Raw genomic sequence first — 55707 nt, forward strand, 5'->3', positions numbered from 1 at the left:
GTCGATTGTTCAAAAGCGTCTTTTGGACGTTTTCCGACTTGGTGAATCGGTCACGAAAATAGGCGCTCTGATTCCACGTGATTCCCTTGTGCCGAGTCAGATTTATTAACGCAGGTGCGAGGGCGGCAACACCTATCAGCGTGACGACTATGGCTTCCTTCTTGACAAATATTATCTGGATGAAAAGCAAGGAGAAGATGGTCTGCCATACCCACCACTTGATGGCGTAGTACGGGAACATATGATTTGGCATTATCAGGTATGGCGCCATGAGGCCCCCTATAATGAGGGCGATAAGCAGTGTCTCCTTCCATTTTTTCAAAAATACCAAAGAGGCCAGTGTGGTGGTCACGTAGAACACGCTGAGAACTCTGATGTGTCTGCCTTCATCGAGAAAATAGAGTAGTGCCACCTTAGCCATGCTGAAGGGGTTCAGCGTCATGAAATACGGGCTTTTTGCATGCTCTATCGGATCGATGAAGGATCGCCCCGGGATAATTAGTTTATTGAAGGCAACAAAAAATATAAGCAACAGCGCCGTTGATGATAGAAGCCACCTGTGGGCGTAAAGCTTCTTTTTCCATTCGACGTCTCTGTATATATACCATCCGAGAAGAAATATTGGAGGAAGAATAAAATCTTCTTTTGCGAATATGGAGAGCGCGTATAGCAATACAAAAATTGCTGCCGTCGAAGATTTTCGATTGCGATCCCATAGCGACAAGGCAATCAGCGCGAGACCCCCAAAAAACATGGAGATCGTTCCGACAATCGTTTCCAGCTTGTATACGCCGCCAATGAGTCCTGGGTTTGTAATAAGTAGCACCCAGGCAGCTAGAAACGTGATGACGTGAATTCTGACCTTGAATATAGATTCAACAACTTTTGATATCGATATAAAATAGACGATAATCGAAATATGCTGTAACGGATAGATAATATATTTGGCTTGACCATCAAAGAAAATCTTTGCCAATATGGTTTGTAAATATACATACAATTCAGATATCGGACGGGAGTGGATTATATATTGCATGAGGCCACCGTCAGTTCTCGTTACGGTGGTCACAAAGTAATCAATGCGAAACGTCGGGGTGCCGATTATTGGAAGGCCGCAAAAGACAAAATAATATAAGCAGTAAACCGCGACGGCGATGCCTGTGACGACGATTAATTGCTTATTCCACAAACGGTCCGCGGCGGATGAAGTTGTATTCATGTGGAGGCTCACCTCAATCTTTTTAATATGAGAGCAGCAGGGAGTCTTCAATCGCCATGCTTGATCGTTACTCGATTAGAGAATGTCGTGTGCGGCTGATGCGACGTCGGAGGCGCCGACCCGTGGTTTTTAAATTTAATCGAATGAATTATCGGACTTTTTCCGCAAGCGATAGTGGATCTTTTCGAGCAATTTTCGATTGGTCGCGATCAGGTCGCCGATAAGTCCCATCATATACAGCAACATGCCGAGCGTGACGCATAGAGAGGCCAAAATTACCGATTGTATATGGCCTTCTCCGCCATTACCCAGATAGTAGAAAATAAAGCGCGCGCCAGCGACGAGTCCAATCAGCATGAAGATTGAGCCGATATAGAAAAATAGAGTTAATGGTCGATAGATCAAGAACACCCTGAATATGGTCAGCAGCGACCTTTTGACGTAACTAGGAATACTCTTGACCAGGCGCGACGGGCGAAGATCACCGTTGGTGCGTATCGGAACAGAGACTATGCGCAGATTACTCTGTCCCGCCTGGATGATAGTTTCCAAGGTATAGGTATAGGCATTGAACACGTTGAGACGCATGGCCGCCTCGCGCGATATGGCCCGAAAGCCGCTGGGTGCATCGACCACATCGGTCTTACTGGCCATACGTACCGCCCAGCTGCCCAGTCGTTGCAACTTTTTCTTGATCCAGGAGAAGTGCTCGGTCTCGTCTATTGGGCGAGTGCCGATGACGATGTCGGCTTCGTGCGCCAATACGGGTTCAGTGAGCTTGGGAATGTCGGCGCCGCAGTACTGGTTGTCTGCGTCAGTGTTGACAATTACGTCGGCGCCCAGCTGCAGGCACGCATCGAGCCCGGACATGAAGCCAACCGCCAGGCCCCGGTTTACCGGATGGCGCACGACATGGTGGACACCGTTCTGGCGCGCGACCTCTGCCGTATTGTCGGTTGAGCCGTCGTCGATGATCAGCCATTCCACCGTGTCGAAGCCGACGACTTCACGGGGCAGGTCAGCCAACGCGATAGCCAGTGTCTCGGACTCATTGAGGCAGGGGATCTGGATGATGAGTTTCATGGGTTCACCTTGATGCTTGAGTGTCGTTCGGTTCGAAACAGGTTCTGCATCGTTCTGTTGTTGGATGGCGTGATCTTCACGCCTCTCGTGTTTCTCCGCTTGCCGCTGATCGGCTTGTGACATTGCGGCGGTTGCTGGGCAAAAGGTGAGTCTGGTCCTGGTGATTTATCTTCGCCTCAAATGGACTTGGGCGAATGGATTTTCCGGTTATGCATGCAGCTCAGTGATCGACTAGTTGCCGGGTCGGCGCAGCATGAACATGCTGCCCAACGCAAAGTTCAACAGATCACCCAGTGTGGTGGCGATGCGCAACGTCACCACGACTAGTACTACGTCGACAGGTGCCATGACGCCGCTTAGCCAGGCACTGAGCAGGGCTTCACGGATGCCAAGTCCCGCCGGTGCTCCCGGTGCGACAAAACCAAGTATCCAACTGCTCGCAAATGCACCTACGAAGAACAGTACGCCAGGAACCTGCGAAGCCGGGTCGGCCAGCGCGTGCGCGACCAGCCACAGGCCGGCACCGATCATCACAAAGCTGCTGGCATAAAGCGCGTAGCAGGCGACGACCGTAGCGGGGTCGAGGTGAAGACGCGTGAGTCCGGATTCTTCCTCCGCGCGTTGACCTCCCCTCAGGCGGCCCAACAAGACAGCGAAACGTGGCGCCAGCCACAGGGCTGCGACCGCAAAGGCAGTGACGGCCGCCAGCAGTGGCAGCCGATATTCAGTGATTTTCCACGTCAGCAGGGCGGCGGGTGGCGACCACAGGAGCGTAAGAGCACCGATGTGTGCGCTTGCGACGAGCGCCAGCAGCAGTTCGTAAGCTACGGAAAAGACGGCCGCGGGCAGCTGCACGTTGGCTCCACGTGCGAGCGCGATACGGCCAATATGCTGAGCCACGTTACCTGGAAGGTATTTGCCGAATTGCGTCGTGGCGAGAATGGGGAGCAGGCGGCCGAACCTGGCGGGCTGATTCATGGATCGAAGGAGCAGTGTCCAGGCAATCGCCGTTGTAATGATGGACGAAGCGTAAAGCAGTGTCAGGGAGGCTCCCGCAAGCATCACCTTGCCGTCGAGCAGGGCGGATAAATCCTTGCCGGCAAGCGCCTGGTGGGCGTACAGCACGAAATACGCGCCGGCTGCGAGCGCCAGCAGAATACCGAGGGCCTTGAAAATGTGTTTCATCATCGGGCGCGTTGCTGCCGGTTGGCATGAGATGGAGCCGCAACATGAGCGCCTGCGAGTGGACAGTCGGTAACACGATGCTCAGTGGGTCGCACGGCGGAAGCGCTCCCATGTTTGCCTGAGCCCGGCTTCCAGCGATGTTCGGTGGTGCCACCCATGTGCCTGTGCCGCCAAGGTGGGATCCATGGCGATGCAGGAGGCATCAACCGCCCGTCCGGGTTCGTAACTGCGTTGCAGCGGCTGGCCGGCAACGGATTCCATGATGCCAAAGAGCTCGTTGAGGCTGACGCTTGTTCCACTGCAGGCGTTGAAGGTACGCGCCCCTGCCGGCATCGGGTTGGTCAGCACAAGTGCGCACAGCTCGACCAGGTCATCAATGTAGACGTAGTCGCGTTGCGCGGATCCGTCGCCCCACACGTGCAGTGTCTCGCCGCGCAACATCGTGCCGAACGCCGCGGGAATCACACCGAATCCCTTACGCTCCGGCTGACCGGGGCCATAGACATTGGATGGGCGCAGGATGGTCGCCTTGCCGCCGGACTGGCTGCACCAGGCCGCGATGAACGTCTCGGAGGCCAGCTTGGTTGCGCCATGGTACGAGCGCGGCTGAAGCCGCGCCGATTCGCTGGACGGCTGCGTGGTCGTATCGGCGTATAGCGACCCTCCTGAAGACATGTACAGCAAGTCGACCTGCGGATGCTCGTGGAGAGCCTGTAACAAAGCGGCAGTGAGATGGAGGTTGGTTTCGACCTCATGCAGCGGTCGTGCGGCAGAGGTACCGGGCGTGGATGTCGTCGCCAGATGCACGACGGCCCGGCTGCGTTGCAGCAGCGAGTCGAGTTGTTGGGGCTCGCGGAAGTCGCCGATCACCGGCTCGATCAGCGCATGGTGGGGGACGTCGCCGCTTCGGCTTACCGCGATCACCGGTATCCCTTGCTCTGCCAAGGATCGGGTGAGGTTGCGGCCAATGAACCCGCTGGCACCGAGAACCAGAATGGAATCAGCCACCGTGCGTATCTCCGCGCAGGCGGTTGTAGACCCGGATATAGCGTTGCGCGCAGTCGTCCCATGTGCCCAATTCGTCATTCACTCGACGGCGTGCAGCTTCTCCGAATTGCTGATTGGTCGCCGCATCCTCCAGGCGTGCAAGCGCATCGCCATAGCTTTGCGGTGAGTCGCACAACAAGCCGGTTTCCCCATCGGTGACTACCGTAGCGTGCGCAGGCATCCGCGACGCGATGATCGGCATGCCCGCAGCCATCGCTTCCAGCATGACTTGGGGGCGCCCTTCCGCATGGCGGCTCAACGTGATGAGTCCGCAGGCTTGCGGAAACCATTCCCTGGCGAGCTGTTCCGGCGCGGCCGGGCCGTGATAGTGCACCCACGACGGCACGTCGATGGTCTGTTCCATTGGACCAAAGAGGTGTAGTTCCCGCGACCCGTCTTCAAAGAGCGAGCGGGACCATTCGAACAGAGGCCCCATCTTTTCCGCAGTGAGGCGGGCGACAACCAGCCACCTTTTCGGACTCTGGTCCAGAGGTTTGCGTTGTATCGCGTACCAGACCGGATCAATGCCGAACGAGATTGGCTGGATCTCGGCAATATCGCCAAAGGCCCGCTGCAACGGTTCGCACATCCATTCGGCATTGGGACAGATGGCTACCCGCCGGTGGCGCATTACACGTCGCAACAGCGGCCGCATGAATGGAAGCCCGAGCAAACGCAGATCATTACCTAGAACAGTGATCAGTGCGGGCTTGCCATCGCGCGGCAACGGCAGAGCCGATTGCAACCAGTTGATGTGGTAGACATCGACATCGCGCTGCCGCCTGTATGCCGCGGCCAGTATCCGCAGCAGGCGAACGGGCGAAAGCAGGGCGCGCACGCCGCCGCTGCGCATCATGTGCGAGATGCCGCCGAGATCGACGAGCTTGCCCAGCCAATCACTGTCCGATCGTGTGGTTGCTTTTGCGGCGCCTTCAGGCAATTCGCCGGGCGGCGCCCATACGTTCAGCTCGATCGAAGGGGCGCGAGCAAGACCGAACACCATGTTCCTGATGAACACGCCGCGGTATCCGGCTGCATCGCGCGGATACATGGTGCTGACGAAAAAGACCTTCATGTTGCGGACCCATCGCCAGTCGCCGATTCCGCGCCCTTGCGGAGTTCCAGGGAATGCCCGGTGGCAATGTTTTTCCAGTCCGGCCATAGCTGCGACATCAACCAGGTCACCGCATTGGTAAGAACGATCGCCAGCAATGCGATGGGTAACAGGAGGATTTTCAGAACGCCCTTCTTGGCATCCACGCCACCTGCGATAGCGAGACACATGACCAAGCCGGCGGCACGGATCGCATGCCCGGATCGGTGCAGCGAAACGACTTCCAAAGACGCACGTGCCGCATCGCGGCGCAGACCGAATTCCGTAAATCGCTGGAAGTCGAAAGGCTCGTTGTGAAGAGGGTAAAGAAACGGCATGGAGATCCAGGCCCGGCCACCGGGCCTGAGCACGCGCGCGATTTCCTTCAACGCAAGCGCCGGATCGGGGACGTGTTCAATGACTTCAAGGCAGACCACACCATCGACGCATTGGTCGGCGATGGGAAGAGTACAGGCGTCGGCAAAAATGTCCGGGCGGGCATCGTAGAACTCGTTACCGGTTGCCGGATAATCCAGGGCAATGTAATTGACCGCCTTCGGAAGATGGGCCGCAATCCATCGGTCGGCGGCGCCTATATCGAGAATGACACCCTTGGCCGTGCTCAGGCCCTGCGGTACCTGGCGTTTGCCCAATAGCCATTGGGGGTGAATGGGTGTGCGCCTGAGTATCCGCGCGCATTCGTGTAGCAGGCCCATCAGAGGATCTCCTTTGGGAGGTTCGCTGCTGCGCCTGCCCGAACTGGCACGGCGAAGACACGCAAAGAAGTCGATCCTCGCGGTACGAGACCGTGTTGCTCCATTTATATTTCCCGAACCTGGATGGAATGAGCGCTAATGCTAAACCATCGCTCAGCCCGAGGCGTGATCGGCCGCCTGGAGTGCTGAAGCGGCCTCGACCGCTCAGCCCAGCGCCGCTTCCAGCTCCGGAATGATCTTGAACAGATCCCCCACCAGTCCGAAGTCCGCCACCTCGAAGATCGGCGCCTCGCCATCCTTGTTGATGGCCACGATGGTGCCGGCGTCCTTGATGCCGGTGAGGTGCTGGATGGCGCCGGAGATGCCGATGGCCATGTACAGCTCGGGGGCGATGATCTTGCCGGTCTGGCCGACCTGCATTTCGTTGGGGCAGTAGCCGGCGTCGACGGCGGCGCGCGAGGCGCCGACGGCGGCGCCGATCTTGTCGGCGAATTTGTAGATGATGTCGAAGTTCTCCTTCGAGCCGACGCCACGGCCGCCGGAAACGACCTTGCTGGCGCTTTGCAGGTCGGGGCGGTCGCTGCTGCCCTGGTTCAGTTCCACGAAGCGGGTGTGGGTGGGCAGCGGAACGTCGATGGCCAGTGCTTCGACCGGCGCGGTGTTGGTGCCCGAGGCGGCCGCCGACCACGAGGCGGTGCGGATGGTGGCGACCACGGTGTGGTTGGCGTCGGCTTCGACGGTGATGATGGCGTTGCCGGCGTAGATGGGGCGCTTGAACGTGTGGGCCGCCTCCACGCTCATCACGTCGCTGACCTGGGCCACGCCCAGCAGCGCGGCCACGCGCGGGGCGACGTCCTTGCCGAACGTGGTGGAGGGCGCGAACACGTGGCTGTAGCCATCGGCGGCCTTGGCGATCTGCGGTGCCAGCATGGCGGCCAGCGGATGGGCGTTTTCCGGCCTGGTGACGGTCAGCACGCGGTTCACGCCTTCGATCTTCGCGGCTTCCGCGGCGACGGCGTCGGGCGCGTCGGACAGGACCAGCACGTCGATGGCCTCGCCCTTTACGGCAGCGGCGGCGCTGACGGCGCGCGCGGTGGAGGCGTTGAGTTTGCCGCCCAGATGTTCGGCGATAACCAGAATCTTGCTCATGTCGGTGCGTTCCTTTTGCTTCTTCACTGTGGGAGCGACTTCAGTCGCGACGCTTTAGTCGTATGAGATGAATAAGAGCATCGCGGCTGAAGCCGCTCCCACAGGAGCGGTGCGGAATGAGGGTTACAGCAGGCCTTTCTGCTTCAATGCCGCAACCAGCTCGGCGGCGTCTTTCACCATCACGCCCTTGCTGCGCTTGGCCGGCGCGGCGTAGTGGGTGGTCTTCAGATGGTCGTGTGCCTCTACGCCGAGTGAGCCGAATTCGATCAGGTCGATCGGCTTGGACTTGGCTTTCATGATGTCGGGCAGCTTGATGAAGCGCGGCTCGTTGAGGCGCAGGTCGGTGGTGATCACGGCGGGCAGTTCGGCCTCGATCACTTCCAGGCCGGCATCGACTTCGCGCGTTACCGTGGCCTTGCCGTCGGCGATCTCCACTTTGCCGGCAAACGTAGCCTGCGGACGATCCCACAATGCCGCCAGCATCTGGCCGGTCTGGTTGGCGTCGTCGTCGATGGCCTGCTTGCCCAGGATTACCAGGCCGGGCTGCTCCTTTTCGATCAGCTTCAGGAAAACACGGGCGGCGGTCAGCGGTTGCACCGCGTCCTCGGTGGTCACATGGATGGCGCGGTTGGCGCCCATGGCGAGGCCATTGCGCAGGTGGGCGGTGAGGTTGGCCGGGCCGATGCCGACCACGATCACTTCCTCGGCAACGCCTTTCTCGCGCAGGCGCAGGGCTTCTTCCAGCGCAATGTCGTCGAACGGATTGGCGGACAGCTTGACGCCATCGGTAACCACACCACTGCCGTCGGGTTTGACCTGGATGCGCACGTTGTAATCCACGACGCGCTTGTAGCCGACCAGAATTTTCATTTGCGATTTCCTATTAAGCGCCTGCGAGCGCTTGGATTGCCTAGCAATCGGATATTCTACCCGATGCGAATCAGTTGCCGTTGGGGCGCTGGTGTACCGGTTCAGCTGCTGCGGCGGGCATACGGGTAAGAGGCCGAAGATGGCTCCAACGGCAGACCGCACACGCTGGCAGCGTCTGCGGTTTTGAAACCGGCGGCGCTCGTAGCAAGGGTGAGAATGCGTTCAATCGCGTGAGCGAAAGTGCCGTCGACCTGGCCGGCTTCGGCTTCGAATTCCACTTCGTCCAGATGGGCGTCCAGCAGGGGACGCAGCGCGTCCAGGCGAACCCAGAACATGCTGCCAGCGATAAAGCGGTCGTGCTCTACGTCCGCGCGGGCGATGCCGAGGCGGGTGCATAGGTAGGCGACGTTGTCGCGGTTGGCGCCCCAGTAGTAGCCGAGCGGTTGCAGGTGTCCTTCGGCTCCGACCAGGCCCAGCGCGGCATCGGCGCGGAAGGCCTGAAGAATTTCACCGACCCTCTCCGGAGCGAGCAATTTGTCGAGCAGTTCGTGACGCCACACTTCGCCGTCCTGGCGATGGGTCGAGCGCTTGCTGTGCAGTTTCAGCACGACATCCACGCCTTCATCGAGCAGGCGGTTGGCGACGTGAAGGAACGGCAGGATGTCGCGCCCGCGATTCTCGAAGACCTCGATCTCCGCATCGAGGCCGAGCTGGGCGACGCGTTCGCGCACTTGCTGCTCGCGTTCGTGGGCGGTGGTGATGACGATGCGCCAGTCGACGTGGCTGGTGCGCAGGGCGGCGACCAGTTCATCCAGCAGGTCCGGATACCAGATGTGGAGCACGGCGCAGGGCCGTGTGTCCGTGGCCGGCACCGGACACAGCGCCGTGCGGGTGGCGTCGAGCCAGGCGTGCCCGAGCCGGGTATCCGGCTCCAACACGGCGCCTTCCGCCCACTCATTCCACGCGTTGACGAAGACCACCGGCTGCGTGGGAAACCGTCGCTGCGCGGTGCCGATGGCGTGGCGCAGCCAGTCGCGGTAGCCGCGCGGTGAGGCATGCGCGAACACGCGGCCGCGGCCGCTGCGGCGCGGTTCGTTGTCCCAGCCCGGGTTGACGCCGGGATAGCGCGGATAGGCCGGATCGGCTTGCGCGACGGATTGTCGGGCCAGTTCGCGCCAGTCGTGTACGTCGCCGCTGTAGTCGGGATTGAGCAGATGCTGGCGTGCGGTGATGGGCGAGGGCGTGATGTTGTTCGGTGGAAACTCGATGGCGGCATCGAAGCCGATGTCGCGCGGATCAACGCGGTCGAAACTCTGCACGTAGGCGAGCCGGATCTCGCCGATGCCGTGGCTGCGGCACCACTCGCGCCAGCGCGTCGCTGTCTCCCGCGGCTCCGGCAGCAGGCCGGGACGGTAGATCAGCAGCAGCGGTCGGCCGTCCACGCGCAGGTAGCGGGGGTCGGCCAGATAGGGGGCGATGTACTCGATAAAGGCGAGGTCGTCGTCGGCGCTGTGCTGCTGGCCGATCAGGATGTCGTCGGCGCGGCCATCCCAGCGCCGCGACCAGTTTTCGTTGGCCCAGCACAGGCACAACGGCAGGTCGAGCGATGGATCGGCCAGCCACTGCCGCAGTGGTTGTTCAAGCAGGGTCTTGCCCGCAAACCAGTAGAAATAGCTGCAGAACGCGCCGATGCCGTACTCGCGAGCCAACTGCATCTGCCGGCGCATGGCGTCGGGCAGGCGCAGGTCGTAGAAACCCAGTTCGCCGGGCAGGCGGGGCTGCGAATGACCTTCGAACTGCGGCAGCGCCCGTGTCACGTTGTGCCATTCGGTGAAGCCCGCGCCCCACCACGCGTCGTTCTCCGGGATCGGATGGAACTGCGGCAGGTAGAACGCCACCACGGTGGCGGGTAGCGGCGTGGGCAGGGGCGCCGCGCGATGGGGCATGTAACCGATCGCGCGCCCCGCGGCGTGGCGGCGGGGGCGACGCGCGGCCAGCGACGCATCGGCGACCCGTCCACGCGGCCCCTGAGGCACCAGTTCGGCATGCCGTTCCAGGAACCGTTGGCGCAGCCGGTCACGCGTGGCGACAGGCATCGGGGTCAGCCGAAAACCCGTGCGCAGCACGGTGAACAGACAACGTTTGGCGAGGTCGCGAGGTGACATGACGGCCTATCGGGAGTGATGCCGGAGCATCGCGGTTGAGGTGGCCGAGGTCAATCCAGCACGCGATGCAGAGCCGCGCCGGCGGCAGCGGCGGAGAAGTGCTGGCGCACGTTGTCCAGACCTTGTTCGGACAGTTGCCGCCACAGCGCTTCGTCATGTGCCAGCCGCAGCACGGCATCGGCGAAAGCGGCGGCATCGTCGGCTATCAGCACGTTGATGCCGTCGCTCAGTTGCATGCCTTCCACCGCGATGGTGGTGGCGATCACCGGCAGGCCGTGGCTCATCGACAGGTTGATCTTGCCCTTGACGCCGGCGCCGAAACGCAGCGGCGCCAGCGAGGCAAGGCAGCTGTCCATCCACGGCGTCAGGTCGGCAACGCGCCCGTGCAGTTCGAGGCCAGGCGTGCCGAGTTCGCGTCGCGCGGTATCCGGCATGTCGCCGAAAACGTGCAGGCGGATATCGGGCATGACCTGACGCAGCCGCGGCAGGATCTCGCTGGCGATCCAGCGGATCGCGTCGCTGTTGGGTGGGTGGCCGTAGCCGCCAATGAAAAGCAGGTCGGCGCGACCGGCGAAGGTTTGCCCGCAACCGTGGACCGGATGGATGTTGGACAGCAGTTCGACCCGCGCCTGCGGCAGCAACTTTGCGAGCAGCGCCTGCTCGTGCGGACTGACCACGAAGCTGACGTCACTTTGGGCGATCAGGGCAAGCTCGCTGCGCTGCGAGGCGGCGGCCTGGTGCGCCAGCGTGGCGCTGCCGCCGTATTCGGCAGCGCGCTGCTCGCGTAAGAAATGCAGATCTACCGTGTCGAACAGCAGCTTCGCCCGGGGCGCATGTTGACGGACCAACCCGATGTACTGGCCGGCCACCGTGTGTCGGCACAGGATGACGGCATGCAGTTCGCGGCCATGCTTGCGCAGCCAACCGGGGACGTTGCCCAGCGACGTTTCACAGCCGAGTTCGCCGAGTGCAGCGATTTCGCTATTGCTGGCGCGCCCGTCATCGGGAATGAAACACGTGCTCCAACCTTGCTCGTCGAGTAGTTGCAGGATGGCATGCAGGCGCAGCGAGCCGGAGTCGCGGGTGGGCTCCGGCGTCATCGCATCCACCACCAGCACGCGCCCGCGCGAACGCCAGCGGACGGCGCGTTCCAGCGGCGTACCGGCAGGCGGCTGCGCGGTCAGTTCGGCTGCCCATTTGTCCACGAAGGTTGCCTGGTTGAGCAATTGGTGGCGTTTCATGCCGCGGCTCGGGTCGGTGCCCGCGCTGATGCCTTCGCAGTGGATTACCACGCTGGCCGGCTCGTAATAAACGCGCAGGCCATGCTTGCGCACGGCGAAAGCAAGATCGGCGTCTTCGTAATAGGCTGGTGCGTAACGCGCATCGAAGCCGCCGATGTGCTGGAACAGTTCGCGACGGATCAGCAGCGATGCGCCGGAGACGTAATCGGTCTCGCGGCGGCAACGCCAGGCGAACGCGTCACGTGGTTCGAAGCGGCCGGCGTTCCAGCAGGCACCATCGCCGAACACCAACCCACCGGCTTCCTGCAGGCGGCCGTCGGGATAGACCAGCCGGCTACCGGCGATGCCGCAATCGATGCGTTCGTCGAAACAGCGCAACAACGCGTCGAGCCAGCCGGATGTGACCTGCGTATCGTTGTTGAGGAACAGCAGAAATTCGCCGCGGGCCGCAGCGGCGCCGGCGTTGCAACTGCCGATGAAGCCGAGGTTGTGCGGGTTGATGATCAATCGCAGACCGGCGATATGGGCCAGCACCTGAGCGCTGTCGTCTGGCGAGGCGTCGTCGACTACGATTACCTCGAATGCGGCCGCGGCGCCGTGCCGCACAATCGAGCGCAGGCAGGTGACCGTGTGGGGCAGTTCGCCATAAGCCGGAATGATCACCGATACCCAGGGCGCGATCGGTGACGACAGCACCAGCCCGTCGGGGTTGTCGTTCAGGGGCAGCAGTTGCAGCGCGGGATCGTTCGCCTGGTGCGGCCTGAACTCCTGCGCGATGCGTGCCAGCGTGCCGCGCACGCCGCGCAGCGCCAGGCTGGCGATGATGCGGCGACCGACATAGGCCAGGCGTTTCAGACGCCATCGCAGGTGGGAAATCAGGGCTGCTTCCTCTGTGAGTGGCTCCAGTCATTGCTTGATGTTGCCCGCAGGTGGGCGAGCGTCGCCGCCACGCCGGTCACAGCCATGGCCAGCGCAGCCGTCTAACCGGCAACTTGTGGGTATGGCCGAAATCGATCTCGCGGAAGCGGGCAATCCGACGCTGGCCATGCCGGTAATAGCGCCACGCGGCCTTCGCCGCGACCGGTTTGTCAGGGTTGAGGAACACATCGATTTGATGCACCGGTACGCCCTGCGGCGTCACATGCATGACGAGGCTGCGCCGCGAACGCTGCTTGACCCGATGCGGCGAACCGCCATGGAACATCGACGGATGCCAGATGATCACGTCGCCACGCTGCACGTGCACTTCTTGCGCCTGCATGCCGCGTTCGTCGCACTGGTGTTGCACGGCGGCCTGGTAGGCGTTCCAGCCGGCATCGGAAATCGCGGGGATGACGCTTGGGTCGGGAAACAGTTTTCGTGCCAGCGCATCCACGTCGATGGCCGGCAACAGGTGGCTGCGCGGTACCACCCGTAGCGGGCCGTTGCCGGAATCGACGTCATCCAGCGCCAACCACACGCCCAAGTAACGGTCTGCCGGGTGTGTGCAAAAGTACGGCGTGTCGCGGTGCAACGCCTGTTCGGAGCCGCGCTCGTAGTACAGGCTGGTGTAGAGCGTGGCCGGTTCCCCGAAGAATTCGTCGCAAGTGGCCAGTGCGGAGTTTTCCGCGAACACGTTGGCCAGCGCATCGATCGCCAAGTGCATGTTCACCACCCGGTAGAGTTGGCCGTGTTCGTTGGCGTTGTCGCGGATCGCCGCAGGGTGCGCGCGCTTGAACGCGTCGATGCCGACCAGCGCGAGTTCGCAGGCAGGGAGTGTTACGGCGTTGCGGATCACCGCATAGCCTTGCCCCATGAGTTGGGAGAGGGTGTCAGTCATGCCGGTTCACCGGGAGGGAGCGTAGCCGCGTGCTGGAGATCATTGGCAATCGACTTCTCAGAGGTTCTGGTAATTCGGACCCGAACCACCCTCGGGGGTCACCCAGGTGATGATCTCGTACGGGTCCTTGATGTCGCAGGTCTTGCAGTGCACGCAGTTGGCCGAGTTGATCTGCAGGCGCTTGCCGTGTGGCTGGGTTTCGTCGGCCACCATCTCGTAGACGTTGGCCGGGCAGAAGCGGGTGCAGGGGTTGTCGTATTCCTCCACGCACTTTGTGGCGCAGATGTCGGTGTCGGCCACGTGCAGGTGGATGGGCTGGTCCTCGTCGTGCTCGGTGGCGGCGAAGTAGACGCCGGCCAGGCGGTCGCGCGGGGGCAGGGTGCGTTGCACGTAGTCGCGTTCGGGCTCTTGGTACTCGCCCAGCTTGTGCAGCGATGACCAGTCCGCCTTGTTTTTCAGCGTCCACGGCGAGGCGCCGCCGGTGACGGTTTCCCATGCGGCGTTGGCCATGCCGAACCACAGGCCTTTCTTGAAGCCGGGCTTCACGTTGCGCACTTTCTTCAGTTCGGCCATCACGTCCGAGGCGCGCAGGCGCGCGTCGAAACCGCTGGCATCGAGCGTTTCGGCCACGTGCTCGGCGGCCAGCATGCCGCTCTTGATGGCCTGGTGCGTGCCCTTGATCTTGGGCACGTTGAGCAGACCGGCGGTGTCGCCGATCAGCAGCGCGCCGGGCATCTCCACCTTGGGCAGGGACTGGAACCCGCCGGTGGCCATCGCACGCGCGCCGGCGGAAAGGATGCTGCCGCCTTCCAGCAGCGGCTTGATCAGCGGGTGGTGTTTCCATTGCTGGAACGCTTCCCACGGCTTGTAGTTGGGGTCGCTGTAGTCGAGACCGCTGACGTAGCCCAGCGCGATGCGGTCGCCATCGAGGTGGTAGATGAAGCCGCCGCCATAGGTGCGCGTGTCGGCCGGCCAGCCGAAGCTGTGCACGATCTTGCCGGGCGTGGCGCGGCCGGCGGGTACCTGCCACAACTCCTTGATGCCGATCGAATAGCCCTGCGGATCGCTGTCCGCATCCAGCTTGAAGCGCTTGACGAGCTGCTTGGTGAGGCTGCCACGTGCGCCTTCGGCCAGCACGGTGACCTTGGCCTTGATGTCGATGCCTTCGGTGTAGCCGGGCTTGTGCGTGCCGTCTTTGGCCACGCCCATGTCACCAATGCGCACGCCGGCGACCGAGCCATCCTCGTTGTAGATGGTGTCGGCGGCGGCGAAGCCGGGGAACACGTCGACGCCCAGCGCCTCGGCCTGCGGCGCCAGCCAGGCGCACAGCGCGCCCAGCGACACGATGAAGTTGCCGTGGTTGTGCATGCCCGGCGGCAGCGGCAGCTTGCGCGCGCCGGTCTTGCTGAGCAGGAAAAACTGGTCCTCGCCGGCCGGGATGCAGATCGGCGGCGGGTTGTCGCGCCAACCTGGCAGCAGCGCGTCCAGCGGTTGCGGCTCGATCACGGCGCCGGAAAGGATGTGCGCGCCGATGGTCGAGGACTTTTCGATCACGCAGACGCTGACGTCGGGCTTGAGCTGCTTCAGCCGGATGGCAAACGACAGCCCGGCCGGCCCCGCGCCGACCACGACAACGTCGTATTCCATGGTTTCGCGTTCGCTCATCGCGGACTCCGGCAGCAAGTGGGAAGGGCGGCATGGCGACGAGGATGCGCGATACCTCTGCGTATTGTCCGGTTTCGCGTGCTGCGCGGCAACGCAGGCGGAAACACGTGACCATTGGCGGGGCCGTGATATGCGCGTGAAGACGCATCGACGCTTGCAATCGACTTGCGTTCAATGGCGATAATCAGGGCACGATCCGAAGGGAATGCTCATGAATCAAACGCCACCGATCGCCGATTTCGAACTGCGCCGCGCCAGTTTGTGTCAATTGCTGCACTGGCTGGCCGTCGGCAGGGCCCAGCCGCAGGCGCTGGCCGATGCCTATCTGAGCGCGATCGAGCGGATCGACCCGCAACTCAACAGTTATGTGGATGTGCGCGCCGGTTTGCTGCACGACCAGGCGCAGATGGCGGACCGTCGCCGCCGCGACGGCGTGATCGGCCGGCTCGACGGGATTCCGCTGGCAGTGAAAGACAACTTCGACGTCGCTGGCTGGCCGACGCGGGCGGGCCTGCCGGATCGCGACACGCCGGTGCAGGACGACGCTCACGTCACCGCCCGGCTGCGGGCGGCCGGCGCCTTGCTGATCGGCAAGACCAACATGGATGAAGGCGCCCTGGGCGCCGCCACCGACAACCCGCATTTTGGCGCCACCCACAATCCGCATCGGCACGGCTATACCGCGGGCGGTTCGTCCGGCGGCGCGGCGGCGGCGGTGGCGGCGGGGCTGGCGGTGGCCGCGGTGGCGTCGGACAGCCTGGGATCGGTGCGTATCCCGGCCAGTTATTGCGGCGTCTACGGGCTCAAGCCCACCCATGGCGAGATTTCCGCCCGCGGCATGGTGACGGCGGCGCGACGGCTCGACGCGGTCGGCCTGCTGGCGCGCAGCGCGGACGACCTCACGGTGCTGCTGCAGGTGCTGGCCGGCTACGACGCCGACGATGCACGCTCTCGCCGCCGCCGGGTGGCGTTCGCCTTGCCGGATTGGGAGCCGGGCCACCTGCGCGTGGGCCTGCTGCCGAACCTGGCTGCCGTGGGCGTGGAGCCCGAGGTGATCGAGGTGTTCGAGACGGCGATGGCGAAACTGCCGCACGCCCTCAGCGACCGTCGCACCGTCGATTTCGCCGACTGGAATTTCAGCCGCACCCGCCGCGCCGGCCTGTTGTTGATGGAGGCCGAGATGCTGGGCACGTTCGCCAGCGACCTGGCTCGTGCCGACAAGCCGGTGTCCGCACGTTTCCGCGGCATGCTCGACTTTGCCGCGAAGAAGAGTGCCGCCGACTACGCCATCGCCGACCGCGTGCTCGATGCCGCCACATTGAAGATGCGCCGCCTGTTCGCCCAGGTCGACGTGCTGGTGCTTCCCACCACGCCACAGGGTGCTTTCCCGCTGGATGGCCCGGCGCCCGACTCCCAGGCGGACCTCACCAGCTTCGCCAGCCTGGCCGGCTGCCCGGCGGTGAGCCTGCCCATGGGGCATCTGCCCAACGGCCTGCCGGTCGGGCTGCAGTTGGTCGGTGCGCGCGGTTCGGACCTGCGCCTGCTGGAACTGGCCTCGGTATGCGCGGCTACGCTGGATACCGCGCCGACGTATCCGGTGATTGCGTAGCGTTGGCGGCCGGTGGCCCTTCGATTCCGCTGCGCGACACTCAGGGGGATCGGTTCCGGAGGGTCGTGTTCAGCGGAGTTTGCCCGGGTTCCCTCAGCCGATCACCCTGGGCGTAGGCCGCAGGCCGGAGTCGACGGGCGACGCCGCAAGGCATTTATCCATATGGCCGCGTGTTATTAACATATGAAAAGACGTCTGGACGTCCATTCGTCGAATTGGCCTAAGATGAGCCCCCCGGGACGCGTATCAGTTGGGTCTGTTGGCGTGTTTCCCGATGCCACCCGATGTCGAGCTTCCCACTGATGACCATCCCCGCTGCACCACGTACGCATCTCGACGATCTCGAGGCGGAAAGCATCTACATTTTCCGCGAGGTGATGGCCAGCTTCCAGAACCCGGTGATGCTTTATTCGATCGGCAAGGATTCGTCAGTACTGCTGCATCTGCTGCGCAAGGCCTTTTACCCGGGCAAGTCGCCGATCCCGCTGCTGCACGTGGATACCACCTGGAAATTCCGCGAGATGATCGCCTTTCGCAACGGGGTGGCGGCGGCGGGCGATGTGGACGTGCTGGTGCATATCAATGAGGACGGCGTGCGCCAGGGTATTTCGCCGCTGACGCACGGCGCCACGGTGCACACCGACATCATGAAAACCCAGGCGCTGAAGCAGGCGCTGGACAAGTACGGTTTCGACGCGGCCATCGGTGGCGCGCGGCGCGACGAGGAAAAGTCGCGCGCGAAGGAGCGCGTCTTCTCGTTCCGCAATGCCCAGCATCGCTGGGATCCGAAAAACCAGCGGCCCGAGCTGTGGCATACCTACAACACGCATATCCGCAAGGGCGAAAGCGTGCGGGTGTTCCCAATGTCCAACTGGACCGAGATGGATGTGTGGCTGTACATCCAGCGCGAGAACATCCCGGTGGTGCCGCTGTACTTCGCCAAGCCGCGGCCGATTGTCGAGCGCGATGGCGCGCTGATCATGGTCGACGACGAGCGCTTCACCCTGCGCGACGGTGAAACCGTGCAGATGCGGGAGGTACGCTTCCGCACGCTGGGCTGTTATCCGCTGACCGGGGCGGTGGAATCCTCCGCCACCACGCTGGAAAGCATCATCGAGGAAATGGCCACCTCGCGCAGTTCCGAGCGACAGGGACGCGTGATCGACCAGGATCCCACCGCCTCGATGGAACGCAAGAAGCAGGAGGGCTATTTCTGATGAACGCACAACCTGACATCGTCATCGACACGGCCGCCGTGGCCGCGGCCACGGCTTCCAAGAGCCTGCTGCGCTTCATCACCTGCGGCAGCGTGGACGACGGCAAGAGCACCTTGCTGGGTCGCCTGCTGTACGACGCAGGCATGCTGTCGGACGACCAGCTCGATACCCTGGCGCGCGAAAGCAAGCGCCAGCGCGGTGACGGCAGCGACGTGCTGGATTTCTCCCTGCTCACCGATGGCCTGGACGCCGAGCGCCAGCAGGGCATCACCATCGACGTGGCGTACCGCTACTTCCACACCGCGCGGCGCAGCCTGATCGTGGCCGATTGCCCCGGGCACGAGCAGTACACCCGCAACATGGCCACCGGCGCCTCCAATGCGGAGTTGGCGGTGGTGCTGGTCGATGCGCGCAAGGGCCTGCTGCCGCAGACGCGCCGCCACACTTATATATGTGGGCTGCTCGGCATCCGTCACGTGGTGCTGGCGGTGAACAAGATGGATCTGGTCGATTACGACCAGGCCACCTACGAAGCCATCGCCACTCAGTACCGGCAGCTGGCGCAGGATCTGGGCATCACCGACGTGCACTGCCTGCCGGTGGCGGCGCTTACCGGTGACAACGTAGGCAGCCGCTCGCCGCGGATGCCGTGGTACCAGGGAAACAGCCTGCTGGAAGTGCTGGAAACGGTCGACGTGGCGACGGTTCGCGCCGACGATTTCCGCATGCCGGTGCAGTGGGTCAATCGTCCGGACCAGTCGTTCCGCGGCTATGCCGGCACCATCAGTGGCGGCCGTGTTTCGCGCGGCGACGAGATCGTGGTGCAGCCTGGCGTGCAGCGCGCACGCATCGATCGCATCGTCACCGCCGATGGCGACCTGGACAGTGCGGTCGAGGGGCAGGCGGTCACGCTTTGCCTCGACCGCGAGATCGATGCCAGCCGTGGCGACGTGATCGCCGATGCGTTGCGCCCCGCGCCGGTGGCCGACCAGTTCACCTGTCACCTGTTGTGGATGGGCGACAGCACCCTGCTGCCCAACCGCACCTATTGGCTGAAGATCGGCACGCGCACGGTCAACGCGCGGGTGATGTCGATCAAGCACAAGGTGGACGTGAACAGCCAGGCCAGGCTGGCCGCGCGCCATCTGGATCTCAACGAGGTGGGCTATTGCACGGTGGGCCTGGACGATGCCATCGCGTTCGAGGCCTATACCGCCAACCGCACGCTGGGTGGTTTCATCCTGATCGACCGGCAGACCAACGCCACGGTCGCCTGCGGTATGCTGGATTTCGCGCTGGACCGTTCGTCCAACGTGCATTGGCAGCACATGGACATCGACAAGTCCGTGCGCGGCGCCAGCAAGGGCCAGCAGCCGACGTGCCTGTGGTTCACCGGCCTGTCCGGCGCCGGCAAGTCCACCATCGCCAACCTGGTGGAGCGGCGCTTGCACGTGCTGGGCTATCACACCTATCTGCTGGATGGCGACAACGTGCGCCACGGTATCAACAAGGACCTGGGCTTCACCCCGGAGGCCCGCGTGGAGAACATCCGCCGCGTGGCCGAGGTGGCGCACCTGATGGTGGACGCCGGGCTGATCGTGCTGGTCAGCGTGATCTCGCCGTACCAGAGCGAGCGCCGCTCGGCGCGCGAACTGTTCGATACCGGCGAGTTCCTGGAAGTGTTCGTGGACACCACGCTGGCCGAATGCGAAGCGCGCGATCCCAAGGGCCTCTACCAGAAGGCGCGTGCGGGCGAGATCCGCAACTTCACCGGTATCGACTCGCCGTACGAGAAGCCCGAGGCCCCCGACATCCACCTGATCACCGCTGGCCAACGCGCCGAGGAACTGGCCGAGCAGGTCACCCGGCAACTGCTGGCCCGCCTGAACGCGCCCAGCGTCGACTGATTGTGGGAGCGACTTCAGTCGCGATGCTTCTGCTCTGGAGCCCCAAAGCAAGAGCATCGCGGCTGAAGCCGCTCCCACAGTGGATCACCGCCATCGGATAATCGCCCCATGACGATGACCGGATGGCAGCGGGTGGATCTGGACGCGGACGCCGACGTGGCACTGTGGCCGCAGTGGTTGCCAGGGGATGAGGCCGAATCGACCTTCACCGCGCTGCACGCGGCCATCCCGTGGGAAACCCATCGCCTGCGCCTGTTCGGTCGTGAGGTGGATGCGCCGCGGTTGAGCTGCTGGATCGGCGATCCGCACACAAGCTATGTCTATTCCGGCACCCGCTTCGAGCCTCGCCCCTGGCCGCCTTTGCTGGCCAGCCTGCGCGAACGCCTGCAGCAGACCTGCGATGCCCGGTTCAACAGCGTGCTCGCCAATCTCTATCGTGATGGCCGCGATTCCATGGGTTGGCACAGCGATGACGAGCCCGAACTTGGTGACCAACCGGTGATCGCGTCGCTGAGCCTGGGCGCCGAAAGGCGCTTTCAATTGCGTCGGCGCTTGCCGCGCACGGCCAAACTCGCGCCCGCCGATACGGTGAACCTGCTGTTGCCGCCGGGCAGCGTGCTGCGCATGGCCGGCGCCACCCAGAGGCTGTACCGGCACGATCTGCCGAAGATGCGTGCCACCGTGGGCCCGCGCATCAACCTCACCTTCCGCTGGATCGAGCCGCGCTGAACCCGTGCGTGGCGCGCGTTGTGGCGGAAGTCCAGTGCCAGAGGCGCGCTTGGATTGCATGCCTGCGCTGGGGATAATGCAGCCACTTCCTTTCAAGCCGTTTCCCCATGACCGAAAAGACCGTACTCAACGCCACGCATCGCGCACTTGGCGCGCGCATGGTCGACTTCGGCGGCTGGGACATGCCGATCAACTATGGCTCGCAGATCGAGGAGCACCACGCGGTGCGTCGTGACGCGGGCATGTTCGACGTGTCGCACATGACCGTGGTCGATCTGCACGGCCCGCGCACACGCGAGTTCCTGCGCCACCTGCTGGCCAACAACGTCGACAAGCTGAAGAAGCAGGGCAAGGCGCTGTACTCGTGCATGCTCAACGAGCGCGGCGGCGTGATCGATGACCTGATCGTGTACTTCTTCGATGAAGCGCATTTCCGCCTGGTGGTGAACGCCGGCACCCGCGCCAAGGACCTGGCGTGGATCACGCGGCAGGCCCAGGCTTTTGCGGTGGAAGTGAAGGAGCGCCCCGACTTCGCCATGATCGCGGTGCAAGGCCCCAACGCGCGCGGCAAGGTGCTCGACCTGCTCAATGCCATGGATCGCCCGCGCATCGAAGCGCTGGGCAAGTTCACCGCGGCCGCGGCGCAGGGCCCGCACGGCATGCCGCTGTTCATCGCGCGCACCGGCTACACCGGCGAGGACGGCTTCGAGATCATGTTGCCGAATGAAGATGCCGTCGCGTTGTGGCAGTCATTGAGCGAGGCGGGCGTTGCCCCGGCCGGTCTCGGCGCGCGCGACACCTTGCGCCTGGAGGCCGGCATGAACCTCTACGGTCAGGACATGGACGACGACGTGTCGCCGTGGGAGGCCAACCTCGGCTGGACGATCGCCCTGGACGAGGGCCGAGACTTCATCGGCCGTGGCCCGCTGGAGACGATGAAGGCCGCCGGCGTACCCCGCGTGATGATCGGCCTGGTGCTGGACGAAAAAGGTGTGCTGCGCCACGGCCAGCGCGTAACGACCGCCAACGGCAGCGGGGAAATCCTCTCCGGCAGCTTCGCCCCGACCTTGAACAAGGCGGTGGCCTTCGCGCGCATCCCGGCCGGCGATCCGGGCGAGATCAGCGTGGACATTCGCGGTCGCGAGCTGCCGGTGCGGCAGGTGAAGTATCCGTTTGTCCGCGATGGTCAGCCGTGCCCTGGCATCTGAGCGTTTTCGCCGCGCCCATGGCACGGTTTGTACACAACGGTTGCGTCTAGAATTGCCGCCGTTACTCTGCCCAACCCCTACTGACTGGATCCGACCATGAGCGAAATACCCGGTGATCTGAAGTTCCTGAAGTCCCACGAATGGGCCCGCGCCGAAGACGATGGCTTGGTCCGCGTGGGCATCTCCGAGCATGCGCAGGAGCAGCTCGGCGATCTGGTCTATGTGGAATTGCCGGAGGTTGGCGCCAGCGTCGTGGCCGGTGCCGGCACAGCCGTCGTCGAATCGGTCAAGGCCGCATCGGACATCTATTCGCCGATTTCCGGCGAGGTGGTCGAGATCAATGAGCTGCTGGGCGACAAGCCCGAGACGATCAACGAGGACGCCTACGGTGATGGTTGGATGTTCCTGGTGCGTCCCAGCGACCGCGCCGAACTCGACGAACTGCTCGACGCCCACGACTACGAAGCCCTGATCGAAAACGAAGATCATTGAGCGCGACGTGTCCGGAACGAATGACGGCCGCCTATGCGGCCGTCGTTTTTTTGACTCGTCGACGTCGTCGGTCGACGATCGGTGTGTGCGAAAACGCGGTCGACAATGACGTGTTGCGCTTCGTCTCCTGCGTGCCGAACGACCCGCTTCGTCGCGTTTTCGTCACGCCAGGGTCGACCCGGCGGAATTATTTTTTCAGCTTGTGACCGACGACGCGACGAACTTTCAGTGGCGTTCTGTTCATATGCGCAGCACCAAAAAAAGCGGTTGCATACCATGCTTGTCACAACGGCAAGCATGGCATTCGAATTTGCTTTCTTGCGCCTTATTGCGTGTATCCAGCGCAATACAGTGCTTTTTTGCTGTTTCAGTGAAATTTCGAATGGACGTATAGACGTCCACGACAAGTAAGGGTGCCTGGTGGGGCGACCCTTGCCGCGACGGGTTTTCAGTCCTTCCCGGTGCCTTTCAACCGAATGGATTTCATGCCTAAAATCCATTGACAGGTGAAATCTTCGGGGCTAGCTTTCGCATCAGATAACGGGGAACGTTGCCATGGCGACATCAAAATTTATCAAGCCTTATGTAGAGCACGGTGAGAAGGCGGCAGCCGTACGCAAGATCACCGTCTCGATTCCGCTTCATGTACTGCACAAGCTGTCCGATCTGCGCACGTATCGCCAGGTCAACAATCTTCGGCACGCTACCAACAGCGACTTGTTGGTTGAAGCGTTCCTTCACGCTTTTACTGGGCAACCACTGCCAACTGATGAGGAGCTGAGACGAACCATGGCCACTGCCAAAAAACCCGCTGCAAAGAAACCGGCCGCCAAGAAGGCCGCCAAGAAATCCACCGCGAAGAAGGTTGCTACCAAGAAGCCGGTAGCGAAGAAGCCGGTCGCGAAGAAAGCCGCTGCCAAGAAGGTTGCGGTGAAGAAGGTTGCCGCGAAGAAAGCGGCGCCGAAGAAAGCTGCCGCCAAGAAACCGGCAGCCGCCAAGAAAGCCGCCGTGAAGAAGGTGGCGGTCAAGAAGGTTGCCGCGAAGAAAGCGGCGCCGAAGAAAGCCGCCGTCAAGAAAGCTGCACCGGCCCGGGTGGTCAAGGCCACCAAGACCGCCAAGGCAAAAGCGAAGAAATAAGCGTCCAAGAAACAAGCTGTACGTTGTTCGATCATCGTTGTTTTCTCTCCCCGCGGTGCCCAGCGCGGGGAGAGCACTTCGAAAGTCTTCGTCCCGGCCTGGCCGGGACGCTTCGTTTCCGGCTCCCGGTTTTGTGCGTTGGACGCAAATCCGTCGGGACGCCACTCTCTCCGGTTTGCCCGCGCCGCGCGGCCCGCTCGCAGGACGTTGCCGTCCGTGCCGGCCCTGCCGTTGCTTGCTCAACGATACGTTGAACGCTGATTTGCCGTGTCGCTTCGTTTGGGGTTACCTTGTCGCACATCCGCGCTGCGGCCTGTCAGGGGACCGGCCGCTCCTGGATCTACAGGGGGAAAAAAGCGCGGGTATCTATCGACACTCAGCGAGAGACTATGGATACCCGAAATACACTTCATTCGCGCCGGCGTTCGCGCGGTGCGTTCAGGCCTGTGGCCATTGCCATTCTGGTCGTCATCGGTTTGCTGGCCATCGCCGCATGGTTCCTGATCGTGCGCCCGTACCAGGCGCAAGTGCTGGCTGATGCGGGTGGTCATCCGTCCACCCCGGTGGCAGCCGCCACGGCCAACGCCGCGCCACCACCGGCCAACGTGCAGGCGATGGGTACCAGCGAGCTCCTTTCCGAAGCGGGCAAGGCGGTAAGAGAGCAACGGCTGCTGGCGCCGGCCGGCAACAATGCGTTCGAGTTCTACCTGCGCGTGCTGGAGAAGCAGCCGGGCAACCAGGTGGCGACCGATGCGTTGCGTGAAACGTTTCCGTTCGCGGCCACGTCGGCGGAGCAGGTCATCAACCGAAGTGACTTCGGTGAAGCACAGCGGCAGATCGACTTGCTCGCCAAGGCGGACCCGACGAATTTCACCTTGACCATCCTGCGCTCGAAACTCGATGCGCAGCGCAAGGTGCTGGACAAGCAACAGCAACTGGTGCTCGACCAGCAGAAGGCGCAGGAGCTTGCGCAGCAGAAGGAGGCGGCGGACAAGCTGGCGGCCGAACAGCAGGCGGCCCAGGCCGCGCAGGTGGCCGCGCAGCAGAAAGCGCAACCGACACGTACGCCGCAAAGGGCGGCGACTGATGCCACTCCGACTCCGAGTGCGCAAGACAATGTCGCAACCACCGAGGCCGTGCTGGTCAAGGGTGCAACGGCGCGTTACCCGCCATCGGCGATGCGGGCGCAGCAGGAAGGCTGGGTCATCGTGTCCTTCATGATCGATCCCGATGGCAGGACCAGCCACATCGACGTGGTGAGTTCGGAACCTCGTCGTGTCTTCGACCGTGCCGCAATAGAAGCCGTGGCCCGTTACGAGTTCACCCCGGCGACGCGAGGTGGCGTGCCGACGGCCAGCAAGCAGCAGCAGCGGATCGAGTTCAAGTTGCGCTGAGTGAAACCCGGGGCATGCAGGTTCGTGGAGCTTGCATGCCCTTCAGCCCTGCATCACCGACGCGCGGTGCGGCATGTCCGCGCTTCCGGCTCAATGATGGGCGGGCTTCCGGTGCCGGACGGCTTTCTTGTGCTTCGGCGTCGCCTTGCGCACCGGGCGGGAACGCGGTGGCGCGTGTTCGAGACCGGCCCAGTCGACGTGCGGCAATCCCAGCAGGCCGTCCAGCACCATCGGCATCAGGCCGCTGGGCGTGGGTCCGGTGGAATTCCACAAGGTGACCACACCGACCTGGTACTTCGGGAAGAAGCCGATCATGGTGCGGTAACCGGCCACCGCGCCGGCGTGGTAGATCAGCGTTTCGCCGCCGTAGTCGTACACGCGCCAGCCCAGTGCGTAATGCGCCGCGGTGAGTCGGCCGCGACGCCACGGTGTGGCATGGAGTTCACTCGGGGTGGCCACGCCGGGGGCGTGCAGTACCTTGAGCAAGGTGGGCGACAGCACATCCGGACGGCCGCCCATTTGTGCGACCAGCCATTTTTCCATGTCGCGCAGGCTGGCGTTGACGCCGGCTGCCGGCGCCACGCGGTAATAGGTTTCGTTGGGCGTGAACGGGATCCAGCCACGGCTGCTGGCGTGATGTGGGCGCGCCCAGCTCTTGCTGGTTTCCAGCGCGGCCAACCCGTAGCTGGCCGTGGTCATGCCCAGCGGGTAGAACAGGCGCTTGTCGACCAGGTGATAGAAGAAGTCGCCGGTGCGCGCGAACAGCACGTCGCCGATCATGCCGAATGCGACGTTCTGGTAGCCGTAGCACTGGCCCATGCCGCAGGTCATGTCGACTTCGTCCAGCTTGCGCACCAGCTCCTGGTACGGCACGTCTCCTTCGAGCAGGTTGTCGTAGGTGTTGCGTGGCAAGCCCAGCCGCTGACCGAGGATGTCGCCGACCGTGGCCTGGTCGGAAGCGTGCGCATCCTTCAGCTTGAAATACGGCAGCACGTCGATGAGCCGGGTGTCCCAGCCGAGCTTGCCGTCGTCGACCAGCAAGCCGGTGATCGCAGTGGCGAAGGCCTTGGACAGTGACGCCAGCCGGAAGACCGTCTTCGGCGTGACCGGCTCCTTCGTCGCCGCGTCGGCGTAACCGACCGTCCCCTCGAACACCACCTTGTCGCCGATCACGACGGCCGTGGCCAGACCGGCTACGGCATCACGCTTGCCCAGCGTATTCAGCCATTGGCGATAGTCGTCGAGCGTGGCTTTGACGCGCGCCGGCGGCAGCTTCTGCACGCCTGTGGCGGGGGTGGTCGAAGCCGGGGCGACGGGGGCGGCGTTACTTGTGTCAAGCGGTGCGCAAGCCAGGGAGAGTGCACCGGCGGCGACCAAAAATATCTTTCGAAACGGCATGTTATTCTGATTTCGTTGCGGCGCGAACACGTGCTGGAAGAGGAGGCGATACCGATGAGCCTGATTATTTTTCTGGTAGTAGTCGTTTTGATTGTCTTGTACTTCGTGGCGATCTACAACGGACTGGTTACCTCACGCAACAGCTACAAGAACGCTTTCGCGCAGATAGACGTGCAGCTTACGCGCCGACACGATCTGATTCCCAACCTTGTGGAAACGGCCAAGGGCTACCTTGCCCACGAACGCGGCACGCTGGAGGCCGTGGTGCAGGCACGCAATGCGGCCGTAAACGGTTTGGCCGGCGCCAAGGCCAACCCCGGCGACCCCGCCGCGATGCAACAGCTGGCCGGCAGCGAGAACGCGTTGACGCAAACCCTGGGGCATCTGTTCGCGTTGCAGGAAGCGTACCCCGACCTGAAGGCCAACCAGACCATGATGCAATTGTCCGAGGAGCTGACCTCCACGGAAAACCGCGTGGCCTTTGCGCGGCAGGCGTTCAACGATTCGGTGCTGACCTACAACAACAAGCGCGAGGTCTTTCCGGCGTCGGTGGTGGCCAACAGCTTCGGCTTCGTGGCTGCCGAGCCGTTGAAGATCGAAGACCCGGCCGTGCGCGACGTGCCGAAGGTTTCCTTCAGCTGATCGTCATCGCGTCGCGGCATCCGCCGTGACGCGCCTGGTTCGGAGTGCCCATGGATTTCTTTGCGCAACAGGCGCGCGTGCGCGGCAGCAGCCGTCGACTGGTCGTGCTGTTCGCGCTGGCGGTGGTCGCCATCGTGGTGGCGATCGACGCGGTGGTGTGGGTCGCCATGGGGCAGCGCCCGGTCGATGGCGGCCCTGCACCGTCGAACCTGTCCTTGCTGGCGACGACCACGGTCGTGGTGCTGATGGGCATCGGCCTCAGCTCGCTGTTCCGCATCATGAGCCTGACCGGTGGCGGCAAGAAGGTGGCCGAAAGCCTCGGTGCCGTGGCGGTGCCGCCGGATACGCGCGACCCGGTGCTGCGCCAGCTGCGCAACGTGATCGAAGAGGTAGCGATCGCCGCGGGTGTGCCCGTGCCGGACATCTACCTGATGGCCGAGGAGCCGGGCATCAACGCGTTCGCCGCCGGTTACTCGGCCTCCGACGCGGCGATATGCGTGACCCGTGGCTGCCTGGAGCAATTGAGCCGCGACGAATTGCAGGGCGTGATCGCGCACGAGTTCAGTCATGTGCTGAATGGCGACATGCGGCTCAACATCCGCCTCATGGGGCTGCTGTTCGGCATCATGGTGCTGGCCATCGTGGGGCAACGCGTGATCTGGTTCGGCGGCGGACGCAGCAGCCGTCGCGATGGTGGCGGCAACCAGGTCTGGATGATCGGGCTGGCGTTGATCGTGGTGGGCTACATCGGCTATTTCTTCGCGCGGCTGATCCAGGCGGCGGTGGCGCGCTCGCGTGAGTCGCTGGCGGATGCGTCGGCCGTGCAGTTCACCCGGCAAACGGATGGCATCGCCGGTGCGCTGAAAAAGATCGCCGTGCTCAGTGAGGGCTCCACTCTGCAGGCGGCGAACAAACAGGAAGTGGCGCATATGCTGTTCGGCGAGGCGGGTCGCTTCAATGCCTTGTTCGCCACCCACCCACCGCTGCTCGATCGCATCCGGGCGCTGCAGCCCGGCTTTCGTGAAGATGAGCTGGCCCGATTGGCCAGTGCGATGGAAGCGGCCACCGCGCCGCCGCTGGCCACACCGCCACCAGCGCCTGCCACGGCGGCGCCGGGTGCAGGCATGCCACCTCTGCCGGTGGTGATGGGGGCGGCGCTGGCCGCGGGCCAGCCGGGTTTCCAGCGCGCAGGCGCGGTACGGCGAAGTCTCCCGCGGGTGCTGGTCGATGCCGCGCAGCAGCCGGAATCTGCGTTGGCTGTGGTGCTCGCGCTGGCGATGTCCGCGCAGGACCAGATCCGGCGTTTGCAGCAGCGGCAATTGGCCGACGCCTTCGGTGACGATGTGCTCGCCACGGTCACCGCGTTGACGCATGAGGCGGCGTCGCTGGCATCGGAGTCGCGCCTGCCGTTGGCCGCGCTGGCATTCCCGGCCCTGAAGCAGCTTTCCGAAGGGCGGCAGAAAACCTTGCTGGACACGTTGGGCGCCATGGTGCGCGCGGACGGCCAGGTCGATCTGAACGAGTACTGCCTGACCCGGCTTTTGCGGATGCAATTGCAGGAGGCGCAACGTCCGCGCCAGGCGCCGCTGGACGGCTCGGGGAAACTGACGGCACGCCGCGACAGTGTGGCGCTGGTGTGCGCGGTGGTGGCGCGTCATGGCAATGCCGACGAAACCGCGGCGCGTCGTGCCTGGTTGCTGGCGATGCAGTCGTGTTTTCCCAACCAGCCCATGGCGTGGCAGGCACCGCCCGCGGCATGGCAGGCACCATTCGACAGCGCGCTGGATCAGCTGGACGAACTGTCACCCCCGGCCAAGGAGTTGTTGATACAAGGCCTGGTCCATGCGATCCGTGCCGACGACGTGATCACCACCGCGGAAGCGGAGTTGCTGCGCGTGATCTGCGCCAGCCTGCATTGCCCGCTGCCGCTGTAGGGACGCTGCGCGCGCAGCCGTTCGACACGCACCGCAGCGGTGCTGATTGCTGACGCTGATGGGGCAGGTTCTGCGCTGCACTGACCCGGCCGGGCGCCATGCTAGGCTTGCCGCGCCCCACGCTGGATGTATCCGTGAGTTTGTCCCGTCAACCCGTCGTCGACTCGACCACCGCGCCGTTATGGTCCGCGCTGGCGTTCTTCTTCGTGATGGCGTCGTACTACATCATCCGGCCGGTCAGGGACCAGTTGATCGGCGCGCTGGGCTCGGCCTCGCTGCCACTCATTTACAGCGTCGTGTTCCTGGTGATGCTGCTGCTGACGCCGGTGTTCGGCGTGCTGGTGGCGCGTTTCCAGCGGCGCCACCTGCTTGGCTGGAGCTACAGCTTTTTCATCCTGTGCCTGCTGGCCTTCGTGCCTGCCTTTCTGGCGCAGCAGCAGATCGGTGCCCGCTCGCTCGGGCTGGTGTTCTACGTCTGGGCCAGCGTGTTCAACCTGTTCGTGGTGTCGCTGTTCTGGAGCTTCATGGCCGACATCTTCGACAGCGGCCAGGCGCGGCGGGTGTTTTCGCTGATCGCGCTGGGTGGCATGGCGGGCGCGGTTTTCGGACCGCTGGTGACCAAGCTGCTGGTGCAGTTGATCGGCGTGGCGCCCTTGCTGCTGGTGTCGGCGCTGGCGCTGGGCATCGCCCTGGCGCTGCTGTTGCGCCTGTCGGCCCGGCACGATCAGCTGCCCGGAGATCCTGGCAACGTCGCCATCGGCGGCTCGCTGTGGGCCGGCATCAAGGAGCTGTGGTCGCGACCGTTCCTGCGCTACATGGCGTTGCTGATGTTGTTTGGCGACGGCATCGGTACGCTGGCCTATGCCATGGTGGCCGATTACGCGAAGGCGCATTTCTCCAGTGCCGTGGCGCGCACCGCGTTCTACAACGACCTGGACCTGGCTACCAACCTGCTGGGCGCGGTGATGCAGCTGACACTTACGCGTTGGTTGTTGATACGCCGCGGTGCAGGCTGGGGGCTGGTGCTGCCGACGGTGGTGAACACGGTGTTGCTGGCGGGCGTGGCGTGGATGGGTGGCGGTTCACTGGTGCTGTTCGGTGCGGCGGTGCCGATGCTGTCGGTGATGCTGGTGGTCACCCGCGGCTTCGCCTACGGCATGACAAAGCCGGCGGTGGATGCGTTGTATACGCGCGTCCCGCGGGAGACGCGCTACAAGGGCAAGAACTTCGTCGAGACCGCGGTGTGGCGTTTCGGCGATGTGCTGGTGACCAGTGCCGTGAGTGGCCTGCGCGCGCTCGGCTGGGGTATCGGTGGCCTCGCCTTGCTGGGCACCGGCGTTGCCGCCCTGGCGACCGTGGTGGCGCGTCGTGCCGGCTGGTCGCCCGACCTTGCCCCGGAAGACTCGGCCGGGCGCGACAGACGCGACGCACCGCCAGCCTGACGCGGGTGGCGTTTACCGATTCCCCATTCCCCACTCCCGGCTAACTGGTGATATAGCGCTGCAGGTGCTCGATCTCTTCGGCCTGCGCGTCGATCACCGCCTTCACCAGGTCGCCGATCGAGATCACGCCCACGACCTGCTCACCGTCCACCACGGGCAGGTGGCGGATGCGGCTGTCGGTGCAAAGGCGCATGCAGTCGAACACGTCGGTATCCGGGCTCACCGTGATCGGGGTGCCACTCATGATGTCCGATACCGCCGTCTGCGAGGACGAGCGGCCCTGCAGCAGTACCTTGCGCGCGTAATCACGCTCGGACATCACGCCGACCAGCGCGCTGCCACGCATCACCATCAGGGCACCGATGCGGTATTCGGCCATGCGTTTGATCGCTTCGAGCACGGGTACATCCGGCTCGATGGAGAAGATCTTGTTGCCTTTGCCTTCCAGCAGATGTTTGACCTGGCGCATGCGTGGAATCTCCTGCCGGTCCCGGCGGGCCGGTTGGGTTGAGTCTAGCGTCCGCGGGTGCGCCGCGTGTAGCGGTTGTGTGAACCTCAGTGGGGCGGCCGTTCCGGTGCATCGCCATCGATGTAGCCGGGCCCGCCCAGTTGCCGCATTTGTTGCTGGATCCATTGCGCGCGGTGCAGCACGTAAGCGCTGGGGCGGTCGGCGTGCAACCGCCGCGGGCTGGGCAATACCGCTGCCAGCCGGGCCGATTGCGTGGCCGAGAGCTGGGCTGGCGTCACGTGGAAAAAGGCCGTGCTGGCAGCACCCACGCCGTAGATGCCGTTGCCGAGCTCGGCGATGTTCATGTACACCTCGAGGATGCGTTGCTTGGGCCAGGTCAGCTCGATCAGCACGGTGAAATACGCCTCAAGGCCCTTGCGCACGAAGCTGCGGCCGTTCCACAGGAACAGGTTTTTGGCGGTCTGCTGGCTGATCGTGCTGGCGCCGCGTAGCCGCTTGCCGTCATCGTGGGCATCGAGTGCGGTCTGGATGGCGTCGAAATCGAAACCGTGGTGGTACGGAAAGCGCTGATCCTCACCGGCCACCATGGCCAGCGGTACCTGTCGCGATGTCTTCTCCCACGACACCCAGTGGTAGTGCAGGGTGAAGTTCTTTTCGCCATGCAGCCAGGTGCCCAGCTGGCGCTCGAGCATCATTGCCGACGTCAGCGGCGGGACGAAGCGCAAAAGCAGGACCGCCAGCCAGCTGAGGGCGATCCATCCCGCGACGAACAGGGCCAGCCAGCGCAGCATTGTCTTCAGTGACGGGCGATGAAACATCTTGCGCATGCGGTTTGCGAAACCCCAAATCAGAGCGGTCAGCGGCCGCGATGCCAGGCGGCGGCGTTGGCGGTTCCCCGAACCACCGGGTGAAAACCGGGTTCTTTCAGTATACGGGCGTTGCTCCCGCGAGCTTGCGTCCCCATCTGAAGCGCTTGACCACCAAGAGATGCGCCATCCATGGAAACCCCTTTCACTGACGACGTGCTTCACCGTTTCCTGCTGGAGCGTGCCGGCGTGCGCGGTGTGCTGGTGCGGCTGGGGCCGGCATGGCGTGAGGTGGCCGCGCGTGCCGACTACCCGGCGCCACTGCGCGAGTTGCTGGGCCACACGCTGGCGGCGAGCGCACTGCTGACCGGCAACATCAAGCTCGATGGCGCCTTGTCGATCGAACTGAAAAGCCAGGACGCCCTGCGCCTGCTGTTTGCCGAATGCACCGATCAGGGGCGTTTGCGCGGCCTGGCCCGCTGGAGCAATCCGCTGCCGCCCACGCTGGCGCTGGACGCGCTGCGCGACGCGGTGCTGGCCATCACCATCGGCAGCGTCGAGCGCGGCCAGCGCTACCAGGGTCTGGTGGCGTTGCAGCATGCCGACTTGGCGGGCGCGCTGGAAAATTACTTCGTCCAGTCGGAACAGTTGCCCGCGCGGATCGTGCTGGCCGCCGATGGCGAACACGCCGTGGGCCTGATGCTGCAGAAGCTGCCGGACGAAGGTGGCCGCGATGCCGCGCATGACGACGACGCATGGAATCGGGTGGCCCACCTCACCGCCACGCTCGGCAGCGCGGAAATGCTGGCCACGTCGCCGGAGCAGTTGTTGTACCGGCTATTCCACGAGGAGTCGGTGCGGATGTTCGAGCCGCGCCCGTTGGCGTTCGGCTGCACCTGCAGCCGCGAGCGGGTCGGCGCGATGCTGCGCTCGCTCGGTCGTGACGAAGTGGAGGCGGCATTGGCGGCGCGCGATGGCGAAATCGAGGTGATCTGCGAGTTCTGCGCCCAGCAGTACCACTTTGACCGCATCGATGCCGAACATCTGCTCAGCGAAAGCGCGGCGCCCGGCCAGTCGCAAACGCCGCAATGACAGCCGTGCTCAGCTGACGGGCGGCGCCTGCAGCGATTTCCAGGCTTCGGCCGGCTGGGGGCGGGCGAACAGGAAGCCCTGGGCGAAACGGCAGCCGATCTTCAGCAATGCCTGGCGCTGCGATTCTTCCTCGATACCCTCGGCGATCACCTGCATGTGCAGCGAATCGGCCAGCGCCTGGATCGCACGCACCACGGCCAGGCCCTGGGTTTCCTCGCCGTCGGTGGGCAGCGCGGTGATGAACGAGCGGTCGATCTTCAGTGTGGCGAACGGGTACTGGTGCAGGTAGCTGAGCGAGGAATAGCCCGTGCCGAAGTCATCCAGTGCGATGCCGGCACCGTGGTCGCGCAGGTTCTGCAGCATCCGTTTGACCTGTGCGGGATTCTCCAGCAGCGTGTGTTCGGTTACCTCGATGCGGATGTGCGAGGTGGGAACGTTGTATCGCTCGAACAGCTCCAGCAGGCGCTGATCCGTATCGACGGTGCGGAAGTGCCGGCCGGACACGTTGATGCTGATGAAGCCGTGTTCGCCCACCAGACGGTTGGCCTGCGCGCAGGCCTGTTCGAAGATCTGCCAGTCGATGAGTTCGACGCAGCCGGTCTCCTCGGCGATCAGCAGGAAATCGGCCGGCAGCAGCAGCCCGCGCTCGGGATGGTTCCAGCGCAGCAGCGCCTCGTAGCCGATGGTGCGGCCATCGGCCAGCGACACGATGGGCTGGTAGTACGGCACGAACTCGTTGCGGATCAGCGCATGGCGCAGGTCGCCCTCCATGTCCAGCAGCGACAGCGCCTCGCGTCGCAGGCGGTCGTCGAACACGGCGGAGCGATGGCGGCCACCGTCCTTGGCGTTGTACATCGCCGCGTCGGCGTCGCGCAGCAACTCCTCCGGCTGGCGGTAATGCGCGCCGGGCAGGGCGATGCCGATGGAGGCGGAGGTGAAGATCTCCTTGACACCCAGCCGGAACGGCGTCTGCAGCGCACTGATGATGCGGTCGGCGACCTGAGTAGCGGTGGCCGCGTCGTCCATGTCTTCCAGCAGCACCGCAAACTCATCGCCGCCCAGTCGGGCGACCACGTCGCGGGTCTTGAGGCAGGCGCGCACGCGGCCACCGACCTGGAACAGCAGGTCGTCACCGACCAGATGGCCGACCGAATCGTTGATGACCTTGAAACGGTCCAGGTCGATGAACAGCACCGCGAACAGATCCAGCGGATTGGCCAGGTTGCGCTGCAGGGCCTGCTCCAGTCGCTGCAGGAACAAGGTGCGATTGGGCAGCCCGGTGAGCGAATCGTGCAATGTCTCGTATTTCAGCCGGCGCTCGACGCGCTCGCGTTCGGCGATCTGCTCGCGCAGGTCGCGGTTGGCCAGGGCCAGCGCATGGGTACGCTCGGTGACGCGGCGCTCCAGCGTGGCGTACGCCTGTTTCAGCGTGGCGCTGGCGTGCTTGCGCTGCAGCGCGGTGGCGATGTGATAGCTGACGAAGGTGAGCAGCTCCTGGTCGCGCTCGGTATAGGTGTGTTGCGGCGAATAGCTCTGCACCGCCAGCACGCCCATCACTTTTTCGTTCCACACCAGCGGCACGCCCAGCCAGCATACGGCACGGGTGCCGAAGCTTTCGATCTCACCTTCGGCGATCAGCCGGTCGATGGCGGCGCCATCCACCAGCAGCGGTTTGCCGTGGCGCAGTACGTATTCGGTGGCGCCACGTCCGTGCGTGCGCGGCGGTCGCGTGCTGTCGATCTCGTCGACCGAGTAGGGGAACACCAACTGCTTCTTGTCGCCGTCGACCAGCGCGATGTAGAAGTTTCGCGCGTACAGCAGGCCGCCCACGGCCCGGTGCACGGCGGCGTAGAAGTTTTCCAGGCTTTCGGATGCGTTGGCCAGTTCGGCGATGCGGAACAGCGCCGCCTGCAGGCGCTCGCCGCGCTGGCGCTGCAATACCTGTTGACGCAGCACGCGGTTGGCTTCGCGCAGGGCGGTGGTGCGGTCGGTAACGCGCTTTTCCAGGTCGAGATGGGCGCCGTGTCTTTCCAGCGCGGTCTGTACGTGCTGGGCCACGTAGCTCAGCAGCTCCAGGTCACGCCGCGAATAATGGATGTCGGCGCGGTAGCTCTGCATCACGATGCCGCCGACCACCCGGTCGTCGCGCACCAGCGGCACGCCGAGCCAGTGCTCGCAATAAGGGCCGACCGGCACGAAATGGCCGGTGAGCTGCTGCGACAATTCCTCGATCGATCCCATCAGCGGGCGGCCACCCTGCAGCAGGTTCCAGGTGAGGCTGTTGGGCATGTCGCTCAGCGGAATCTGCTCGTCGGGCGCTGGTGGTTCGGCGTCCACCGTGTCGACGTAATAAGGAAAACGGATGCTGTCGGTAGTGACGTCGTACAGCACGATGTAGAAGTTTTCCGCGTACATCAGGCTGCCCAGGATGCCGTGCAGCGAGCGCATCAGTTCGGGCATGTCGTGTTCGGCGCCGGCCTGCTCGGCGATGGCGTAAAGCGCCCGCTGCAGCCGCTCCGCCTGCGCCAGCCGCGAAATCGCGTCGTAAAGGCGGCTGGTTTCAGCCAGTTGGCGCAGCCGGGTATCGGCGATGCGCCCGAGCCAGGCGAGCTGCGCGTTGGCCGCGTCGGACAGCGACGTCCCGTGGGACAGCAGTGTCAGTGTCCGTGCGGTCTGACTGTCTTCGGCCAGGTCGACACCGCCGGATGTGGCGCTGTTGGCCGGTTCGTTCGTCGGGTGCCAGCACAGTTGACCGTCGATGCCGAGGTCCGACAGCATCAGCTCGCAGATGCCCATGACGCTGGCGGCGTCGGGAGCTTCGAGCAGTTGCTCGAACGCGCGGCGCGACAGGTTGTGCTCCCCGAGGAGGGGAATTGGCGCGGGCAGACGGGAGGTCAACGAGGCACTCATCAGGTTTGCTGTGAATCCGGCCAATCCCGGAGCAACGACGAAAGGGGTTTTATATCCGTTCAGCAGTATGGCCGCCAGTTCCGGCGGCGGGAACCCCCGGGTCAGGGTCTGGTCTACCCATGGATATCAAGGGATGTCGCTGTGCGCTGGTTTGCGTTTTTTGTGTTTCACGGTTGTTAGTAAAACGTAAATCGCGCTATGATCATCCGCACCCATAACTAGAGTCGCCGACGCTACGCCATGTATCGCTTGTTCGCCCTGCTGCTGGTTTCCCTGCTGCCGTTTACGGCGGCGGGCGAGTCCGCGCCTGGCGCCGATGCACAAGCGCAGTACCTGCTGCAGCAGCAGGATGCCGTCGGCCCCGCAAACACCTCGGCCGTACCGCTGTGGCGGAACAACCACGGTCAGTGGTTGAGCCTGCGGGCGAGTCATTCGGATGCGACCATGCCGGCCTCGCTGGCGTTTCATGGCCTGGCGCCGGGCAACGTGTTCAGCAGCGGCCTTCAGTACCAGCTGGCGCCCGGCGTGCAGGCGCATGCCGATGTCAGCCAGCGCTCGTGGGTCAACCATCCGGCACGTTTGATCGACAGTGAAGTGGGCGCCACGTACAACAACGGACGTTACAGCGTGGGTCTCAGCCTGGGCGCCAGCGAGGCACCGCAGCGCACGGTGTTGCCGCGCGTGTTGCCGGGAGTGGCGCCGGGCGTGGACGGCCTGTCCGCGTTTGATCGCAGCGAACAATTGAACGCACGCGGCCGCGTGGCGCTGGGCAGCACCACCGGTATCGACCTGGGTGCCAGCGTGGGGCGTATCCGGCTGCTGCCGGGCAACCTGCTGGGCATCGATACGCTGGACCAGAAGGCGCTGAGCTTCGGTGTGGACAGCGGCCCGCTTTCCGGCACCCTGGTCGGCCGCACCATGCAGCCGCTGGCTGGCAATGCGGGCGCACTGAGCGCGGATCAACGCTGGAGCAGCATCGACCTGGGCGTGACCTTGCGCCTGCCCTGGCAGGGTGCGTTGAGCATCGGTGCGCAGAATTTGTGGTCATCCGGCAACCCGGTGAACACGCCGGTGGGCCCGGAGCCCGACCAGTCGCGCACGCCGTACGTGCAATACCATCAGGATCTGTAGGGCGTCATTCGGCTTGTGGCACCACGCATCATGCCGTCCTCGTGACGGCATTTTTGTGGGTGGCGCATCCGGTCTCAATCCTGCTGGCGGATACGCAGGTCGCCGCTGAATGTTTCGACGGTGATGCTGCCGCGGCCACCGCCGATGCGTGTTTCCAGGCTGCTGCCCGGCCCGTGGCTGGCTTCATCCGGCTTGCCGAAGTCGCTGCGCAGATCGCCGCTGAACGTGCTGGCGTGCAGTTTTGCGGAGGTGGCCGTGGGCAGCTGCAGCTGCACGTCGCCGCTCATGCTGTCGATACCCAGCTCGCCACCTTCGGCCAGAGCCCCTTTCAGGCGGACATCGCCCGACACCGTGCTGAGCGAAAAGCTTTGCCACGGACCGCCCGCGGCCTCGATCCCGCCGGACACGGTCTGCAGCGTCACCTTGCCGCCCAGCACCGGCGCCAGGATGTCACCGCTGACAGTCTGCAGCTCAGCATCCTGCGCGTGGCCGGACAGCTCGATGTTGCCGCTGACGCTTTCCACCTTGAGTGACGGGGTCCTGGCATCGATGCGGGTTTTGCCGCTGACCGTGTTCACGCTGATGGCCCCGCCGTCGATGCCTTCGATGCTCGATGTCGCGCTGACCACGCGTACATCCACGGATGCGGAGCGCGGCAGATGCACGATCAATGAAGTCGGTTCCATCGTCTTGTCACGACCCCAGTCGAACCAGCCGCCACCGCCTTCGGGTTCGACCTTGAGCGAGAGCGTCGGCCCCTGGCCTGTGATGGCAAGCGGCTGGGCGCCATCGCCCAACTCCCCGCTGACCTGCAGCTCGGGCCGATCCCAGCCGATGACGCTGACCGCGCCTTTGACATTGCTGATCTCGAGATGGGTGCGGTCGCTGGCGGCGCGGCGCAGGTCGATGGGTGTGCCGGCGAGCGCCTGGCCCACGCACAGGCATAGCAGCAGCGGAACAAGACGAGTGGTTTGCATGGTCATTCCTGGATGATTAACCGGCATCGCGCATCCGCCCCTGCCATTGCGCCTGTTGCAGGCGGGTGCGCTCCAGCAGCCGCCGCAGGGCGGGAGAGTCTGGCGCCTGTTGCAGGGCCTGCCGCAGTTCCATGCGTGCCGCGGCGAGTTCGACGGCGGCGCCGGTGAGGCGTGGATCGGAGGGTTTCCAGACGGGGGCGGCGACGTCGGTACGAACGACATCGGGTGCGTGCCGCATGGGCCAGAGCTGCCAACCGATGCCGGCGACCAGCAAGGCCGAGGCTGCCAGGCCGGCCAGGGCGAGTCGCTGGCGTGGCCGGCGCGGCGGCGCCTTCGTCGTCGCTTCAGCAGCGGCGGCAGGTTGATCGAGCGCCGCATCAATGGACGGCCAAAGGTCGTGCTGCGGCAGTACGGGTTGGCGCAAGTCGCGCAGCTGGCGGCGCCATTCGAATTCGTTCATCGCGGCTCTCCCAGAGCGTTGCGCAGTAGCAGGCGGGCGCGGTGCAGTTGTGCCTTCGAGGTGCCAACGGCCACGCCAAGCTCGTGGCCGATGTCCTCGTGTCGCCAGCCCTCGATATCGTGCAGGACGAGAACCGCGCGTGCGCGGGGCGGCAACTTGCCGATCGCCCGTTGCAACTCGTCGCGCTCGGCGGCGCAAAACGGAGCTTCGCCCGGATCGGGCAGGTGCTCGTCATCGACCATGCGTACCGGGTCGGCGCCGCGCGCCCGGATATCCATCAATGCGACGTTGACGGCGAGCCGATACAGCCAGGTGCCGAACGCGCTTTCGTGGCGAAAGCCGGGAAGCTTCTGCCAGGCGCGCACGAAGGCTTCCTGGGTCAGGTCCTCGGCACGTGCGTGGTCGTAGCCGGCCAGCCGATGCACGGCGCCGTAGATGCGGCCGATGTGCAAGCGGTACAGACGCTCGAAGGCATGGCGGTCACCAGCGGCGGCCGCGTGTACGTCGTCCGTGTCGATGGCGTCGATCGGCGCGGGCGACATGGGTTTTCCAAGGGTGGGGCAGGCAGCGATCATATCGCCAGCATGGATGCGCCGCGTTGCGAAAACGTTTGAATGCGTCCGGTTTGAACGCGTCCGCCGGTTATGCGCTCAGGCGGGGATCAGCGTGGCGATCATGTGTTCGACATAGGCATCGAACTCATCGTGACTGAGCCGGGGCAGGCCCAGGGTGAAGTTCAACTGCAGGAAGCCGACGTAGGCGGCGTAGGTCAGCCGCGCCCGGTTGAGCGCATCGGCCGGTGCCAGGCCAGCCTGGCGGTAGGCGGTTTCCAGAAATTCGGTGCGACGGCTGGAGACGCGCGCCATCACCGGCACCACCAGCGGATGATCCAGCGCCTTCAGCAAGGCGGCGTAAACCCGGTGCGGCTGCAACTCGTGCGCCACCCGGCGGAACAGCTCGGGCAGGCGCTCGCGCGGGTCGGCGATCAGCTCGATCTGGCTGATGATCTCGCGCTCGCCGTATTGCTCCCAGCGTTCCAGCGTGGCCTGCAGCAGCGCCTCGCGGGTGCGAAAGTGCCAGTAGAAACTGCCCTTGGTCACGCCCAGGCGTCGTGCCAGCGCTTCCACCGCCAAGGCGCCGACGCCCTGTTCGGCGATCAATTGCAGTGCGGCCAACTCCCAGTCTTCGGCGGAGAGGCGGTTTCGTTCCGGTTTGCTGGTCGCATTCATCCGCGTATGGTAGCCCCGGCGCGGGGTTTTGTAATGGCCAACAACGCAGCCGCGGCTTGCGGACGGAGGCTCTGGACGTTCACCCGCGCCGCAGTCCATACTCAGTCGTATGGTAAGTCCTGTCGAAAACCCCGATCGCCTGTCATCCGTGCTTGCCGCCGACGGCCTGAAGCTGGCCGTGGAAACCGTTCATCCGGCCGGCACTCCCACCTTGCTGTTCGCGCACGGCTTCGGCCAGACGCGCGGCGCCTGGACGGCCACGGTAGCGGCCTTGGCGGCGCAGGGTTGTCGCTGCGTGAGTTTCGATCAGCGTGGCCATGGCGACAGCGGGCGCAACCGCGATGGCGGCTACCACATCGAACAGTTCGCCGATGACCTGGTCCGCGTCGCTCGCGCACAACCCCAGCCACCGGTTCTGGTGGGCGCGTCGATGGGTGGACTGCTGGGCCTGGCCACCGCCGCCGAGGCTTCCCCGCCGCCGTATCGCGCGCTGGTGCTGGTGGATATCACGCCACGCTGGGAGGCCGAGGGCGTTGCCCGCATCGTGACCTTCATGAAGGCGTATCCCGATGGTTTCAGCGACCTTGCCGAGGCCGCCGAGCGGATAGCCGAATACCTGCCGCAGCGGCGCGAGCGCAAGAGCGGCGAGCAACTGCGTCCATTGTTGCGTGAGGGCGCCGATGGCCGGTTGCGCTGGCACTGGGACCCGATGCTGCTGGACATGGTGCGCGAGAGTGAGCGCCATCAGCCGCGGCTGCTGGCGGCGGCCGCGAACATCGACGTGCCGGTGCTGTTGCTGTCCGGTGGCCGCAGCGATGTCGTGTCCCGCGCCACGGTGGAGGAATTCCTGCAGGTGGCGCCGGCTGTGCAACACGTGGAATTGCCGCACGCCACCCATATGGTTGCAGGTGACGCCAACGATGCGTTCACCGGCGAAATCGCCCGCTTCGTGCAAAGTCTTGATCAACCCGTTGCCCGCCGGGCCGCAGGCAACCCCTAGTCGTGATGAGGTAGTGAGATGACCGTGATACTGACCGTGCTGGCAGCGTTGATCGCGTCGGGCGCCTGTGCCTACCACCGCAGCAGCCTGCGCACGTGGGCCATCGCCACGGTCGCGACCACCGTGATCGTGGGGCTGGTGCTGCAAACGCCCTGGACGATGGTGATCCTGCTGGTGATCGAGGGCTTGATCGCGGTGCCGTTGCTGATGGTGGGTTTCCGCCGCCAGCAAATCAGCGCGCCGCTGCTGAAAATGTTTGCCAGGGTCACGCCGAAACTTTCGGAAACCGAACAGACCGCGCTGGAGGCGGGCACCGTGGGTTTCGAGGGCGAGCTGTTCTCCGGCAAGCCGGACTGGTCACAGCTGCTGCGTGAGCCGAAGCCGGTACTGAGCGCGGAGGAGCAGGCGTTCCTCGACGGGCCGGTCGAGGAACTCTGCGCGATGATCGACGATTGGCAGATCACCCACGAATTGGCCGATCTGCCGCCGGAGGTGTGGGATTTCATCAAGAAGAACCGCTTCTTCGGCATGATCATTCCGAAGCAGTACGGTGGCCTGCAGTTCTCCGCGCTGGCGCATTCGGCCGTGCTGCAGAAGCTGGCCAGCATCTCGGCCACCGTGTCCTCCACCGTCGCCGTGCCGAACTCGCTGGGTCCGGCCGAGCTGCTGCTGCATTACGGCAGCGACGAGCAGAAGAACCATTACCTGCCGCGACTGGCGGTGGGCGAGGAGATCCCCTGTTTCGCCCTGACCGGCCCGTACGCCGGCTCCGACGCCACCTCGATCACCGACTACGGTGTGGTCTGCAAGCAGGTGGTCGATGGCGTGGAGACGCTCGGCATGCGTCTTACCTTCGACAAGCGCTACATCACGCTGGCGCCGATCGCCACTGTGGTCGGCCTGGCGTTCCGGCTGTACGACCCGGAAAAGCTGCTGGGCGAAGAAGAGGACCTGGGCATCACCCTGGCGCTGCTGCCGCGCGCCACGCCGGGCCTGGAAATCGGGCGGCGTCATTTCCCGTTGAACATCCCGTTCCAGAATGGTCCGCTGCACGGCAAGGATGTTTTCGTGCCGCTGTCGGTGCTGATCGGCGGGCCGAAAATGGCCGGCCATGGCTGGCGCATGCTGGTTGAGGTGTTGTCGGTGGGCCGCGCCATTTCATTGCCGTCCAACGCCACCGGCGCCATGCGCACTTCCACGGCGGCCACCGGCGCGTACGCGCGCATGCGCAAGCAGTTCGGGTTGGCCATTGCGCGTTTCGAGGGCGTGGAGGAAGCGCTGGCACGCATCGGTGGCCTGACCTATGCCACCACGGCGTTGTCACGTGCCACGGCGGCGGCGGTCGATCGCGGCGAGAAGCCGGCGGTGACGTCAGCCATCGCCAAGTACCACGCCACCGAATGGGCGCGCCAGGTGGCTAGCGACACCATGGACGTGCACGGCGGCAAGGCCGTGCAGCTGGGGCCGAAGAACTACGCCGGGCGCGGCTGGGCCAGCGTGCCGATCGCGATCACGGTGGAAGGCGCCAACATCATGACGCGCAGCCTGATGATCTTCGGCCAGGGTGCGATCCGCTGCCATCCCTACGTGTTGAAGGAAATGCAGGCGCTGTCGATCGCCGACCGTGGCGAGCAACTGCGCATGTTCGACCGGGCCCTGTTCGGCCATATCGGTTTCGGCATCTCCAACGCCGTGCGCAGCCTGGTGCTCGGGTTGACCGGATCGGCCATCGGCGAGGCCGCCGGCGACGCCTACACGCGCCGCTATTACCGCAAGCTCAACCGCTATTCCGCCGCGCTGGCGTTGTGCGCCGACGTGGCCATGGGCGTGCTGGGCGGCAAGCTCAAGTTCAAGGAAAAGCTGTCGGCGCGGCTGGGTGACGTGCTGAGCTATCTCTACATCGCCAGCGCCATGCTGAAACGCTACGAGGACAACGGCCGGCCCGAGGCCGATCGGCCGCTGCTGGCGTGGGCGTTTCATGAATGCGTGTGGCGGATGCAGATGGCGCTGGATGGCGTGATCCGCAACTTCCCGGTGCGGCCGGTGGCGTGGGTGATGCGCGCGCTGGTGTTTCCGTTCGGCCGGCGCGAAGTGCCACCGTCCGACCGGCTGGGGCGTCGTGTCGCGGCGATCATCACGGCGCCGGGCGAGGCGCGCGACCGCTTGCTGGAATGGGTCTACCTGACGCCCACGCCGAACAACACCGTCGGCCGCATGGAAGCATTGCTGCCCCAGGTGATTGCTGCCGAGCCAGTCGAGCGGAAGTTCGGCAAGGCGCAGAAGGCGGGTCAGTTCAAGTCGCACGACTATGTCGGCCAACTGCACGAGGCGCTGGATCAGGGCGTGATTTCGACGGCCGAACTGGAGCTGCTGAAGCGGGTGCGCGAAGGCGTGTTCGAGTTCATTTCGGTGGACGATTTCGATGCGTCCGAATTGCGCGCCAAGGTGACCCGGGCCGATCGCCGTCAGCAGGCCGCGACCGGTAGCGAGGCTGGAAACGGCACGGCCTGATCTTCGCCGTGAGGCATGGCGCGGCCGTTGCGGCAAGGCCGCGCCATCTTTGTACCGCGTTCAGTCCGCCGCCATCGCGCAGCGGTTGCGGCCGCCGTCCTTGGCCCGGTAAAGCGCGCGATCGGCGGCCTGGATCAGCTCCTCGTCGTCCGACGTTTCCTTCCACAACGCGATGCCGATGCTGGCGCTGATGTTCGCCTCGAAAGGGCCGTGGCGGCCTTCCAGCGGATACGGTCGCGCCAGCAGGTTGCACACATGCTGGCAGCGGTCCAGGATCGGTGCCACGTCGGTGACGTCCTCCAGGATCAGCGCAAACTCGTCGCCGCCCAGGCGCGCCACCGTGTCGTTGGCGCGCAGGTGCCCGCGCAGACGCATGGCGATCGCCTGCAGCAGCGCATCGCCGGCGGGGTGCCCGTAGCTATCGTTGACCGCCTTGAACCCGTCGATATCCATCAACGCCAGCGCGAACGGATGGTGCTGGCGCGAGCCTCGCTGCATGGCGGTCTGCAGCCGATCCTGGAACAGCACGCGGTTGGGCAGGCCGGTGAGCATGTCGTGGGTGGCCTGGTGCCGCACCTGCGCCTCGACCCGCTTGCGCTCGGTGATTTCCACCTGCAGTTGCTGGTTGCGCTCGGTCAGCTCATCCATCGCCTGCTGCAACTGCACGCGGGCGGAATAGAGGTCGAGAAAGACCCGTACCTTCGACTGCAGGATCGCGTCGTTGATCGGCTTGGCGATGTAGTCGACCGCGCCGGAGCGGTAACCCTTGAGGCGATTGAGATCGTCCGCGTAGGCGGCGGTGACGAAGATGATCGGCGTGTCGCGCATCTGCTCGGTCTCGCCGAGCAGCGCGGCCACTTCGAAGCCGTCCATGTCCGGCATGTTCACGTCCAGCAGGATCAGCGCGAACTCGTGGTCGAGGCACAAGGCCAGCGCCTCGTTGCCGCTGCCGGCCTCCAGCAGTTGGGCACCGCAGCGGGCCAGCAGGCGGCGCATGGCGACCAGGTTGGCCGGGATGTCGTCCACCACCAGGACTTTCGGGGAAATCGCCGCGTTCACGTCATGCACAACCGGTTGATCAAGGAAGCCATTTCATCCAGCGCCACGCAATGGTCGGCGCCCGCCAGTTCCAGCGCCGCCCGCGGCATGGCCGGTGCCGCGGCGTCGTCGGGTTGCTGCACGATGGCAGCGCCGCCGGCGCGCCGTACGCACGCCAGGCCTGCGGCGCCATCGGCGTTGGCACCGGTCAGTATTACAGCGATCAGGCCTTCGCCGCAGGCTTCGGCGGCGCTGCCGAACAACACGTCGATCGAGGGGCGCGAGAAGCCGACGGGCTCATCGACCGACAATGCGAACCGGCGGCCACGCTCGATCAGCAAGTGGTAATCCGGCGGCGCCACCTGGACCATGCCACCTCGCAACGGCTCGCGCTCGCAGGCCTCGATCACCGGCAGGGTGCTGTGTTGCGCCAGCAGGTGGCACATGGTGTGTGGGCTGCTGGTGGCGTGGCTGCACACGACCACGGATGCCGGCAGCCGATGGTCGAGCGCGCCGAGCAGCCGTGCGAGCGCGCCCGGCCCGCCGGTGGAGCAACCGATGACGATGGTTTCAACCGCCTTCATCGTGAACCGGCTCGGGGCAACGACGGAACAGGCGCAGCGAGCTGTCCAGGGCCTCGAAATCGCGTGCGGCGGGCGCCAGTGCCAGATTCTCGCGCAGGCCGAGGCACAGGAAGCCACCCGGCAGCAGGCTGTCGCGGAACATCGCCAGCACGCGATTCTGCAGCGGGTTCGAAAAGTAGATCAGCACGTTGCGGCAAAGCACCAGCTGCGCCTCGCAGAACACGGCGTCGGTGACCAGGTTGTGATCGGCGAAAACCACATTGCGGCGCAGGCGCTGGTCGAGCTTGATGAAGTCGTAGCGCGCGCTGTAGTAATCGGCCAGCGAGCAGGTGCCGCCGGCCGCCTGGTAGTTGCGCGACCACGCCTGCGCCTCCCGCGCCGGGTAGATGCCTTCGCGTGCCTGGCGCAGCGCGGCGTCGTTGAAATCGGTGGCGTAGATCTGGCAGCGGTCGTACAGCCCGGCTTCCTCCAGCAGGATCGCCAGCGAATAGATTTCCTGCCCGCGGGCGCAGCCCGCCTGCCAGATCGTGATGCGCGGATATACCGACAGCGCAGGCAGCACCTGTTCGCGCAACGCGCGAAACACGGGTGGATCGCGGAACATGTCCGACACCGGTACCGACAACCCCTCCAGCACCTGCGGCAGGAAGGTGGGGTCGTGCAGCAGGCGGCCGGTCAGCGTGCTGATGTTGCTGGTGCGATGCTGCTCGACCAGCTGATAGACGCGCCGCTTCAACGAGGCGGGCGCGTACTGCGCGAAATCGTAGCCGTGGCGCTGGCGCATCGCGCTGACGAACAGGTTCAGCTCGATGTCGTCGAGTTCGGGATCGATGCCGGACAGATTCAGCGCGACCGGATTCATTGCGTCAGCCACACGCGGATCATCGAGCCAAGCTTGTCGATGTCGATCGGCTTGGAAAGATAGTCGCTGGCGCCGGCATCGATGCATTTCTCGCGATCGCCGCGCATCGCCTTGGCGGTGAGCGCGATGATCGGCAGTTGCGCGAATGCGGGCTGGGCGCGGATCGCCCGTATTGTCTCGTAGCCGTCCATGCCCGGCATCATGATGTCCATCAGCACGATGTCGGGCGGCGGATTCTCCTCCAGCGTCTTCAAGGCCTTCTCGCCATCCTGCGCCATGGTGGCCAGCAGGCCCCAGCCGCGCAGCACCTTGGACAAGGCGAAGAGGTTGCGCATGTCGTCGTCCACCAGCAAGACGCTGTGGCCTTTCAGTTCGTCGCCGACCGGTTTTTTGGCGCTGGCGCGGCGGCCAGTGTGCTGGATGCTGTGCAGGAACAGGCTGACTTCGTCCAGCAGGCGCTCGGGCGAGCGCGCGCCCTTGACCACGATGGAGTCGGTGTACTGGCGCAGCTTGCGGCTCTCCTCGCGGTCGAGTTCGCGCCCGGAATAGATGACCACCGGCGGCACGCCGCTGTCGCTGTCGGCCATGTGCTGCAGCATTTCCACGCCCGACATGCCGGGCAGGCCCAGGTCGAGCACGATGCAGTCGTAGCGGGTCTGGCTTGCCTTCTGCAGCGCGTCCTCGGCGGATTCGGCCTCGTCGATGTCCAGGTCGTCGCGATGCAGCATGGTGCGCACCGCGGTGCGGGAATCGCGGTCGTCGTCCACGATCAGCAGATGCCGCGTACGACCCTCGGCGAAGTGCAGCAGGCGTTCGAACGCCGCGCTGATCGCTTCGCGGCTCACCGGTTTGGTAAGGAAACCCACGGCACCCATCTCGCGGCCACGGTTGGCGTCGCCGGAGGCGGAGATGAAATGCACCGGCAGATGTCGGGTGGCCTCGTCGGACTTCAGGCGCTCGATCACGGTCCAGCCGTCCATGCCCGGCAGCATCACGTCGAGCAGGATGCCGGTCGGCGCGTGTTCGTGCGCCAGCGCCAGGCCGGTTTCACCATCGGCGGCCGCCAATACCTGGTAGCCCTTGCGATGGATCATGTCGGTGAGGATGCGTGCGAAGGCGGGGTCGTCCTCGATCACCAGGATCGTGGTCCGGCCCGGTATCAGGTGATGGCGGTCGTCCTCGATCGCTTCAGGCCGCAAGGTCGGCAGTTGCGGTTGCGGTGCCGGCGTCCGGGACGTTGGCGGCGTCGAATCACCCGGCATGGCCGCCGGCTCCGGTGGTCGCTCCGGCAACACCACGGTGAACACGCTGCCCTTGCCAGTTTCGCTTTGCAGCACGATGTCGCCACCCAGCAGCTCGGCAATGCGCAAACAGATGGCCAGGCCCAGGCCGGTGCCCCCGTACTGGCGGCTGGTGCTGGCGTCGACCTGTTCGAAGGCGTGGAAGATGTGTTCGAATTTTTCGGCGGGAATGCCGATGCCGGTGTCGACGACGCGGATGGCCAGCAGTGGCTGGCCGGCGAATTTTTCCGACAGCGCAAGGCCGGGATCGGGCCGCCCGATGTGGATGCTGACGCCACCGTTCACCGTGAACTTGAACGCGTTGCCGATCAGGTTGTTGGCGACCTGCTCCAGCCGGGCGCCGTCGGTGCGCAGCACGGCCGGAATGTCGGCGTCGATGGTGACGTCGAAATCGAGTTTCTTTTCCTGCGCCACGTGACTGAAGGTGCGCCGCAGGGAGCGCTCGAAGTCGGCCAGCGGCAGGTCGTCGATGACCAGTTCCATCTTGCCCGCTTCGATCTTGGACAGGTCCAGGATGTCGTTGATCAGCCGCAGCAGGTTGCTGCCGGCGTCGTGGATGATGCGCGCCGATTCGATCTGCTCGTCGTCCAGGTTGCCGGTGTCGTTGTCGGCCAGGCTGCGCGACAGGATCAGCAGGCTGTTGAGCGGCGTGCGCAGCTCGTGCGACATGTTGGCCAGGAAATCGGATTTGTACTGGCTGGCGCGGGCCAGTTCCTCGGCCTTGTGCTCGGTATCCAGTTGCAGGTCTTCCAGCACCTCGCGCTGGCGATTCAGGCTGTCGGTCTTGTCGCGCAGTTCCTCGTTCGAGGCCTGCAGCTCCTCCGCCTGCACGCGCAGCTCTTCTTCGGACACGGTCAGCCGCTGCGATTGCTCTTCCAGCTCCAGCGTCTTGATATGCAGCGCCTCGTTGCTTTGGCGCAGTACTTCCTTTTGCTGGCGCATCAGCAATTCGGAGGCGCGCAAATCGTCGGCCTGCTGCTGGCTGCGTTCCAGCAACTCCTGCGTGTTGATGGCGCGGCTGAGGTTTTCCTGGGTCAGCGCGATCAGCGGCAGCAGTTCGGTCAGCAACTCCATCGGCGAACCGGTGATCGGCTCGAAACCGGCCAGCTCCAGTACGCCGGTGACCTGGCCGCGGTACAGGATGGGCTGGATCATCACGTGCGAAGGCAGGGCTTCACCACTGGCCGAATGCACCCGCACATAAGTCGCGGGCACCTGATCGAGCACGATCAGCGCGCGTTCCTGCAGGCACTGGCCCACCAGGCCGTCACCGGATGCATAAGTCTGGATGGGACCGGACGAGGCGTGCAGGCCATAGGCGCCGCGCAATTCCAGTCGCTCGTGGCGCGCATCGTGGGTGTAGTACATCGCCACGCCGGTCTTCAGCAGCGGTGCCAGGTGGCTGGTCAGCGACTGGCCGAACTCACGGTAGGTGGTGGCTTTCTGCAGGTCCTGGGCGATCGTGGCGAGATGTGATTTCACCCAGTCCTGGTCGGTGGTGGCGATCACCATCTGCTTGAACACCTGCAGCGCCCGCGACAGCTCGCCGATTTCGTCGGCGCGGCTCAGTCGGGTCACCGTCATCGAGGTGTCGCCCGAGGCCACGCGATTCATCTGCCGCGTGATCTGCAATACCGGCAGGATGATCAACCGGTTGGTCAGGCGTATGACGTAGAAGCCGAACAGCACGCCGGCCAGCGCCGCCAGCAGGGTAAAGATGCGCAGCTTGTCCAGCGCGCCGACAAGGCCATGATGCCGCTGCTCCAGCAGGTTTTGCTCGGTGTCGGACATCCGCCCGAGCAGGCTGGCGACAGTGCTTGCCTGCGCGGCATGCGACGCGAGCAACTCGGCCGCAAGCCGGTGCCGGTTTGCGTCGGCGTCGGCCGGCGCGGTGGCGGCCATGGCGTCCATGGTCCGGTTCAGGCCATCCGCCCATGACGTCCCGAGTGTCTGCAACTGATCGACACGACCTTGTTGCAGCGGGTTGTCGGCCACCAGGCCACGCAACCGCGCGAGGTTTTCACCGAACTGGCTGCGGCCGGTCTTGAAGGTGGTCATGTCGGCCGGCGTGGCCGACAGGGCGTAGCCGCGGGCACCGATCGCCATGGCCTGGCTGGCCTGTTGCGTATCGGCAATGGCCAGCCGGACCTCGTAAGTGTGCTTCGCCCAGCTGCGGGTGACTTCCTGGCGTTGCAGGGCACCCAGCGTCACCACGCTGGTCAGCAGGAACAGGCCCAGCAGCGGAACGACCGCCAGCAGGATTTTTTTCTGACCCGGAAGCCGGGTCAGCCATCGATTTTGTGATCTTGTCCGCATGCCCCCACCCGCCGTCTGGAAGGACGTCCCCTGCGCCCCACCCCCTGTTTCGCAGGTCGATCCGACATCGCGAAGATTAGCGTAGGCCCTGCCGGGAAAACAGCGTGGTTGCGGCTTGCACGCCTCTCAGCGGCGGCGCCAGGCTGGTGGTACGAGCGTGCCGCGACGGTATGCCACGGCAAGCAGGCCCAGCGAGCACAGCAAGCACAGCGTCAGCGTGACCACCGACGCCTCCGCGCCAAACACGCCGCCGCTCAGCCAGTCCGGCCCGGTCCGTTGCGACACCAGCCAGCCGTCCGCGCTGAGTCCCGATACCGGGATTCCGTAGATCGTGCCCTGCGCGAAATTCCATGCCGCATGCACGCCCATGCATAGCGGCAGCGAGCGGGTCACGTGGTAGAGCAGGCCGAACAGCAGACCCGCTTCAATGGCGATGGCAGACGAACTCCACGCGGTGGCACCGGGGTTGTGGGCGTGGGCGAAGCCGAAGAACAATGCCGAAATCAGCAGCGCGGCCCAGGTGCCCAGGCCCTCTTCGGTGACGCGGAAGAGTACGCCGCGGAACATGATTTCCTCGCCGATGCCGGCACCCAGGCCCGTCATCAAAAGCGCCGGCAGCCACGCGGCATGCGGATTGAATCCGGTGACGTGGTAGCTGCCCAGCAGCCACAGCAAGCCCACCGCCGTGCTGAACAGCAAGCTGCCGGCGAGAATGCCCAGCAAGCCCTGCGGCAGCAGCTTGCGCGGCGCCAGTTCGCGCAGTGGCCGGTGCTCGATCAGCCTGACCAGCACGACATAGGCCAGTACCGTCGGCACCACGCGGATCAGGAACTGGGCCAGGCCGAGCATCGGTGTCGTCGCGCCCTTGCCGGCCAGCATGGCCTTGTCTATCCCGAGCAGCAGGTGCAGCGCGATGCCGGTCAGTGCCGAAAAAACCACGAACAGCGCCACGAAAATCACGATGCGCGCCAGCGGTGAATACAGCATCCAGCGTTTCCACTTCGTTGCCGAATCCGGGGTAACGAAGGCAACGTGAGCGGTTGGCATGCCGGGTGTCTCCATGAAGTGGGTGCCGCGACAGCCTGACGATTGGCGGTGGCCCACGGTAGTGACAGCTGTCACGCCGAATGGCTCACACGACGACGGCCGCCGCGTGCTCGCGGGTGTTCGCGAAGCGCACCTGCGGCCAGCGCTCCTGCGCCAGTTGCAGGTTGACCCGAGTGGGTGCGATGTAGACCAGCTCGCCGGCGCCGTCGATGGCCAGGTTCATCGCGTTTTTCTCGCGGAACTCCTCCAGCTTCTTCTCGTCGTCGCAGTGCACCCAGCGCGCGGTGCTGACGGTGACGGGCACGAAGGTGGCGTCCACGTTGTATTCGTCCTTCAACCGGTAGGCGACCACCTCGAACTGCAGCACGCCGACCGCGCCCAGGATCAGGTCGTTCGACATCAGCGGGCGGAAGAACTGGGTGGCGCCTTCCTCGCTCAACTGCGCCAGGCCCTTCTGCAGGGCTTTCATCTTCAGCGGATCGCGCAACTGCGCACGGCGGAACAACTCCGGCGCGAAGTTGGGGATGCCGGTGAACGACACTGCCTCGCCCTCGGTGAAGGTGTCACCGATGGTGATGGTGCCGTGGTTGTGCAGGCCGATCACGTCGCCCGGGTAGGCCGTCTCCACGATCTCGCGATCCGAGGCCATGAAGGTCAGCGCATTGGCGATGCGCACCTCCTTGCCGGTGCGCGTCTGCACCATCTTCATGCCCGCGTTGTAGGTACCCGAGCAGACCCGCATGAAGGCCACGCGGTCGCGGTGTGCCGGATCCATGTTGGCCTGGATCTTGAACACGAAGCCGGAGAGTTTTTCCTCCTCCGGCTCGATCGCCCGCGTGGTGGTGTCGCGCGGCTGCGGCGACGGTGCGTTCTGGACGAAGAAATCCAGCAGCAGCTGCACGCCGAAGTTGTTCACCGCCGAGCCGAAGAACACCGGCGTCTGCTTGCCGGCCAGGTACTCGTCGATATCGAACGAGGGCGCCGCCCCCTGCACCAGTTCCAGTTCCTCGCGCAGTTCGCGCATCGCCTCGTCGCCGATGCGCTCCAGCAGGCCGGGCGCATCCAGGCCCTTGAAGATGGTCGAATCCTGCCGCGTGAAATTCTTGCCCGCCTCGAAGATGTGCACCTCGTCCAGCGCCAGGTGGTACACGCCCTTCAGCCGCTTGCCCATGCCGATCGGCCAGGTCAGCGGCGCGCAGGCGATGCCCAGCACCGACTCCACCTCGTCCAGCAATTCGATCGGCGAACGGCCCTCGCGGTCGAGCTTGTTGATGAAGGTCATGATCGGCGTATCGCGCAGCCGGCAGACTTCCATCAGCTTGATCGTGCGCTCCTCCACGCCCTTGGCGCAGTCGATCACCATCAGCGCCGAATCCACCGCGGTCAGCACGCGGTAAGTGTCCTCGGAAAAGTCTGCGTGTCCCGGCGTGTCGAGCAGGTTGATGATCTTGCCCTCGTACGGGAACTGCATCACCGAGGACGTCACCGAAATCCCGCGCTCCTTTTCCAGCGCCATCCAGTCCGAGGTGGCGCTGCGCGACGTCTTGCGGCTCTTCACCGAACCGGCCATCTGGATCGCGCCGCCGAACAGCAGCAGCTTCTCGGTCAGCGTGGTCTTGCCCGCGTCAGGATGGCTGACGATGGCGAAGGTGCGGCGGCGGCGGGTTTCTTGCAGGTGGGTGGGCATGGGTGGGCAATCGCGGGAGCGTGAGCCCGCCATTGTAACGTGGATGGACTACGCGCCTGGCGCCGCCCTTCGTCCCCGCGCGCATAAATCGGCTCGCACTACGGCGTCTTGGCAACTGCCTGCTGCGGGCCACGTTCCTTGCTGGCGATCAAATGCGTCATGACCACGATGTTGACATCCTATCGATGCCTGCTCGCACTGGTGGAAAACGTGTGCCATGGCGCACGTTGAGAAGCGCCGCCGTCGAACGCCGACATCATGCTGGAAAAAACCTACATGACGGACCCGGCAAGGACGTCAAAAAATATCAGGTTCCATCGCCAGACCTTCATCCGGTATCACGCAAAGATGGCTCGCCGTTCACGACTCTCGTGTACCGGCACGATGCATGCGGTTAATCCATGCATCTGACTATTCCCTGGGGACAATGGAGTTGTTATGCGAGTTGAATCGGTGAAACGGACTTTGTTGATGATCAGCCTGAGTTCCGCGCTGGCGTTGGGCGGTTGCGCCAGCATGGCTACAGGTGGCGGTAAAAACCCGGTCAGCGGATCGGCCGGTGGTGCCCATAGTGCCAACGCAAATGCGAGCCTGGAGCATTGCGATCATTCCCTGGGAACGCTGGCTGTCGAAGAGGACACGAGCGAGCCGTGGTACGCCATTCTGACCAACCAGTACCATCTGCCGGCAACCACGCCGCTTATCCGCCTGATGATCCAGCAGAGCAATTGCTTCATCGTGGTGGATCGCGGCCGCGCGATGGGATCGATGATGCAGGAGCGTGATCTGGCCGCGTCCGGTGAAATGCGCAGCAACAGTCATCTCGGCAAGGGCCAGATGGTGGCGGCCGATTACGTGGTGACGCCGAACATCCAGTTTTCCCAGAACACAGGAGGTGGCGGCGCGGCGTTGCTCGGTGGCCTGGGCGGCTACGGCGCTCTCATTGGAGCGGTAGCGGGCTCGATGAAAAGCAGTGAAGCCTCCACGACCTTGATGCTCACCGATACCCGCTCGGGTGTGCAGGTGGCCATTTCGCAGGGCAGCGCGAAAAACACCGATTTCGGCTTTGGCGGAATCCTGGGCGGACACGGTGCCGCCGGTGCTGCCGGCGCTTACAGCAAGACGCCACAAGGCAAGGTCATTGCCGCGGCGTTTCTGGACTCCTACAACCAGATGGTGAAGTCCGTGCGCGAGTACGCGCCGCAGCGCGCGGCCGGTGGCCTGGGGACCGGCGGGGCACTGGCGGTGGATGGCGCCTCCACGCCCTCCTCGGGCAATTTCTCCGTGGCCGACGCGCAACGCAAGCTTGCCGAGTTGGGCTTGTACACGAGCAAGGTCGATGGCGTGTCCGGGCCAGGGACCTTGGCGGCGATCCGGAGATTCCAGAAGATCCGCGGCCTCGCAACGACCGGTCAATTGGACGGTGCGACTGTCGGGGCCTTGCAGCAGTAAACCGTCACCGCCGAAAACGGTGGCCGGATAACGGCAACAAAGGAGAACGGCGACGTAGCGATACCTCGCCGTTCTTCGTGCGCGGGCCGCCGAGACCCGAAGACAAAAAAACGAAGCTATTTCGCTTCCTTCTCCATCAGCTTGTCGACCATGCTGGCGGGCACCTCCTGATAGTGATCGAAGATCATCGAGAAGTTACCGCGGCCGCTGGTGGCCGAGCGCAGGAAGTTGATATAGCCGAACATCTCGGACAACGGGACGAAGCCCTGTACGAAGGCCGACGTGCCTTTCTGGCCTTGCTCGGTGATGGTGCCGCGGCGGCGGTTGATGTCGCCGATGACGTCGCCGAGATAAGTCGCTTCGGTGACCACTTCCAGGCTCATGATCGGCTCCAGCAGTTTCGGCTTGCTCAGCTTCTGCGCCTCACGGAAGCACTGGCGGGTGGCGATTTCAAATGCCAATGCCGATGAGTCGACGTCGTGGTATTTGCCGTCGATCAGACGCGCCTTGAAGTCGACCACTTCGTAGCCGGCGACCTGGCCTTCCTTGGATTCGGCCTTGACCGAGTGCTCGACCGCCGGAATGTATTCGCGCGGCACGCGGCCGCCGACCACTTCGTCGGAGAACACCACGCCCGAGCCCGGTTCGCCCGGCTCGAAGATCATCGTCACTTCGGCGAACTGGCCGGAGCCGCCGGTCTGCTTCTTGTGCGTGTAGGTGTGCTCGACCCGCTTGCCGAAGGCCTCGCGGAAACTGACCCGCGGCTTGCCCATGCTCGCTTCCACGCCCAGTTCCGTGCGCATGCGGTCGATGGTGATTTCCAGGTGCAGCTCGCCCATGCCCTTGAGCACGGTCTGGCCGGTTTCCTGGTCCACTTCCATGCGCAGCGACGGATCGGCCTTGACCATCTTGTAGAGCGCGGTGGAGAGCTTGTCGACGTCGTTGCGGTTCTTCGGCTCCACCGACACGCTGATCACCGGGTCGGGGAAACGCATGCGTTCCAGCAGCGCCGGGTGTGCCGGGTCGCTCAGCGAATCGCCGGTCTCGGTGTCCTTCATCGAGACGAAGGCGCAGATGTCGCCCGCGCGCACCTCGTCGATTTCCTTGGTGTCGTCGGCCTGCACCTCGACGATGCGGCCCACACGCTCTTTCTTGCCGCGGGTGACGTTGAGCAAGGTGTCGCCCTTCTTGATCACGCCGGAATAGATGCGGCAGAAGGTCAGCGTGCCGAACTGGTCGTTGATCACCTTGAACGCCAGCGCGCGCGCCGGCGCGTCGTCGGTGACTTCCTGTTCGCCCACGACGTTGCCGTCCTCGTCGACCGTCGCGATGCCGCCGTTTTCGCCGGGGTAGGGCAGGTAGTCGACTACCGCGTCCAGCAGTTGCTGCACACCCTTGTTCTTGTACGACGAACCGCACAGCACCGGCACCAGTTCACCGGTGACGGTGCCCTTGCGGATGCAGTGCTTCAGCACGGTCGGGTCGAACTCGCCGGTGTTCAGCAGCCGCTCGAAAGCGTCGTCGTCCAGCGCCAGCGCGGTTTCCAGCAGATCCTGGCGCAGCTTCGGCAGGTCGGCGATCCACGCGTTGTCGGCGGTGGAGGCGAAGCTGAGGCGGTCCTTCAACGCTTCCAGTGGCACGCTTTCCCACGTGCTGTCCTTGTCGTCGGAAGCCCAGATGTAGCCCACGCCCGCAACCATGTCGACCATGCCCACGAACTCGTCGCTGCTGCCCAGCGGCACCTGGCACAGCAGCGCGTTGGCGCCGAGGCGTTCGCGGATGCCTTCCACGCAATGCGCGAAATTGGCGCCGATGCGATCCATCTTGTTGACGTAGCAAAGCCGCGGCACCTTGTACTGATCGGCTAGCCGCCAGTTGGTTTCCGTTTGCGGCTCGACGCCGGCGACGCCGTCGAACACCACCACCGCGCCGTCGAGCACGCGCAGCGAACGGTTCACCTCGATGGTGAAGTCCACATGTCCCGGCGTGTCGATCACGTTGATCTGGTGGCCCTTCCACTCCGCAGTGACAGCGGCTGACTGGATCGTGATGCCGCGCTTGCGCTCCTGCTCCATGTAGTCGGTGGTGGTGGAGCCCTTGCCGTCCTTGGTCTCGTGCGTGTTGACGATCTGGTGCTTGCGCCCGGTGTAATACAGCACGCGCTCGGTGGTTGTGGTCTTGCCCGCGTCGATGTGCGCGATGATGCCGATGTTGCGATAGAGCGCGAGGGGTTTCTTGCGGGCCATGGCAGGCTCCAGGTGGATGAACACGGATAGACGAGTCAGATGCCGCCGCGGCGTAGGTAATTCAAGAAGGGTGCGGAGCAGGCGGCAAGTTGAAGGCTGGTTCCTCCCCTGCTGGCAGGGGAGGTCAGGAAGGGTTCGCTTTTGCGGGTTCAGATCAAGAGCGGACCCCTCTCCAACCCTCCCCTACGAGCAGGGGAGGGAGTAAAGCCTTAGGGATGCTCTGATCAA

Annotated in this window: 43 protein-coding genes; 16 read left to right on the plus strand and 27 right to left on the minus strand. The window is 64.4% G+C overall.

Features of this window, described 5'->3' with window-relative positions:
- From UU9_RS04870 to UU9_RS04925, 12 genes are all read right to left on the minus strand, one after another.
- On the minus strand, positions 1-1219 hold a 1219-nt coding region (locus UU9_RS04870), incomplete at its 3' end, for a hypothetical protein (protein WP_007080608.1).
- Positions 1220-1354: 135 nt separating this feature from the next.
- Positions 1355-2302, minus strand: coding sequence for a glycosyltransferase family 2 protein (locus UU9_RS04875; RefSeq protein WP_007080609.1), 948 nt, complete (start codon positions 2300-2302; stop codon positions 1355-1357).
- Positions 2303-2533: 231 nt separating this feature from the next.
- Positions 2534-3490, minus strand: a complete 957-nt coding sequence (locus tag UU9_RS04880; protein WP_007080610.1) for a lysylphosphatidylglycerol synthase domain-containing protein — start codon at positions 3488-3490, stop codon at positions 2534-2536.
- Between the two features lie 78 nt (positions 3491-3568).
- The gene (locus tag UU9_RS04885) at positions 3569-4495 is read right to left on the minus strand and encodes an NAD-dependent epimerase/dehydratase family protein (protein WP_007080611.1); all 927 of its coding nucleotides are present in this window, start codon (positions 4493-4495) and stop codon (positions 3569-3571) included.
- Positions 4488-5609 (minus strand): glycosyltransferase family 4 protein, encoded by a 1122-nt coding sequence (locus UU9_RS04890; RefSeq protein WP_007080612.1) that lies wholly within the window; start codon positions 5607-5609, stop codon positions 4488-4490. The genes UU9_RS04885 and UU9_RS04890 overlap by 8 nt, the downstream gene beginning before the upstream one ends.
- Complete coding sequence (locus UU9_RS17265) at positions 5606-6343, minus strand: class I SAM-dependent methyltransferase (RefSeq protein ID WP_007080613.1); 738 nt, start codon at positions 6341-6343, stop codon at positions 5606-5608. The genes UU9_RS04890 and UU9_RS17265 overlap by 4 nt, the downstream gene beginning before the upstream one ends.
- Positions 6344-6547: 204 nt before the next feature.
- On the minus strand, positions 6548-7492 hold the full coding sequence (locus UU9_RS04900) for an electron transfer flavoprotein subunit alpha/FixB family protein (protein WP_007080614.1): 945 nt from the start codon (positions 7490-7492) through the stop codon (positions 6548-6550).
- 123 nt (positions 7493-7615) lie between these two features.
- A complete protein-coding gene (locus tag UU9_RS04905; RefSeq protein ID WP_007080615.1) occupies positions 7616-8362 on the minus strand; it encodes an electron transfer flavoprotein subunit beta/FixA family protein in 747 nt (248 codons plus the stop codon).
- 101 nt (positions 8363-8463) lie between these two features.
- Positions 8464-10527: a glycoside hydrolase family 99-like domain-containing protein gene (locus UU9_RS04910; RefSeq protein WP_007080616.1), complete on the minus strand. Its 2064-nt coding sequence runs from the start codon at positions 10525-10527 to the stop codon at positions 8464-8466.
- A gap of 50 nt (positions 10528-10577) precedes the next feature.
- Positions 10578-12566, minus strand: coding sequence for a glycosyltransferase (locus tag UU9_RS04915; RefSeq protein ID WP_007080617.1), 1989 nt, complete (start codon positions 12564-12566; stop codon positions 10578-10580).
- A gap of 157 nt (positions 12567-12723) precedes the next feature.
- The gene (locus UU9_RS04920) at positions 12724-13587 is read right to left on the minus strand and encodes a phytanoyl-CoA dioxygenase family protein (protein WP_193385291.1); all 864 of its coding nucleotides are present in this window, start codon (positions 13585-13587) and stop codon (positions 12724-12726) included.
- A gap of 57 nt (positions 13588-13644) precedes the next feature.
- A complete protein-coding gene (locus UU9_RS04925; RefSeq protein WP_007080619.1) occupies positions 13645-15252 on the minus strand; it encodes an electron transfer flavoprotein-ubiquinone oxidoreductase in 1608 nt (535 codons plus the stop codon).
- A gap of 211 nt (positions 15253-15463) precedes the next feature.
- Here UU9_RS04925 and UU9_RS04930 point away from each other — a divergent pair, with 211 nt between their 5' ends.
- The 8 genes from UU9_RS04930 to UU9_RS04965 all read left to right on the plus strand — a co-directional run bounded on the left by UU9_RS04930 (position 15464) and on the right by UU9_RS04965 (position 24945).
- Entirely contained in the window at positions 15464-16861 is a 1398-nt protein-coding gene (locus tag UU9_RS04930) for an amidase (RefSeq protein ID WP_007080620.1), read from the plus strand.
- Positions 16862-17163: 302 nt separating this feature from the next.
- On the plus strand, positions 17164-18078 hold the full coding sequence (gene cysD / locus UU9_RS04935; protein WP_007080621.1) for a sulfate adenylyltransferase subunit CysD: 915 nt from the start codon (positions 17164-17166) through the stop codon (positions 18076-18078).
- Positions 18078-19985 (plus strand): sulfate adenylyltransferase subunit CysN, encoded by a 1908-nt coding sequence (gene cysN / locus UU9_RS04940; protein WP_007080622.1) that lies wholly within the window; start codon positions 18078-18080, stop codon positions 19983-19985. Before cysD ends, cysN begins: the two co-directional genes overlap by 1 nt.
- Before the next feature lie 108 nt (positions 19986-20093).
- A complete protein-coding gene (locus UU9_RS04945) occupies positions 20094-20714 on the plus strand; it encodes an alpha-ketoglutarate-dependent dioxygenase AlkB family protein (RefSeq protein WP_007080623.1) in 621 nt (206 codons plus the stop codon).
- Between the two features lie 107 nt (positions 20715-20821).
- A complete protein-coding gene (gene gcvT, locus UU9_RS04950) occupies positions 20822-21922 on the plus strand; it encodes a glycine cleavage system aminomethyltransferase GcvT (RefSeq protein WP_007080624.1) in 1101 nt (366 codons plus the stop codon).
- A gap of 96 nt (positions 21923-22018) precedes the next feature.
- Positions 22019-22414 (plus strand): glycine cleavage system protein GcvH, encoded by a 396-nt coding sequence (gcvH, locus tag UU9_RS04955; protein WP_007080625.1) that lies wholly within the window; start codon positions 22019-22021, stop codon positions 22412-22414.
- A 555-nt stretch (positions 22415-22969) separates the two neighbouring features.
- Positions 22970-23551 carry a met regulon transcriptional regulator MetJ gene (gene metJ, locus UU9_RS18500; RefSeq protein WP_083838918.1) on the plus strand — a complete coding sequence of 194 codons (582 nt, stop codon included), beginning with the start codon at positions 22970-22972 and terminating at the stop codon, positions 23549-23551.
- Between the two features lie 389 nt (positions 23552-23940).
- Entirely contained in the window at positions 23941-24945 is a 1005-nt protein-coding gene (locus tag UU9_RS04965) for an energy transducer TonB (RefSeq protein WP_040670303.1), read from the plus strand.
- 90 nt (positions 24946-25035) lie between these two features.
- Here UU9_RS04965 and UU9_RS04970 read toward each other — a convergent pair whose 3' ends face one another.
- Positions 25036-26226, minus strand: a complete 1191-nt coding sequence (locus UU9_RS04970) for a serine hydrolase domain-containing protein (protein ID WP_007080628.1) — start codon at positions 26224-26226, stop codon at positions 25036-25038.
- A 171-nt stretch (positions 26227-26397) separates the two neighbouring features.
- On the opposite strand from UU9_RS04970, the gene UU9_RS04975 reads away from it, so the two are divergent.
- The 3 genes from UU9_RS04975 to UU9_RS04985 all read left to right on the plus strand — a co-directional run bounded on the left by UU9_RS04975 (position 26398) and on the right by UU9_RS04985 (position 30361).
- The gene (locus UU9_RS04975; RefSeq protein ID WP_007080629.1) at positions 26398-26985 is read left to right on the plus strand and encodes a LemA family protein; all 588 of its coding nucleotides are present in this window, start codon (positions 26398-26400) and stop codon (positions 26983-26985) included.
- 50 nt (positions 26986-27035) lie between these two features.
- Positions 27036-28919, plus strand: coding sequence for a M48 family metallopeptidase (locus tag UU9_RS04980; protein WP_007080630.1), 1884 nt, complete (start codon positions 27036-27038; stop codon positions 28917-28919).
- A gap of 134 nt (positions 28920-29053) precedes the next feature.
- Positions 29054-30361 carry an NTP/NDP exchange transporter gene (locus UU9_RS04985; RefSeq protein ID WP_007080631.1) on the plus strand — a complete coding sequence of 436 codons (1308 nt, stop codon included), beginning with the start codon at positions 29054-29056 and terminating at the stop codon, positions 30359-30361.
- Between the two features lie 40 nt (positions 30362-30401).
- Here UU9_RS04985 and UU9_RS04990 read toward each other — a convergent pair whose 3' ends face one another.
- Positions 30402-30830, minus strand: coding sequence for a CBS domain-containing protein (locus UU9_RS04990; protein WP_007080632.1), 429 nt, complete (start codon positions 30828-30830; stop codon positions 30402-30404).
- 86 nt (positions 30831-30916) lie between these two features.
- Positions 30917-31657: a monofunctional biosynthetic peptidoglycan transglycosylase gene (gene mtgA, locus UU9_RS04995; protein ID WP_007080633.1), complete on the minus strand. Its 741-nt coding sequence runs from the start codon at positions 31655-31657 to the stop codon at positions 30917-30919.
- A gap of 171 nt (positions 31658-31828) precedes the next feature.
- Between mtgA and hslO the strand changes: the two genes are divergently transcribed.
- Complete coding sequence (gene hslO, locus UU9_RS05000; protein WP_007080634.1) at positions 31829-32728, plus strand: Hsp33 family molecular chaperone HslO; 900 nt, start codon at positions 31829-31831, stop codon at positions 32726-32728.
- Positions 32729-32737: 9 nt separating this feature from the next.
- Here the strand turns inward: hslO and UU9_RS05005 are convergent, their stop codons facing one another.
- Entirely contained in the window at positions 32738-35638 is a 2901-nt protein-coding gene (locus tag UU9_RS05005; RefSeq protein ID WP_007080635.1) for a bifunctional diguanylate cyclase/phosphodiesterase, read from the minus strand.
- Positions 35639-35878: 240 nt separating this feature from the next.
- Here UU9_RS05005 and UU9_RS05010 point away from each other — a divergent pair, with 240 nt between their 5' ends.
- Complete coding sequence (locus tag UU9_RS05010; RefSeq protein ID WP_007080636.1) at positions 35879-36769, plus strand: hypothetical protein; 891 nt, start codon at positions 35879-35881, stop codon at positions 36767-36769.
- A gap of 74 nt (positions 36770-36843) precedes the next feature.
- Here UU9_RS05010 and UU9_RS05015 read toward each other — a convergent pair whose 3' ends face one another.
- From UU9_RS05015 to UU9_RS05030, 4 genes are all read right to left on the minus strand, one after another.
- Entirely contained in the window at positions 36844-37746 is a 903-nt protein-coding gene (locus UU9_RS05015; protein ID WP_007080637.1) for a DUF4097 family beta strand repeat-containing protein, read from the minus strand.
- A gap of 16 nt (positions 37747-37762) precedes the next feature.
- On the minus strand, positions 37763-38206 hold the full coding sequence (locus tag UU9_RS05020; RefSeq protein WP_007080638.1) for a hypothetical protein: 444 nt from the start codon (positions 38204-38206) through the stop codon (positions 37763-37765).
- Positions 38203-38748 (minus strand): RNA polymerase sigma factor, encoded by a 546-nt coding sequence (locus tag UU9_RS05025; protein WP_007080639.1) that lies wholly within the window; start codon positions 38746-38748, stop codon positions 38203-38205. Before UU9_RS05025 ends, UU9_RS05020 begins: the two co-directional genes overlap by 4 nt.
- Before the next feature lie 108 nt (positions 38749-38856).
- Positions 38857-39435, minus strand: a complete 579-nt coding sequence (locus UU9_RS05030; protein ID WP_007080640.1) for a TetR/AcrR family transcriptional regulator — start codon at positions 39433-39435, stop codon at positions 38857-38859.
- A 109-nt stretch (positions 39436-39544) separates the two neighbouring features.
- Between UU9_RS05030 and UU9_RS05035 the strand changes: the two genes are divergently transcribed.
- Both UU9_RS05035 and UU9_RS05040 read left to right on the plus strand, forming a co-directional pair.
- Positions 39545-40435 (plus strand): alpha/beta fold hydrolase, encoded by an 891-nt coding sequence (locus UU9_RS05035; RefSeq protein ID WP_007080641.1) that lies wholly within the window; start codon positions 39545-39547, stop codon positions 40433-40435.
- An 18-nt stretch (positions 40436-40453) separates the two neighbouring features.
- On the plus strand, positions 40454-42946 hold the full coding sequence (locus UU9_RS05040) for an acyl-CoA dehydrogenase (RefSeq protein WP_007080642.1): 2493 nt from the start codon (positions 40454-40456) through the stop codon (positions 42944-42946).
- 60 nt (positions 42947-43006) lie between these two features.
- Here UU9_RS05040 and UU9_RS05045 read toward each other — a convergent pair whose 3' ends face one another.
- The 6 genes from UU9_RS05045 to UU9_RS05070 form a co-directional block, all read right to left on the minus strand.
- Entirely contained in the window at positions 43007-44014 is a 1008-nt protein-coding gene (locus UU9_RS05045) for a diguanylate cyclase domain-containing protein (RefSeq protein ID WP_007080643.1), read from the minus strand.
- Positions 44002-44568, minus strand: a complete 567-nt coding sequence (locus UU9_RS05050) for a chemotaxis protein CheB (RefSeq protein WP_007080644.1) — start codon at positions 44566-44568, stop codon at positions 44002-44004. The genes UU9_RS05045 and UU9_RS05050 overlap by 13 nt, the downstream gene beginning before the upstream one ends.
- Entirely contained in the window at positions 44555-45430 is an 876-nt protein-coding gene (locus UU9_RS05055) for a CheR family methyltransferase (RefSeq protein ID WP_007080645.1), read from the minus strand. Before UU9_RS05055 ends, UU9_RS05050 begins: the two co-directional genes overlap by 14 nt.
- Complete coding sequence (locus tag UU9_RS05060; protein ID WP_007080646.1) at positions 45427-49047, minus strand: response regulator; 3621 nt, start codon at positions 49045-49047, stop codon at positions 45427-45429. Before UU9_RS05060 ends, UU9_RS05055 begins: the two co-directional genes overlap by 4 nt.
- 126 nt (positions 49048-49173) lie before the next feature.
- Positions 49174-50094 carry a CPBP family intramembrane glutamic endopeptidase gene (locus tag UU9_RS05065; RefSeq protein ID WP_040670309.1) on the minus strand — a complete coding sequence of 307 codons (921 nt, stop codon included), beginning with the start codon at positions 50092-50094 and terminating at the stop codon, positions 49174-49176.
- Positions 50095-50179: 85 nt separating this feature from the next.
- Entirely contained in the window at positions 50180-51781 is a 1602-nt protein-coding gene (locus tag UU9_RS05070; RefSeq protein ID WP_007080648.1) for a peptide chain release factor 3, read from the minus strand.
- A gap of 471 nt (positions 51782-52252) precedes the next feature.
- Between UU9_RS05070 and UU9_RS05075 the strand changes: the two genes are divergently transcribed.
- Entirely contained in the window at positions 52253-53233 is a 981-nt protein-coding gene (locus UU9_RS05075; protein WP_007080649.1) for a peptidoglycan-binding protein, read from the plus strand.
- 116 nt (positions 53234-53349) lie between these two features.
- On the opposite strand, the gene fusA is transcribed toward UU9_RS05075, so the two are convergent.
- Positions 53350-55479 carry an elongation factor G gene (gene fusA, locus UU9_RS05080; RefSeq protein WP_007080650.1) on the minus strand — a complete coding sequence of 710 codons (2130 nt, stop codon included), beginning with the start codon at positions 55477-55479 and terminating at the stop codon, positions 53350-53352.
- Between the last annotated feature and the right edge of the window lie 228 nt (positions 55480-55707).

It is taken from the genome of Rhodanobacter fulvus Jip2, from assembly GCF_000264315.1.
Lineage (GTDB): Bacteria > Pseudomonadota > Gammaproteobacteria > Xanthomonadales > Rhodanobacteraceae > Rhodanobacter > Rhodanobacter fulvus.

What these genes read in the sequence shown, in the direction of transcription:
- UU9_RS04875 (WP_007080609.1), bottom strand. Translation starts at nt 2,302, where the DNA reads ATGAAACTCATCATCCAGATCCCCTGCCTCAATGAGTCCGAGACACTG.
- UU9_RS04880 (WP_007080610.1), bottom strand. Translation starts at nt 3,490, where the DNA reads ATGATGAAACACATTTTCAAGGCCCTCGGTATTCTGCTGGCGCTCGCA.
- UU9_RS04890 (WP_007080612.1), bottom strand. Translation starts at nt 5,609, where the DNA reads ATGAAGGTCTTTTTCGTCAGCACCATGTATCCGCGCGATGCAGCCGGA.
- UU9_RS17265 (WP_007080613.1), bottom strand. Translation starts at nt 6,343, where the DNA reads ATGGGCCTGCTACACGAATGCGCGCGGATACTCAGGCGCACACCCATT.
- UU9_RS04900 (WP_007080614.1), bottom strand. Translation starts at nt 7,492, where the DNA reads ATGAGCAAGATTCTGGTTATCGCCGAACATCTGGGCGGCAAACTCAAC.
- UU9_RS04905 (WP_007080615.1), bottom strand. Translation starts at nt 8,362, where the DNA reads ATGAAAATTCTGGTCGGCTACAAGCGCGTCGTGGATTACAACGTGCGC.
- UU9_RS04910 (WP_007080616.1), bottom strand. Translation starts at nt 10,527, where the DNA reads ATGTCACCTCGCGACCTCGCCAAACGTTGTCTGTTCACCGTGCTGCGC.
- UU9_RS04920 (WP_193385291.1), bottom strand. Translation starts at nt 13,587, where the DNA reads ATGACTGACACCCTCTCCCAACTCATGGGGCAAGGCTATGCGGTGATC.
- UU9_RS04925 (WP_007080619.1), bottom strand. Translation starts at nt 15,252, where the DNA reads ATGAGCGAACGCGAAACCATGGAATACGACGTTGTCGTGGTCGGCGCG.
- UU9_RS04930 (WP_007080620.1), top strand. Translation starts at nt 15,464, where the DNA reads ATGAATCAAACGCCACCGATCGCCGATTTCGAACTGCGCCGCGCCAGT.
- cysD (WP_007080621.1), top strand. Translation starts at nt 17,164, where the DNA reads ATGACCATCCCCGCTGCACCACGTACGCATCTCGACGATCTCGAGGCG.
- cysN (WP_007080622.1), top strand. Translation starts at nt 18,078, where the DNA reads ATGAACGCACAACCTGACATCGTCATCGACACGGCCGCCGTGGCCGCG.
- UU9_RS04945 (WP_007080623.1), top strand. Translation starts at nt 20,094, where the DNA reads ATGACGATGACCGGATGGCAGCGGGTGGATCTGGACGCGGACGCCGAC.
- gcvT (WP_007080624.1), top strand. Translation starts at nt 20,822, where the DNA reads ATGACCGAAAAGACCGTACTCAACGCCACGCATCGCGCACTTGGCGCG.
- gcvH (WP_007080625.1), top strand. Translation starts at nt 22,019, where the DNA reads ATGAGCGAAATACCCGGTGATCTGAAGTTCCTGAAGTCCCACGAATGG.
- metJ (WP_083838918.1), top strand. Translation starts at nt 22,970, where the DNA reads ATGGCGACATCAAAATTTATCAAGCCTTATGTAGAGCACGGTGAGAAG.
- UU9_RS04965 (WP_040670303.1), top strand. Translation starts at nt 23,941, where the DNA reads ATGGATACCCGAAATACACTTCATTCGCGCCGGCGTTCGCGCGGTGCG.
- UU9_RS04975 (WP_007080629.1), top strand. Translation starts at nt 26,398, where the DNA reads ATGAGCCTGATTATTTTTCTGGTAGTAGTCGTTTTGATTGTCTTGTAC.
- UU9_RS04980 (WP_007080630.1), top strand. Translation starts at nt 27,036, where the DNA reads ATGGATTTCTTTGCGCAACAGGCGCGCGTGCGCGGCAGCAGCCGTCGA.
- UU9_RS04990 (WP_007080632.1), bottom strand. Translation starts at nt 30,830, where the DNA reads ATGCGCCAGGTCAAACATCTGCTGGAAGGCAAAGGCAACAAGATCTTC.
- mtgA (WP_007080633.1), bottom strand. Translation starts at nt 31,657, where the DNA reads ATGCGCAAGATGTTTCATCGCCCGTCACTGAAGACAATGCTGCGCTGG.
- hslO (WP_007080634.1), top strand. Translation starts at nt 31,829, where the DNA reads ATGGAAACCCCTTTCACTGACGACGTGCTTCACCGTTTCCTGCTGGAG.
- UU9_RS05005 (WP_007080635.1), bottom strand. Translation starts at nt 35,638, where the DNA reads ATGAGTGCCTCGTTGACCTCCCGTCTGCCCGCGCCAATTCCCCTCCTC.
- UU9_RS05010 (WP_007080636.1), top strand. Translation starts at nt 35,879, where the DNA reads ATGTATCGCTTGTTCGCCCTGCTGCTGGTTTCCCTGCTGCCGTTTACG.
- UU9_RS05015 (WP_007080637.1), bottom strand. Translation starts at nt 37,746, where the DNA reads ATGCAAACCACTCGTCTTGTTCCGCTGCTGCTATGCCTGTGCGTGGGC.
- UU9_RS05020 (WP_007080638.1), bottom strand. Translation starts at nt 38,206, where the DNA reads ATGAACGAATTCGAATGGCGCCGCCAGCTGCGCGACTTGCGCCAACCC.
- UU9_RS05025 (WP_007080639.1), bottom strand. Translation starts at nt 38,748, where the DNA reads ATGTCGCCCGCGCCGATCGACGCCATCGACACGGACGACGTACACGCG.
- UU9_RS05030 (WP_007080640.1), bottom strand. Translation starts at nt 39,435, where the DNA reads ATGAATGCGACCAGCAAACCGGAACGAAACCGCCTCTCCGCCGAAGAC.
- UU9_RS05035 (WP_007080641.1), top strand. Translation starts at nt 39,545, where the DNA reads ATGGTAAGTCCTGTCGAAAACCCCGATCGCCTGTCATCCGTGCTTGCC.
- UU9_RS05040 (WP_007080642.1), top strand. Translation starts at nt 40,454, where the DNA reads ATGACCGTGATACTGACCGTGCTGGCAGCGTTGATCGCGTCGGGCGCC.
- UU9_RS05050 (WP_007080644.1), bottom strand. Translation starts at nt 44,568, where the DNA reads ATGAAGGCGGTTGAAACCATCGTCATCGGTTGCTCCACCGGCGGGCCG.
- UU9_RS05055 (WP_007080645.1), bottom strand. Translation starts at nt 45,430, where the DNA reads ATGAATCCGGTCGCGCTGAATCTGTCCGGCATCGATCCCGAACTCGAC.
- UU9_RS05060 (WP_007080646.1), bottom strand. Translation starts at nt 49,047, where the DNA reads ATGCGGACAAGATCACAAAATCGATGGCTGACCCGGCTTCCGGGTCAG.
- UU9_RS05065 (WP_040670309.1), bottom strand. Translation starts at nt 50,094, where the DNA reads ATGCCAACCGCTCACGTTGCCTTCGTTACCCCGGATTCGGCAACGAAG.
- UU9_RS05070 (WP_007080648.1), bottom strand. Translation starts at nt 51,781, where the DNA reads ATGCCCACCCACCTGCAAGAAACCCGCCGCCGCCGCACCTTCGCCATC.
- UU9_RS05075 (WP_007080649.1), top strand. Translation starts at nt 52,253, where the DNA reads ATGATCAGCCTGAGTTCCGCGCTGGCGTTGGGCGGTTGCGCCAGCATG.
- fusA (WP_007080650.1), bottom strand. Translation starts at nt 55,479, where the DNA reads ATGGCCCGCAAGAAACCCCTCGCGCTCTATCGCAACATCGGCATCATC.